The sequence below is a fragment of the Asaia sp. A2 genome, assembly GCF_057319415.1.
On sequence record NZ_JBXWTO010000003.1, the window covers coordinates 173,015 to 230,685 of the forward strand.

Sequence of the window (57,671 nt, forward strand, 5' to 3'; positions counted from 1 at the left end):
AACGACGCGAACTCGACGCCAATTGCCCCGGACCCGATGACCAGAAGACGCTTCGGCAGTTCCTTGGGCACCATCGCCTCGCGATAGGTCCAGACCAGCTCCCCATCAGGCTCGAGCCCGGGGAAGTGGCGGGCGCGGGCGCCTGTTGCCAGAATCACGTCGGGCGCAGCAATACGGCCGGTCTCCTTGCCATCCTTGCTGATGGCGACAATATGCGCCTTGCCGTCACGACCGGCGAGCTTGGCCCGGCCATCGTAAACCTTGACCTTGGCCTTTTTGAGCAAGCCAGCGACACCGCGCGACAACTGACGTGACACGGCGCGCGAGCGCGCCACCACCTTTTCGATGTCGAAGCTCACCTTTTCGGCGCTGAAGCCAAACTCGGCAAGGTTATGTAGCTGATGATTGAGTTCGGACGCCCGCAGCAACGCCTTGGTCGGGATGCAACCCCAATTGAGGCAGATACCCCCCAGATGGGTGCTTTCGACCACAGCGACATTCTTGCCAAGCTGCGCGGCGCGCAGGGCAGCGACGTAGCCGCCCGGCCCACCGCCCACGACGATCAGATCGAATTTGTCCATGAGTCAGATCACCAGTCGATAGGGGTTTTGCACAATGTCACGCAGGGCATTGAGCCATTTCGCACCGAGCGCTCCATCGACCGCACGATGGTCAACCGAGAGGGTGGCTGTCATGACAGTGGCAACCGCAAGTTGATCGCCACGCACGACGGCGCGCTTCTCACCCGCGGCAATGGCCAGAATACCGGCCTGAGGCGGGTTGATGATGGCTGCGAATTCACGCACGCCAAACATGCCCATATTGGAAATCGAGAACGTGCCGCCCTGGAATTCCTCCGGCTTGAGCTTGCCGTCACGGGCACGCTTGGCCAGATCACGCGCCTGCTCACTGATTTCACGCAGGGTCTTGCGATCGGCCTGACGGATGATCGGTGTAATCAGGCCATCGGGAATCGAGACCGCCATCGAGATATCGATGTCCGGGAAATGCAGCGTTTCGGCTTCAGTGAACTGGACGTTCAGGCCGGGGCAATCGCGCAGGGCCAAAGCTACAGCCTTGATCATCATGTCATTGACAGAGATCTTGAACTGCCCCTCGCCCTCGCTGGGTGATGCTGCATTGAGCTGGCCACGCAGGGCAAGCAACGCATCAAGCTCGATATCGACCGAGACATAGAAATGCGGGACGTTCTGCTTGGACTCACTGAGACGACGGGCAATGACCTTGCGCATGGACGAGTTCGGCACGCGCCTGGCTTCAGCAGGGATGGAACCCGCAGCCGTCACCGTTGCCGAAGCCTGAACAGGCTTCGCGTTCTCGACGTCGCGACGCAGGATACGGCCGTTAGGGCCTGTCCCGTTCAGCGCAGCGAGATCGATACCTTTCTGCGCGGCAATGCGACGTGCCAGCGGTGAGGCGAAAACGCGCTTGCGGTGGGATGCCGCCACCGGCGCGGCCTGAGACTGCGCGGGCGCAGCCGGGGTTGCCTGGGCGGGAGCCGATTGCGCGGCGGTCTGTGAGGCCGTCTCGGGGGCGGGCTCCGCTTTCTGCGCCGGCGCCGACTCAACGGCGTCAGGCACAGCCTCGCCTTCCTCGACCAGAATGGCGATGGGCGAATTGACCTTCACCCCCTCGCTGCCTTCCGGCACGACGATACGGCCGAGAATCCCCTCGTCGACCGCCTCGACTTCCATCGTGGCCTTGTCGGTTTCGATCTCGGCAATCAGATCGCCTGCCTTGACTGTATCGCCTTCCTTCTTCAGCCAGCGCGAGAGCGTACCCTCGGTCATGGTCGGAGAAAGAGCGGGCATCAGGATATTGGTAGCCATGGTCGCAGCCCCTCAGAACAGTTTGCGAACCGCGTCCACCACCCAGTCAGGCTGCGGAAGCGCATGTTTTTCGAGATTGGCGGCGTAGGGCAGCGGAATATCCAGACCACAGACGCGCGCAGGCGGGGCATCGAGATAATCAAACGCCTGCTCACAGGCCACTGTGCAGATTTCGGCGCCAATGCCAGCCACCGGCCAGCCTTCCTCAACCGATACGATACGGCTTGTCTTCTTGACGCTGTTGATGATCGTCTCGGTATCGAGGGGACGGATGGTGCGCAGGTTGATCACCTCCGCCTCGATGCCCTGCTCAGCCAGCTTGGCAGCGGCTTCGAGCGCCACACCAACCATGATCGAGAACGCCACCAGTGTAACGTCCTTGCCCTCGCGTTCGATCTTCGCCTTGCCGATGGGCAGGATGAACTCCTCGTCCACCGGGCACGGGAATTTCTGTCCGTACAGGATCTCGTTTTCTAGAACGATCACCGGGTTCAGATCACGAATAGCTGCACGCAGCAGGCCCTTGGCATCCTCTGATGACCAGGGGGCAACGACCTTCAGACCGGGCACATGGGCGTACCAGCTGGCATAACACTGCGAGTGCTGCGCACCCACACGCGCTGCTGCACCGTTGGGGCCGCGGAACACGATGGGACAGCCCATCTGTCCACCCGACATATAGAGCGTCTTGGCGGCGGAATTGATGATGTGGTCGATCGCCTGCATCGCGAAGTTCATGGTCATGAACTCCACGATCGGCTTCAGGCCTGTCAGAGCGGCACCGACAGCCATACCCGTGAAGCCATGCTCTGTGATGGGCGTATCGATGATGCGGCGCTCACCGAATTCATCAAGCAGACCTTGGCTGATCTTGTAGGCGCCCTGATACTGGGCGACTTCCTCGCCAAGCAGGAACACATCGTCATCACGACGCAGCTCTGCGGCCATCGCATCACGCAGGGCTTCACGCACTGTGATAACCGAAGTCTCGCCCCATTCGCGGTCCGGTGTTGCCACCAGTTCTTGCGGCTTCTGGGGAGCCTTTTCCTCAACCGCGGTCTGAGCCGGGGTCGTCTGGGCGGGGGCCGGGCCATTTTCCAGCGCCGAGATGTCCTCGCCCTCTTCTGCGATGATGGCGATCTGCGTGTTCACGGCGACGTTCTCGGTGCCTTCCGGCACGAGGATCTTTGCCAGGATACCACTATCAACCGCCTCGACTTCCATCGTGGCCTTGTCGGTTTCAATCTCGGCAATGACGTCGCCGGAATTGATCTTGTCACCCGCCTTGCGGGTCCACTTCGAAATCGTGCCTTCAGTCATGGTAGGCGAAAGAGCCGGCATGAGAACAGGAGCGGCCATGACTTACGCCTCCACCAGAATATCGGTCCAAAGTTCAGAGAGATCAGGCTCGGGGCTGTTCTGCGCAAAATCGGCAGCGTCATTGACGATCTGCTTCACCTCGGCGTCGATCTCCTTGAACGCCTCGTCTGTCGTGCCCTTCTCGGACAGCAGCTTGTGCAGCGCCTCGATGGGGTCACGCGTACGGCGCATCTCCTCGACTTCCGAGCGGTCGCGATAACGCGCCGGGTCAGACATGGAGTGGCCGCGATAGCGATAGGTTTCCATCTCGAGCAGGAAAGGGCCCTTGCCCGCACGGCAATGCGCGACGGCTTCCTGAGCCGCCTCATGCACGGCAAACAGATCCATGCCATCCACCTTGCGGCCCGGAATCTTCCAGGGCGCTCCGATCTCGGAGAGGTTGTGAGCCGCAGCACTGGAGCGCTCGACGCTCGTGCCCATGCCGTAGCGGTTGTTTTCGATCACATAGATGCAAGGCAGCTTGTGCAGCGCGGCGAGATTGAAGCTCTCATAGACCTGCCCCTGCTGGGCAGCGCCTTCGCCGAAATAGGCAACGCCCACTTCATCGGTCCCGCGATACTTGTTGGCAAAGGCCAGACCAGTGCCGATGGCTACCTGCGCGCCCACGATGCCATGACCGCCATAGAAATTCTTCTCGCGTGAGAACATGTGCATGGAGCCACCCTTGCCATGCGAATAGCCGTCTTTGCGTCCGGTCAGCTCGGCCATCACACCGCCGGGGCTCATGCCCATCATCAGCATGTGCGCGTGATCACGATAGGAAGTCACGATCTTGTCGCCCGGCTTCATCGCCAGCGACATACCGACGATCACCGCTTCCTGACCGATATAGAGATGGCAGAAACCGCCGATCAGACCCATGCCGTAAAGCTGTCCAGCCTTTTCCTCGAAACGGCGCAGCAGAAGCATATCGCGATATGCCGTGCGCACGGTCTCCAGTGGCAGGATCGGTCCGTTGTGATCGGCGAGCGGCTGAGCCGCTCCCTTATGGGCTTTGCCGGACATGCTGAGTATCTCCTGGGCCAGATCGTTGTGTCATGCACAACTCAGGGACCGGTATTTACCAGTCCCGTTGAGCAAGTCCACAACCCGGGCTGTTAATATGTGCGTTAGAGCGTGCCGAGCAGGCGGCGAGCGGCGATGCCAGGATCCTGTTCGCGCAGGAGACTTTCGCCAACGAGCACGCCGCTGGCCCCTACCTCACCCACACGCGTCACATCTTCGAGTGTGCGGATACCGCTCTCGGAAACGAGGATACGATCGGGCGGCACCAGCGGGGCAAGCTTGGCTGTCGTGTCCAGATCGGTCGCGAGCGTACGCAGGTTGCGGTTGTTGATCCCGATAAGCGAGGTGTCGAGCGCAAGTGCGCGATTGAGTTCGCCTTCGTCATGCACCTCGCACAGCACGTCCATGTCAAGACCACGGGCAAGGGCGATGAGCTCGGCAGCCTCGGCATCGGTCAGGGCCGAGAGAATGATCAGGATGCAATCCGCTCCGATCAGTCGGCTTTCATGCACCTGCCAGGGCTCAAGAATGAAATCCTTGCGCAGGATCGGCAGCGGGCAGATTTCCTTGACCGCCTTGAGATCCTCGATCGACCCATGAAAACATGAGCCCTCGGTCAGGATCGAAAGGCAGATCGCGCCGGCCGCTTCGTAAGCCTTTGCAATGCCAACCGGATCAAAATCCGGACGTAAGATTCCAGCCGAAGGCGAGGCCTTCTTGATCTCCGCGATCAGCCCGACACGCCGATCGGCCGCCATCTGCTTGAGCGCCTGACCGAAACCGCGCGTAGGCACACTGACCTCGCGAGCGCGTGCCGTGATTTCCTTGAGTGGCATGATCTGTGAGCGCTGTTCGACATCAATGCGCGTCCGGGCACAGATACGCGCCAGCACATCCGGCATGTCCACGCCGGAAACGGGCAATGCGGTCTCTTCCTGCACAAGGGTTCCGGGCACCTGAACATCAGGAAAGCCGGCGGGCGTGTCATGCGTGGGCGTGGACGAATGATCGGTCATTTCAAGCCTGACGTCTGGATCAAATGGGAGGGGTGCACCGCATCGGCAGAATCCGGCGCCTGCTTCTGCGCCTGAACGAGGGCCGACAGGGCAAGCCCTGTATCGATGGCATGTGCGGCGACCTCGACATTCCTGCGAAGGAGAGTGGGGACGATCGACGCGTTTTCAAGAATGGGGAAACGGCCAGAGACATGCAGGGCGACAGCCGTGTTGAGGAGCACGGTATCACGATACGCGCCCTCCTGGCCGGAGAGCATGTCGAGCAGCTTGCTGGCATTATGGGCGGGGTCACCGCCCGCAATGGCTGCGATGGGGCGGTGCGGCAGTCCCGCCATATCCGGTGTCAGGACAAGATCGAGAAAGCGCCCTTCATCCCAGGCATGGATATGCGACAGGCCCGCGAGGGTGATTTCGTCACTCCCGCCAAGATCGGTCTCGCCATGCACGGCCCAGACACACTCTGCACCGAGCGATGCCAGTGTCTCGATCACAGGGCGCAGCCAATGCTGATCGTAGATACCGATCATCTGTCGGCGGACTTCAGCCGGATTGCAGAGCGGCCCGATCAGATTGAAGATCGTGCGAAAGCCAAGTGCCCCCCGGACCGGCGCGGCATGGCGCATGGCCGGATGATGCAGCGGCGCTGCGAGAAAAGCCAGACGGCCGTCACGCAAGCGGCGCGTCTGCTCGCCCAGATCTTCGCACGGAGCAATCCCCAGCGCCATGAGCGTGTCTGTCGCCCCCGCCCGAGACGACAGAGCGCGATTGCCGTGCTTGGCCACCGGCACACCCAGCCCCGCAAGCACGAAAGCAACGGCGGTGGAAACATTGAGCGTGCCGAGCCCGTCTCCCCCTGTGCCGCAAACATCCATTGCCCCTTCCGGGGCATCGGGCAGGGTTGTCATGCAGGCCCGAACGGCACGCACCGCACCGCTCAGCTCATCGACAGTTTCGCCACGCAAGCGAAGCGCCATGAGGATAGCTGCAAGCTGCTCGCCGGGCACTTCGCCCTGCATGATGAGGGTAAAGAGCGCTTCGGTCTCTTCCCCCGTGAGACGCCGCCCCTCGGCGAGCCGACCCATGACCTGTTTGAGACGACCAGACTGCATCGTCATTCAGGCTGCTTGCGACTTCTGGCGTGCAGCACGGGCGATATTGATGAAATTGGCCAGCATCATCTGACCATCTTCCGAAGCGATGCTCTCGGGATGGAACTGCACGCCATGGACCGGCAGGGTCCGATGACGCACGCCCATGATCACGCCATCCTGCGACCGGGCATTGACGATAAGGGTGTCAGGTATCGTCTCTGGCGCCAAGGTAAGACTGTGATAGCGCGTCGCCTGTGTCGGGCTGGCCAGACCATGGAACAGGCCGGTGCCATCATGACGTATGCCGTCGACCTTTCCGTGCATTGGCACAGGCGCACGGACGACCGTCGCGCCAAAAACCTGCCCGATCGCCTGATGTCCAAGGCAGACGCCCAATACCGGCACATGCGGCGCCGCTGCTGCAATCAGGTCACAACAGATACCGGCCTCGTTGGGCGAGCATGGGCCGGGAGAAATCACGATGGCTTCCGGACGGAGGGCAAGGGCCTCCTCAACACTCAGGGCATCGTTGCGACGAACGTCACAGACCTCTCCCAATGTCCCGAAATGGTGGACAAGGTTGAAGGTGAAACTGTCGTAGTTGTCGATCAGCAATATCATGGCACTAAGATGGCGATGTCTCGAGTGAAGGTCAAATTCCGTTACAATGCCTGACTTTCCGGCGGTTCAGCCCGTCAGCCACCGCCCCCGCTGGCCTGAATCACGGCCAGCTCCGCCGCACGGAAAATGGCGCGTGACTTGTGCCTCGTTTCCATTTCCTCACTGGCGGGGTCGCTGTCGGCCACGACACCACATCCGGCCTGCACATACATCCGCCCCTGGTGCAGGATCGCCATGCGAAGGCCGATACAGGTATCCATATCGCCATCAACGCCGACATAGCCGATGCAGCCCGAATAAGGGCCACGCCGGGTTACCTCCAGCTCGTCGATGATTTCCATGGCGCGGATCTTGGGGGCACCCGTCAGTGTTCCCGCCGGGAAGGCGGCGGACAGCGCATCCAGTGCGTCACATTCGGGACGAATCGAGCCCTGCACGGTGGAGGAGATATGCATGACATGGCTATAGCGCTCGACCACGAAGGACGACGGCACCGTGACCGACCCCATGCGTGCCACACGACCCACGTCATTACGCCCCAGATCGATGAGCATCAGATGTTCTGCACGTTCCTTGGCATCGGCCAGCAACTCGGCTTCGAGGCGTTCATCTTCCTCACGATCCGCGCCCCGCGGTCGGGTTCCGGCAAGAGGGCGCACGGTCACAACCTGGTCGCGCAGTCGCACGAGAATTTCAGGAGATGAACCGACGAGCGAGAAGCCATCCATCTCGACAAGGAACAGGAACGGCGCAGGATTGACCCGTCGCAAGGAACGATAGAGTGCCAATGCAGGCAGAGGAAACGCCGCCTCGAAACGCTGGCTCGGCACGATCTGGAACGCATCGCCCGCTGCAATATAATCCTGAGCCTTGCGCACCTTGTCCATGAACGCATCTGCCGTCATGGTCGAAACCGGGGCGTCGAGAACGCTGCCTTCCGGCAGCTCAGGCGCCGTGTCGAGAGGCGCTGCTATGAGCGCCCTGCTGGCACGCTCAAGCAGGTCCAGACCTGCCTCGCGGCTCATCCCACCCTCGCGTAAGGGCACGGCAAGGTGCAGCTCGTCCCGCACCGAGTCGAACACGGCGAACAGTCCGGGACGCATCATCACGCCATCGGGCAGATGAAGATCATCCTGCGGCGCGTTGGGCAGTGTTTCCATCTGCCGGACCATGTCATAGCCCAGATAGCCGAAAATACCCCCGATCATGGTGGGCAGTGAATCCGGCAACACGGCACGGCTCTCATCGATGAGACGACGCAGGGAGACCAGCGGTGCCTCGTCAATCTCGGTAAATACCGACCCTGCTTCATGCGGCGCAGTGTTGATTGAGGCAACACCATGAGCACAGCGCCAGACGAGATCCGGCAACAGGGCTATGACCGAATATCGCCCACGCGCGGCGCCGCCTTCGACACTTTCGAACAGCAGACGATACGGACGCCCCTCACCCCCACCCGCCTGAGCGGGCACTAACGAGGAAAGCTTCATGAAAGCCGCGACCGGCGTCAGAAGGTCGGCGGCCTCGATACGCGTGAGAAATTCGGTCGTCATTCCTGTCCGGTTCCCGCCTTGAGCGCCTGCTGAAGCACCGGCATGTTCGGCACTGGTTTGATCTGCCCTTCCAGCGAATGGACGAACACCACCGGCACATCAGCGCGCATTGTGTCCTGCAGCTGGGACTGCATGGAGGCGCGAAGCGCCTTGGTGCTCTCAGGGCTTGCGGGCTTGGTCGCCTTGACCGTGAACACGTACAGCGCGTCACCATCGGCCATCATGCCGGTCTTTCCGACCGGGGTCGAAAAGATCTGCGAAAGAAGGGCGGATGGCAGGTTACCATTCTGCATGCGCGAGATCATAAGATCCTTCTGCATCTGCGCCTCATCGGTCGTGCCTGCCACAGCCTTGTCAAGACCACCGGATTTGCGGGCCGCCTGCATGAGCGTGGTGGCACGCTCATCTGCCATATGCATCTGACGCTCGCGAAGCCAGTCATGCCCCACCTGCTCACGCACGATGTCGTAAGGCTTCACATGGCCGGGCTCGATCTCGTCCACGAGCACAGCGAAGGCGCTGCCGTCAGGGCCGTTGACCAGCGAGGGCTTCTCGCCCTTATTCTGACTGAAGATGCGCGCGGTAATGGCCTTGCGGATGGCATCGCTCCCCGGCAGAGGCGCAACCTCACCATCTTTCGTCAGGCCCTGGGCATCGAGCGACCCCTGAGCCGGCACGGCGCCGATATCGGTCGGTATCTGCTCGAGGTCCGCACTGCCTGCTATGGCATCTTGCAGCGAAGCCACGCGTCCACCAAGGATTTGCGGGGCCTGCGAGCGGGCCACTTCATCACGGATATCGGCTTTCGCATGGTCGAAATCGGTCTTGTGTGGTGCATTGATTGCCGTGACGCGGAAAACAATCCAGCCTGCGGGACTCTCGATCGGCCCTTCGATCACGCCGGAAGGAGCCTCGAAGGCAGCCTTCGCCAATTCAGGGCTCGGAATATTGGCCTTGCGCGCATTGGGGAAGGCCACCGCTGCTGCTGCCGGATTCTGCTTCTGAAGAGCCGCGTAATCGCCACTGGCTTTCCAGGCTGCCAGAACGGACTCGGCAGCCGCCCGGTTCTGAAGCGTCAACACCTCCAGACTACGCGTTTCCGGCACATCGTATTTCTGGATTTCGAACTCGTAGTAGCGCTTGAGATCAGCATCGGGAATGGTGAGCGTGCGGGCAATCGTGTCTGCCGAGAGCAGGACAAGCTTGGCATGACGATATTCTGCCGAACGATAGAGCCACGGATGCAAATCATAGAAGCGGCGAAGCTGTGCCTCCTCAGGGGCAACCGGCACGGCGACAGAGGCGCTGTCGAGACGCAGCAGGTCCACCTGATGCGCAAGCGTATTATAGGACAGAAGCTGATCAAGAACCGAACCCGGCACCTTCATGCCATTGCCGAGACCCTCGAGCAGGTTACGCGCACCGATATCATCGCGCACCTTCGCCAGAAGATCGCGCTCCGTAATATGAATTTGGCTCAGCTTGCTGTTGAAAAGTTTGCGGTCGAACTGCCCGTCCGTTCCATGAAACACGCTCATGCCGAAGATCTCGTTGCGAACGAGGGCATCGGGCACTTTCATGCCGTTGCGGTCCGCCAGGGCCAGAACCTCGTTCTGGGCCAGCATGCGCTGAAGCACACCCTGGGCGACCTGCTCACGCACAGCCGGGGTCAGTTGTGACGGGTTGCTCAGCCCCATCTGCTGCGCAACACGCGGCATTTCGTTCTGAATGGCATTGGCAAGATCCTGGGCCCCTATCTGTCGGGTCCCGATCTTCACGGCAATATTGGCCTGATCACCGTTATAGCTGCCGACCACATCGCCGACGCCCCAGCCAACGAAGGCCAGGAAAATGAGAAGCGCAATGATGCGCCCAAGCCAGGAATCGACAACAAGATGCCGCAAAGTCGAAATCATACGCGTCCAGGATCCGCAATTCGCCAGGGATTGATTGGCAGGACCATAGTCTGCCACGCTTCACTTGACCAGACGGCGCCCTTCCGCGCAGGCAGGCAACAGGACTTGTGCGATGCAACGCTTGTCATCCATCTGACGATAAGATGATGGACAATTGACGTTCGCCCTCTGTCTCAGGCCTGAAAACATCCGCTAAGCAGGGGTGTCTCTCGCCAATTAACGCAGGATCACTGAAGGATAAACGATGCGCCAGATGATCATGGGCAATTGGAAGATGCACGGTCTGCGCGATCAGGGGACAAAACTCGCTACTGAAATTGCCATAGCCATTGCACCGGTAGTGCGTGAACGCGACATCGTACTTGCTCCCCCGTTCACGCTGACCGGCCTGCTTGCCCCGCTGCTTGCAGCCCAGGGTATCGGCCTGGCAGCTCAGGACTGCCACGCGAAACCGGAGGGTGCCTTCACGGGAGACATTGCAGCACCGATGCTGGCGGATCTGGGCGCCTCCCATGTCATTCTGGGGCACTCTGAAAGGCGGGAGCATCATCACGAGGATAACGATCTTGTCAGACGCAAGGCCATGACAGCGCGCCAGTTTGGCCTGTGCCCTGTCGTCTGCGTGGGGGAGACTGGCAGTCAGAAAGAAGAAGGTGGGGCCGAGGCCTGGCTTACACAGCAGATCATCGAATGTCTGCCAGGCAATTTTGATGGAATCGTGGCTTATGAGCCGATCTGGGCCATCGGCACCGGAAAGGCGGCGACTGAAAGTGACATCGAATCCCGCATGAATCTAATTCACGGTGTGTTACGCCGTCATCTTGAAACGGATGACAAATCACCTCGGGTCCTGTATGGCGGCTCAGTCAAGCCCGAAGATGCCGCGTCCATCCTCGCTGTTTCCGGCGTGGGAGGCGTGCTCGTCGGCGGAGCCAGCCTGTCTGCCGAATCCTTTCTCGGCATTGCAAAGGCAGGTCTCTCGTCGGCGTCCTGACGGCATATATATCGCGTTTACATGAAAGCCGGACATGACCACGCTGCTGCTCGTTCTCAATTTCCTTGTGACTATCGCCCTGATCGGCGTGATCCTTATCCAGCGTAGCGAGGGCGGTGGTCTTGGCATTGGCAGCAGCCAGGGCATGGGATCGTTCATGACGGGACGCGGCACGGCCAATCTGCTTACGCGCACCACTTCAGTTCTCGCAGGCGTTTTCATGGTGCTTTGCCTTCTGCTCGCGGTACTGAACCGCGGCGCCTCGACGAACGCAGGCAGTGACATTCTGGCGCAGCCCCCTGCCCCGACGGCGCCCGCCGCACCGGCCACCGGCACGACCGCCCAGACGCCCGCCACAACACCCGCTCCGGCGGCTCCTGCGAAGCAGTAACGCAACAGAACGAAAAATTTCTTCCGCCCGGGTCCTCGGGCGGCATTCTTCTCGTTCCCTCGGAACACGATCCGGTGTAGGAGAGCCTTCCATGACTCGGTTCGTATTCATCACCGGTGGCGTGGTTTCCTCTCTCGGCAAGGGCATCGCTTCTGCGGCTCTTGCGGCTCTCCTCCAGGCGCGCGGCTACAAGGTCCGCATGCGCAAGCTCGACCCCTATCTCAATGTGGATCCGGGGACCATGAGCCCCTATCAGCATGGCGAAGTGTTCGTAACAGATGACGGGGCCGAGACCGATCTCGACCTCGGCCATTACGAGCGTTTCACCGGGGTTCATGCCCGAAAGGCCGATAACGCCACGACGGGACGCATTTACTCTGAAGTGATTGCCCGCGAACGCCGCGGCGATTATCTCGGCGCGACCGTGCAGGTCATTCCCCATATCACAGACGCCATCAAGGAAGCCGTCGTGGCTGGCACGGATGGCTATGATTTTGTGCTGGTCGAGATCGGCGGCACTGTGGGCGACATTGAAAGCCTGCCGTTCCTCGAATCGATCCGTCAGCTGCGCAATGATCTGGGCCCGGCGCACACCATGTGCGTGCACCTCACCCTCCTGCCCTACATTCCCGCAGCCGGTGAGCTGAAAACGAAGCCGACCCAGCATTCGGTCAAGGAACTGCAAAATGTCGGCATCCAGCCGCAGATGCTCATCTGCCGCTCGGACCGCGAAATTCCGACCAATGAGCGTCGCAAGATCGCGAGCTTCTGTAATGTGCGTCCCGAGGCCGTGATTGCTGCTCTGGACGTCGACACCATCTACGCCTGCCCGATTTCCTACCACAAGGAAGGCATGGACAATGAGGTGCTGCGTTATTTCGGTCTGCCTGTGGATGGCGAGCCCGATCTGAGCCGCTGGACCAAGATTGTCGAAACGCTGCGTCATCCCGATGGCGAGGTCCGTATTGCCGTGGTTGGCAAGTACACGGCACTTCTCGATAGCTACAAATCGCTCATCGAAGCGCTCCTGCATGGTGGCATTGCCAATAGCGTCAAGGTCCGCCTCGAATGGGTTGAATCAGAAACGTTCGAGAAAAATCCCGAATCGATCGCAGCACTTGGTCGGGTTGACGGCATTCTCGTGCCGGGCGGATTTGGCGAGCGTGGCTCTGAAGGCAAGATCGAGGCCGTGCGCTATGCCCGCGAAAACGGCGTGCCTTTCCTTGGTATCTGCTTTGGTATGCAGATGGCCGTTATCGAATGCGCGCGCTCCCTCGCCGGTCTCGACAAGGCCTCTTCGACGGAATTCGGCCCGACCGATGAGCCTCTGGTCGGTCTCATGACCGAATGGGCACGTGGCAACGAGATGCTGCGCCGCCGTGAGCATGGCGAAATGGGTGGCACCATGCGCCTTGGCGCCTATCCGGCCAAGCTCAAGCCCGGTTCACGCGCTGCCGAAATCTATGGCACGACCGAAGTGCGTGAGCGGCATCGTCACCGTTACGAGGTGAATGTGCACTATCGTCAGCAGCTCGAAGCCACAGGCCTCGTGTTTTCGGGTATGTCGCCCGATGATGTCCTGCCGGAAGTAGTCGAATATCCGGATCACCCGTGGTTCGTGGGCGTTCAGTATCACCCGGAATACATGTCCAAGCCTTTCGCCCCGCATCCGCTCTTTGCCGGCTTCATCGAGGCTGCCGTCAAGAAGGCCCGCCTCGCATGAATGATATCACCCTTGGTTCGCTCACCATGGGCAACAAGCAGCCCTTCACGCTGATTGCAGGCCCCTGCCAGATTGAATCCCGCGCCCACGCGCGCGACATGGCGGCGGGTCTTGCCGAGATCTGTGGCGATCTTGGCATCGGCTGGATCTACAAGAGCTCGTTCGACAAAGCTAATCGCACGTCTCTCAAGGCGCAAAGAGGGATCGGCCTTGCCGAAGGGCTCGATATTCTGGCGGGTATCCGTGAGGAGTTTGGCTGTCCGGTGCTGACCGACGTGCATGGTGCAGAGCAGTGCAAGCCTGCTGCCGAAGCAGTCGATGTACTGCAGATCCCTGCCTTTCTGTGCCGTCAGACCGATCTGCTGCTCGCGGCTGGCGAGACCGGTCGGGCCATCAATGTCAAGAAGGGGCAGTTTCTCGCCCCCTGGGACATGGCCAACGTTGCCGCCAAGATCGCGTCCACGGGCAATGAGAAGATCATGCTGTGCGATCGCGGCACGAGCTTTGGCTATAATACGCTGGTGAGCGACATGCGCGGTCTGCCGATCATGGCCTCGACCGGCTATCCGGTTGTTTTCGATGCCACCCACTCTGTGCAGCAGCCGGGCGGCCTTGGCGGTGCATCAGGCGGGCAACGTGAATTCGTGCCTCCCCTTGCCCGCGCCGCTGTGGCTATCGGTGTTGCCGCCGTGTTTATTGAAACGCATGAGGACCCCGACCAGGCGCCTAGCGACGGCCCTAACATGGTGCCGCTTTCCGAGATGCGCGATCTTCTGAAAACGCTCCAGGCTTTCGACAGGCTTGCCAAGTCCAATGGGTTCTAAGCGACACGTCTATTCGGTTCAGACCGAATGGACCGGCAATCACGGGCTCGGCACACGTTCATGGCATGTCTATAGCCGCAACCATGATATTGCGGCCGAAGGCAAACCCGTAATTCACGGCTCGGCAGATCCCAGCTTCCATGGTGATCCGACGGGCTGGAATCCCGGTGAACTGCTTCTCGCCTCGCTGAGTGCCTGCCACAAGCTCTGGTATCTCGGCCTTGCCGCAGGTGCCGGCCTTGTCGTTACGGCCTATCGCGACGCCGCCGAAGCCGTGATGATGGAGAACCCGCAGGGGGATGGTGAATTCGAGAGCGCTGTTCTGCGCCCCGTCATCACTCTTGCAAGCGGAAGTTCGGTCGAGCAGGCACAAAGCCTGCACGATCAGGCTCATGCCCATTGCTTCATTGCCCGCTCGGTGAATTTCCCCGTGATCTGCGAGCCTGTCTTTCAGATCGTGTAAGGCTGGAGCGGTGCGCTGAGGCAGGCAGCCAGGCAAAGCACCACAACAGCCGTCAGCAAGGCGCGGAACGGGAAGTATCCGGCAGGCAGGGCGCCCTTGCGATAGGCAGCGCGCTCGGCCATCAACACCAGAACAAAACCGATCATCTCCATCAAAATACCGCCGCGCGGTGCCCAGACGACGCCAGCATAGATGGCGATCCAGCTCCAGAGTGACGGCATGACGCCGAGGAACAGCCTGCGTCGGTTGATCGCTCCCATGCCCTGTGCCGGCATGATGGCAGGCTGCTCAAGCGCCAGCCCCCAGTGAACCGCCCCCAGGAACGACAGGATGCAGCCGCCATAGGCCAGCATCGCCACGCCAATATGAGTGACTGGCCCCAGACTACCCCAGAACAAGGCCGCCATGGCGAGGGTGATAAATGGCACCAGACCGGCGATACCAAGGAAAATGACAAGCGGTGACAGGGGTCTCACGGAATATCCATCCTCATTTCACATAACGCCAGTTGACAGCGCCGGTGTCTCGACGCCTTGTGATGCCCGAAGTTCGAACGTTCAAACAGGGAGCCCCCAAATGAGCGCCATTATTGATATCATTGCTCGCGAGATTCTGGATAGCCGTGGCAATCCGACTGTAGAAGTCGAGGTTGAACTGTCTTCGGGTGCCAAGGGCCGCGCTGCTGTCCCGTCCGGCGCCTCCACCGGTGCCCATGAGGCCGTTGAGCTGCGTGACGGCGACAAGTCGCGTTATGGTGGCAAGGGCGTTCTCAAGGCTGCCGCCTTCGCTGAAGGCGAGATCCTTGACGCCCTGCAAGGTGCCGAATCGTCCGATCAGATCGCCATCGACGAAGCCATGATCGAGCTGGACGGCACGCCGAACAAGGCGCGTCTGGGTGCCAACTCGATCCTCGCCGTCTCGCTGGCGACCGCCAAGGCAACCGCGCTTGAGCTGGATATCCCGCTTTATCGTTATGTCGGTGGCGTTTTCGCGCACACCCTGCCCGTGCCGATGATGAACATCGTCAATGGTGGCCAGCATGCCGATAACCCCATCGACATCCAGGAATTCATGATCCAGCCGGTCGGCGCACCGACGATCATGGACGCCGTGCGTATGGGTTCCGAAATCTTCGCTCACCTGAAGAAGAACCTGCATGCAGCTGGCCACAACACCAATGTGGGTGACGAAGGCGGCTTTGCTCCGGGTCTGAAGTCGGCAGACGAAGCGCTTGGCTTCATCTCCAAGTCGGTCGAAGGTGCTGGTTACCGCCTTGGTGAGGACGTAACCTTCGCACTCGATTGTGCCGCCACCGAATTCTATCGCGATGGCCGCTACAAGATGGACGGCGAAGGCCGCGACCTCGACTCCTCGGGCATGATCGACTATCTGGCCGATCTCGCCGCACGCTACCCGATCGTTTCGATCGAAGACGGCCTTGCAGAGGACGACTGGGAAGGCTGGGCAGAACTGACCGCAAAGCTTGGCCACAAGCTGCAGCTCGTCGGGGACGACCTGTTCGTAACCAACACCGAGCGTCTGGTGCGTGGCATCGAAAGCAACACGGCTAATGCGCTGCTGGTGAAGGTCAACCAGATCGGCACACTGACCGAAACGCTCCGCGCCATGGAAACCGCGCATCGCGCCGGCTACAAATGCGTCATGAGCCATCGTTCGGGCGAGACCGAAGATTCGATCATCGCTGATCTCGCCGTGGCAACCAATTGCGGTCAGATCAAGACGGGCTCGCTGTCGCGCTCCGATCGTACGGCAAAGTACAATCAGCTGATCCGCATTGAAAACGAGCTGGCGACTGCCGCCCGTTACGCAGGCCGCTCGATCCTTCCGCGCGCCTGAACCTTTTTGCACTACGCAAGCATGAGGGAGAGAGCCATTCTCTCCCTCATTGCGTTTACACGATTGTCAGCGACGGCAAGCTGAGGCTAGTCTTGCCCAAGCTGCTTGTGCCTGGATTGATGGAGTTCCCGTGCAGATCGTTCGTGCTATCCGTCGTTTTGTACGCGCCGTCGTCCCTCCCGCACTGTTTCTCGGGCTTACAGCCTATTTCGGCTGGAACGCGCTGCAGGGCGACCATGGGCTCAAGGCTTATCATCAGCAACTCAAGCTGATGGATCAGGCGCTTCAGGCCCAAAAAGATGCGGACGCTGAACAGGCCGTCTGGAAGCGCCGGATCGGCAGCCTGAACGAACGCGCCCTAGACGCTGATATGCTTGACGAGCGCTCACGGGCGATGCTCAATCTGGCGCGTAATGGCGATACGGTCATCCCGTATGGCCCGCACGAAAAGCTCTATTGATAGTTCTAAGGTCCGGGCCTCTTCCTTCCCGACCGTCCCTGTCGGCAGAGCCGGATGGCGCAGGCTTTATAGAGTACCAGCTCTCGTGCCGCGGTGGCATCGCACTTCCGGGTAACTCTGACGACACATCTTGGCTCTACGAGCACCTGTGCACCCAGATTGGGTACCGCGGCCTTATCAGCCAACCTGCACTCCCCCTCATGATCTCCATGACGGATATGGCTCGACAACCATGTCCGTGAGACGTCGCCTGCCAACTTCGTTACACTATTAGGCCGGTCATCAAGACGGACAGACACCAACCGGGCGGGTTACGGTCCTACACAAAGTCTGTACCTCAGCCTCGCCGATCAACAGCGAGCAGACACAAAAAAAGCGGCTCGAAAGCCGCTTTTCTTTTTCGTCAGCGTAAGCCGATCTTACTTGATCTTGGCTTCGCGGAATGCAACGTGCTTGCGAACGACGGGGTCGTACTTGCGCACTTCCATCTTGCCGGTCGCCGAGCGGGCGTTCTTCTTGGTGACGTAGAAATATCCGGTATCCGCGGTCGAAACGAGACGGATCTGGATGACGTTGGTCTTGGCCATTGGGTCCTCGCAAACTGATCTGTCGCTGCGCGCGACATGAACGGCAGCGTTTTCAAGCTGGGCGCATAAATGCTTCTATTACGCCTGCGGGTCAAGTGTTTCCGCTCGAACGGTGGATAATTTTTGATGTTCCGGGGAAAATATCTTGAAGAGATCGAACCGAGAACTTAATAAGAACATAGTGATTCCGGGCAGTTACGGTCGAGCACCGCCCCCGCCACGGAGAGAGGGACCCCATGCTGACACGCAAGCAACACCAGCTCCTGCTTTATATTGACGGCTATCTCAAGCGGACAGGATTTTCACCATCATTCGATGAAATGAAGGAGGCGCTGGAGCTGCGATCCAAATCGGGCATTCATCGCCTGATCTCAGCGCTGGAGGAACGTGGCTTCTTGCGACGCCATCATCATCGTGCCCGCGCCCTGGAAATTCTGCGTATGCCAGTCATCGAGACCCAGCCCATCCCCGTCGCAACGGTTAAACAGGAAGATACAAGCTATCCACACCTTGCGCATAGTCAGGACAAAACAGCTGTTTCGGCCCTGACTGACGCGCGAAGCCCGGTGGTCGGCGTACCGCTCTATGGCCGTATCGCCGCAGGCCTTCCCATTGAAGCGTTTCGGGATCAGGGCGAGCAGATTGACATTCCGGCAGCGCAACTCACAAACGGAGAACATTACGCTCTCGAAGTCTCTGGCGATTCAATGGTTGATGCCGGCATCCTTGACGGCGATACTGTGATTATTCGACAGGCCGAGACATCCGAGAACGGCAAGATCGTCGTTGCACTGGTGGACGGTCAGGAGGTCACTCTAAAGCGCCTGCGTCAGAAAGGGCAATCCATTGCGCTGGAGCCAGCCAATGCAGCCTATGAAACGCAAATCCTCCCGCGCAGCCGAGTGGCAATACAGGGCGTCCTGATCGGTCTTTACAGACAATATGCCTGAACCAGGAATAGACGACCACAGGACGGCGTAAGATGGAGGATCATGCGCTCTGCTTCTGATCCTCCCTTACTCACAGCTGCGAGACGACGACACACACGACCGGCCCCTTCGCGGGGCCATTGCTCCGCATCTTGGCGAGTCCCCGGTTCTAGTGCCTCCTGTGGCGCATGAGAGCTGAAAAGGTCACTCTCTGCCGTTCCTTTATTCGTCTTCTAGCAGGGAGCCTTGTGGCCAAACGAAACTTGCGCTTCTTCCGTGATTGCAAGTGCCAAGCTGTGCTTATTGGCCTGGAGTTCAAATGGGATGCATTACCCATCAAGAGTGAGCCGGGTTGGACCCAACTGGCTGGCCAGGCGCATGAGTGGCGGATAGCCCGTCATCGAATGCCGCGCGTAAGCCCTCCTCTGCGCACGGAGAGTGCACGTATCGTCAGGGATCTGATGAATGCAACCAACTGGAATCAAGTCAGCGGTACCGGCCTACCCAGTTGAGAATAAGCAATTCCGCGCTCGACTACTCATGACCGGAAACAGCCCTGCTCTCCCGTGCCCGCGAGGCTTCACCACACTGAATGTCGCCGCAGATCACTGCAAGCGTGGACTAGACAATAAGGGGACGGTGTAACGCCTCCCCCTAGTCAGCGGGCTGCTTTCTCCTTGACTACCCGCACTGTCCCGTCCGGCGCGATGAGTGTATTTGTCCCATCACCATTTGGGATCACGATCGTGCCGTTATGGGTGGGGGCAAGATATTTATGTGCATTATCTTCAACAGCGGAGGAAAGTGAGGGTCGTGCAGGTTGGTGCACTCCATTCACGATGCCATCATGCTCACCTATTGCGATTGTACCACCGTCATTCAACTGGATACTGCTGTCATTACTGGCACCATGACTTTTGGTCATGGACCCGAAATAACTATTGGTATCCGCAAGAGCATCACGCAAACCGTTTGGCGATGCCATGACATCACGCAAGGTTGGAAGTGGCTGAGGTGCGCCCGGCCAGATATCACCGCCCTCAGGCTCCAGCGGCGTGGCTGCATAGGCATGACCACGAACCTTTTCCATGTTCTCTGAGAGGCCTTCCGGCATGTTGGGATTGGCTCCCGGAAGGGTCGCTGTATCGTGCAGCGATTTTCCGAGCCCCGAACAGCCACTCAACAAAACAGAAATCGCTAAAAGAGCGGCCTTTCTCATCATCTACTCCAGGGGTGTGTACGGGGCTCTTTTAAGACGGTCCTTCTCACAACACCAGATACAGAACATGTATAGCGCGCAATACTAGTGCGTAACCTTGGCAGATGACTGGTTCGTGTTGGTCCCCAGCATTCTTGCCAGGCCCGTAACGAGATAGCCCCAACCACTCAGTACGGTGGGCACAACGGATATCCAGAGCATGATTGCCCCAACCTGGGTAAAAGAGATCATACCCAGCCCGATCATCCTGGGCATCGCATCGCCTGCAAGAAGGCAACCAATGGCAACCATCTGGATGCCAGTTTTCCATTTGGCAAGCCGTGTGGAGGGCAATGTCGCGCGTTGGCTCGCCATGAACTCTCGCAGGCCACTTACCATGATCTCGCGCACAAGAATGATGATCGCCGCAAACAGGGCGCCGTCTTCCAACCTACCATATCCCGCCAGAGCGAGCAGCAGAGCGCCTACAAGCAGCTTGTCAGCAATCGGGTCCATCATGCGCCCCAGTTCCGACCCCTGTTTCCAGCGACGCGCCAGCATCCCGTCCAGATAGTCGGTAATGCACGCCGCTACATACAGCACGCAGGCAATCCCGTCCGTCCAGGCGTTGTTAAATGCAATCAGAGCGATCAGCACCGGGATCGACGCGATACGCAGCAGTGTCAGGATATTGGGCAGATCTGTCAGCATGAATCTTTCCCGGAGCTGCCTTCAAGTCAGAAAACACATGGAGATGAAATTGCACACCATGATAGGACGCTCATGGTGGTTCTTCATAGCTTCTCGCGCATCATTGAGGGTGAAAAAACTCGTAAATTGTTCGGGCAGTCTCTGAATTGATTCCCGATACCGACACGAGCTCTTCCAGACTGGCGCTACGGACGCCACGCACCGAGCCGAACCGCGTCAGAAGGGCACGTTTACGTACGGCACCGATACCCGGCACGCTATCAAGCTCAGAGACCTTGATAGCCTTGCTGCGCCCTGCCCTGTGCGTTGTGATAGCAAAGCGGTGCGCCTCGTCGCGCAGACGCTGGAGATAATAGAGAACCGGGTCATTCGGCGGCAACTGGAATGGCGTGCGCCCCTCCTGAAAGAACCACTCACGCCCCGCATCGCGGTCCGGCCCTTTGGCTATGGCCACGATAGGAATATCCCGCAAATTCAGATCTTCCAGAACGGCCCTGACAGCGTTGAACTGGCCTAGCCCGCCATCAATCAGCAGGAGATCGGGCCAATCTTCGAGACGTCCCTCCGGTGATTCAGGATCACGACGGCCGAAGCGACGCTCCATCACCTCTCGCATCATGCCAAAATCGTCACCTGGCGTGACGGGCCCCTTAATCGCAAACTTGCGGTAGGCGCGCTTGACGAATCCTTCCGGCCCGCCCACGACCATAACACCGTAAGCGTGCTGCCCCATGATGTGGGAGTTATCATAGGTCTCGATCCGCTTCGGCGGCTCTGCCAGCCCGAAGACGTTTGCCACACCGTTGAGCAGCTTGCTGACACCAGCGCTCTCTGCCAGTCGCCGCTCGAGTGCTTCGCGGGCATTGGTTTCGGCGTGACGAACCACGTCGCGCCTCTCGCCACGCTGTGGCTGCAGCAATTCTACCTTGCGCCCGCGCTTGAGACTCAGCGCCTCCGAAACAAGGTCGAGCTCCGCAGGGTCCCTGTTAAGGAGGATCTGGGGTGGTGGCGGTTTGTCGTCATAGAACTGCAGCAGGAAGGCTGCGAGAATATCTGCCGCACTCTCCTCCTCCGCATGATCAGGGAAAAAAGCCCGGTTTCCGTTGTTACGGGAATTACGGATGAAGAAGACCTGGATACAGGTCCGTCCTGCCTCCTGCCAGAGCGCAATGATATCGGCATCGCCTATCGAGGCCGGGTTGATGATCCCCGATTCCTGCATGCTGGAGAACCCACGGATACGATCACGTATGGCCGCTGCACGCTCAAATTCGAGCGCTTCAGAGGCTCTTTCCATCTCCTCGACAAGCGTTTTGTGCACATCCGTGCTCTTGCCTGAGAGGAACTGTTTCGTCTCATCCACCAACTCGGCATATTGCCCCGGTGTCACCCTTTCTACGCAGGGTGCGGAACACCGACGGATCTGGAACAGCAGGCAAGGTCGCGTGCGTGACGACAAAACGGCATCGCTGCAGGAACGCAGCAGAAAACTGCGCTGGATCAGGTTCAGCGTCTGATTGACAGCCCAGGCCGAGGCAAACGGCCCCCAATAGGTGGCATTCTTGACCGGGCGGCCACGCTGCTTGGTAATCTGCGGAAACTCATGCCCTTCGGTCAGCATGATCCAGGGGTAGGATTTGTCATCACGCAGAAGAATGTTGAAGCGTGGCTTCATCTTCTTGATGTAGTTGGCCTCAAGAAGGAGCGCTTCGGCCTCGGTGCGCGTCGTCACGATCTCCATGGATCGCGTAAGGCTCACCATGCGACGTAACCGCTCCGGCAACTGGTTGAGCCGGAGATAGGACGACACGCGCTTTTTGAGGCTCAGCGCCTTGCCAACATACAGTACCTCCCCCTTCTCTCCCAGCATGCGATAGACGCCGGGCGTGAACGGAATGGTTTTCAGTGCTTCTCGTATGGCCTCTGCGCCCTCCTTGCGGGTAGGCGGTTCAGCGGTATCAACGGCCTGATCATCACGAACAGAGGGGTCAGTTTGCGTGATCTTCATGACAGGACACCATTGCCCAGGCTGAACACAAGTTCATCCACGGAACATGTGGATAAGTCTGTGGGGCATCGCGTGACAATTTGATGACGGGCGCAGTTTGGCGCGCTTTGCGACGCTTTGCCTAAATTTTGGGCATTTAATGCTAAGATGTTGAAAATCAACAATTTTGCCTATCCGGATCGAAGAAACAGCGCCAAGACGTTGGAAATACAGGGAGTCAATCCCGGAACTGCCCTGAAAGTGGACAAATTTCCGGGCTGCTTCGGCTAGAACGATCCTGTTTTGTTCGAAGTTGCCTTCAGACCTGTTCGGCTTGCGCGAGAACGCGCAGGAAATTGCCGCCCCATATCTTCGCCAGTTCGGCTTCGCTGAACCCCTGTTCGACCAGCGCCTCGGTTACCGCCGGGGATTGGCCTGCATCGGCCCATCCCTGGATGCGTCCGCCGCCATCGAAATCGGAGGATACGCCGACATGGTCGACGCCAATCAGATCCGCAACATAGCGCACATGACGCGCAAGATCGGCAACATCCGCCTTGCCGGTGGCAGCGGGAACCAGAAACGAGGACATGGCCGTGATCTGGATTACACCACCCGTATCACGCAGCCGCAAAAGCTGCTCATCATCCAGATTGCGCGGATGGTCGCACAGGGCACGGGCACAGGAATGGCTCGCCACGATCGGCAGAGCCGAAACTTCGGTCGCCTGCATCATGGTCGTCTTGGCCGCATGGGAGACATCCACCACGATCCCATATGTATTCATCAACGCAATCGCTTCACGTCCAAGGGGGGAAAGCCCCTGATGAAGGCTCTCGTCATTTCCCAAAGCCGGCAGGGGGATGGCAGCATCCGCCAGATCGTTATGTCCGTTATGGGTAAGCGTCATATACCGCACGCCCAGTGCCGCCAACGCAGTGATGCGGGAGAGGTCACCACCCAGCGCATGACCGTTCTCTACTGCGGGCACGATGGCGACGTTGCCCATTGAGACAGCGTCCTTGATAGCTGCTGCCGTCCGACAAACTGCAACGCCGGGTCCCGAAAGACCGTTGATCACATTGAGCATGGCCTGGGCCCGCTCCCAGGCAGCCTGCCGCTCTGCCGGCGCAAGCACAGTCTGGGGGATGTAGGCGGCCAGACAGACAGCCTTGAGACCGCCCTCACGCAGCTTCGGGAGATCGACCTGACGATCTGGTGACCCGGTGGCGAAATCGCCCCGGTCGGGCCACGGAATATCGATGTGGGAGTCGAGCGTAAGGAGTTGGTTGTGAATCGCAGGTGTCATGCCTGTTTAAATGGTTTATTGCAGCCGCACAGCAAGAGGCTTTGCTGCACTTCCTGCCAAATTGAAGGACACTGCGCCATGCGGGTGATGACGTGGAATATCAATTCGTTGCGCCTGAGGCTGCCCCTGCTTCAGCGCCTTGGTGAGGAACAGGCGCCCGATATCATCTGCCTCCAGGAGACAAAGGTCCCTGACGCCTTGTTTCCGGCAGCCCCCTTGCGTGAGCTTGGCTACGCCCATCAGCACTTTCTGGGCATGAAGGGGTATAATGGGGTCGCGATTCTCTCGCGCCATCCCATCAGGCCGATCGAAGCGACGCCCGATTGGTGCGGCAAGAGCGATACACGCCATATTGGTGTCGTCATCGACACCACAACTGGCCCCGTCATGCTCCACGACTTCTATGTCCCGGCGGGCGGCGACATTCCCGACCCGGCGGTCAACGACAAATTTGCCCACAAGCTGGCTTTTCTCGATGAGGTGACAGCCTGGTTTCGTGAGAACCCGCCGATACGGTCCATCGTGGTTGGTGACCTGAATATCGCCCCGCTTGAACACGATGTGTGGAGCCACAAACAGCTCTCGACCGTGGTGAGCCATACGCCACCCGAGATCGAGCGGCTTAATGCCTGGGCGGCAACCGGGTTTATCGATGCCATGAGGCTGGTCGTCCCGCCACAGGAGAAACTCTATACGTGGTGGTCCTATCGCAACCGCGACTGGAAGCTTTCAAACCGGGGGCGGCGCCTCGACCATGTATGGCTGACACCAGACCTGCAGCCAACGCTCAAGACCCTCGCTGTGTTGAGCGACGTGAGAGACTGGGACAGCCCATCGGATCATGTCCCGGTGGTGTTTGATCTTACTCTCTCTGTCGCATGATCCGGTGATTGCTGGCGGGCCGTGACCTTTCCGGGGACGCTCGGACACAAGGCTGCCGTGACCCGCCCAGGTCGAGAAACAAAAACCCCGGTCCTTGCAGGACCGGGGTTTATTGTCACGCATTTTACAGATCGCGCCCTCAGCTCATCAGGACGTCACTGCCTTCTGGATTGAGGCGATAACCACCGCCCTCGGTAAGCAGCAGCGATGCATTTGCAGGATCGGGCTCGATCTTCTGACGCAAACGGTAGATATGCGTCTCCAGCGTATGGGTCGTGACAGCCGCGTTATAGCCCCAGACCTCGTTGAGAAGCACCTGACGGGCAATCGGGCGATGCCCGGCACGATACAGATATTTCAGGATCGCGGCTTCCTTCTCCGTCAGGCGAATGCGGCGGTTCTTGGCCGGCTCCTGAAGGATCTTGGAGGAAGGACGAAACAGATACGGCCCGATCGGGAAAACTGCATCCTCGCTATTCTCGAACAGACGAAGCTGGGCACGCAGGCGAGCCAGCAGCTCAGCAATACGGAACGGCTTGGCCACGTAGTCATTCGCGCCAGCATCGAGGCCGCGCACCACATCGGCCTCGTCATCCGAACCAGTCAGAATGATAATCGGCATACGGATACCCTGGCGGCGAAGCTCGGCGCAGAAATCGCGACCATCGCCATCGGGGAGTGTCACATCGAGCAGGATTGCGTCGACACGCACATCGGGCACACCGAGCTTTTCCTTGGCATCGGCGACGGACACAGCCTGGATTGGTTCGAACTCGCCTTCAAGCTTGAGCTGTTCGACCAGGAGTTGGCGAAGCGTATCGTCATCGTCAACAATAAGGACAGGACGCGGACCAGGCATGTATAACCTTCTCTCTCCAGCTGGGGACGACACCCCTGAGCCAAGACCTGACTTCTCAAGGAAGAAAGACCCTTGTTTTGACTGTGAGCCTTACACGGATATCGTGATAACGCCAATCCGATCAGACGCCTCCCCTGGCGTGATACCGGCCTTTAGACGGTAATTACTCATAAATTAATGTTCAGACGTGAGGTTTGTGACATGACTGTCATCCTGCGACACGCAAACGGGTCTCGCGCGACCCTTTTCCTCGAGGGAGAGCCCTTCCCCGCCCTGATCGGCGCTGCTGGCATAAGACAAGACAAGGGCGAAGGCGACATGGCAACGCCAATCGGCTTCCTTCCATTCAGGCATGTCTTCTATCGGGCTGATCGCGTTGCAAGGCCTGCCACCGCATTACGCATCGAGGCGCTCGCGCCGGATGATGGCTGGTGCGATGATCCTTTCCATCCTGACTACAACCGTCAGATAACGCTGCCCCACCCGGCGCGACATGAAAAGCTGTGGCGCGAGGATCATTGCTATGATCTCTGCGTCGTACTGGGATGGAATGACAGCCCGGCTGTTCCGGGCCGCGGCTCGGCCATCTTCCTGCACCTGCCCCCCAGCAGCGGCGCGACGGAAGGCTGTATCGCCCTAGACGAACGCCTCCTGCGACGGATTATTGCCTCTGGTCATGCCGGCATTGAGGTCCGACCGGACTAAATCCCGATCCGGCCCTGCTTGTCACAGGGCCAAAACGTCATGCGGGCAGCGGCGTCCCCTCGACTGGCGCAGCAACGGGCTCCGCCTCGGCAGGCGGTGCAGGGGGTGTCATGAAGACCAGCATGTCGCCAATGGCGGGACTGACAGGGAAGTCATCTTCCGCCGAGCGTATCGTGATAGACTGGCCGCGACGTATCGACAGGAAATCGAGACGGTTCGACACGGCGCCAAAGCTTGCCGCGCTTGCTTCATCCGCCATCGCCGTTGCGAACCGCCACCCCTTGTCAAACAGCATGTCGATCAGGGTGAAGTTCCATGACGGGTCACCCAGCAGCTTGCCTCGGGCATCGCGTGAGAGGCCGTGATAAAAATCGAGACGCGCTACGCCGGGGCTGATCTGGAACACGCGCTGACGTCCCATATGGGGCGCCATATGGGCACAGACCAGCCCGTTATAAATGGCATCCGCCGTGGTGGAGATCAGATAATCCGCCGGACGCTCCTCCAGGGCTTCCTCGCCGTACTGTGACAGCAGTTCGGCCCGCAGGACCGGCACGCCCTGACGCATGGCGGAGATAAGCGTGTTGGAGCGGTTATCGACCAGAAGGATCGGAATACCGTTCTTGCTCAGGCATTTCGCCAGATCGATCGACCAGGGCGAAGCCCCCACGATAGCCAGAGCCGGTTCATTGGAGAGCGTGAGCTTGAGATAGCGGGCGATCGGCCGGAGGGAGAAGCCGTGAAAGATCATGGTTCCGCCGATAATGGCGAAGACGGCGGGCATGATCAGATCGGCGCTGTGATACCCGGCATCGGTCATACGATACCCCGCAGCACCAGCCACAGCGGCGGCCACAATACCACGTGGCGCGATCCAGGCCACAAACAGTCTTTCCTGCCATTTAAGCCCGGTTCCGATGGTGGAGAGAAAAATGGCGAGCGGCCGAACACCGAACATGACCGCTGCGGTCAGCAGGCAGATTGGCAGGGACAAATGCGCCAGCACCTCACGATGAAGGTCTGCGGTCAGCATGATGAACAGCACGGCCACCACCAGAACCACCAGGGATTCCTTCATGCGTCGCAATTCGGACAGGCCGGGAACATGCAGATTGGTGAGCGCCATCCCAAAGACGGTCGCGCCCACAAGGCCTGCACCCTCCATGCTCATGTTGCAGATGCTGAAAATCAGCAGCGCCAGCGTGAGCAGCAGAGGCGTCTTGAGCGGCTCTGGCATGAGGTCGCGCACAAACAGATAACGCACCAGATAGGCTGGCAGGATACCGACAGCGAGGGATTCCGCTGTCGAGGCCAGAAGATCGGGTAGAACCGTGGTGAGAAAGACATCCGTGCCAATCGGCACGCGTGTCGCCACCACCTGAAGCACGACAGCAGCCAAAATGGCGCCAATCGGATCATTGATGATGGCTTCCCAGCGCAGAAAGGCGGCGACACGGGGTTGCAGCTTGTTATGTCGCAGCAGGGGCAGCACAACTGTCGGGCCGGTGACGGTAATGATGGCACCAAACAGCGCCGCCACTCCCCATTCCATATGCGCAATGTAATGCGCTGCCGACCAGCCTAGAACCCAGGAAATAGGCAGGGCCAGCATGGTCAGGCGCGTCACCCCCTCGCCTGCCTCGCGCAGCTGGCGGAAGTCGAGGAGCAAGCCGCCTTCGAACACGATGATGGCAACCAGGAGGGACACCAGCGGACGGAAAATCCATCCGAGAGCCGCCGAAGGATGAAGTATCCCAAGCCCCGGCCCGAAAATGAGGCCAAGAGCAAAAAGGAGCACGATGGCGGGAAGACGAAACTTCCATGCCACCCATTGCGCCCCGATCCCGGCCCCCAGTGTCAGAAGCAGCCCGACAAACATTGCTAGCGCCATGATAACCCGTTCACCCCTGCCCGGTCGTATAATGAGACGATCTGGAAAACCTTAGCCCGCCCTGCGCTGAAGCACGGCAGCAAAAAAGCCATCCGTCTCGTCGCGCAAGGGGGTCAGGGCAAAACCGGATTCACCGCGCAGCTTTTCAGGGAGCATGTCACCCCCCGCAGCGACACGCTCGAACTGATTATTGCGCGCCAGGAACGCAGCAACCTGCGCTTCGTTTTCCTCGGCCAGCAGCGAGCAGGTTGCATAGACCAGACGCCCGCCGGGTTTGACCAGTGTCGAGGCGCGATCGAGAATATCGGCCTGCTTGGCCTGCAATTCGATGATATCCTGCTCGACAAGCCGGATACGGGCATCAGGGTTGCGGCGCCAAGTCCCTGTGCCCGAACAGGGGGCATCCACGAGCACGCGGTCAAAGGCACCGGCACGGCGCTTGACCCACTTATCGCCGCTGGTCAGCAAATGACGCTCGACATTATGGACGCCCGCACGACGCAGACGCTTGACCGCGCCCTCAAGCCGAGGTGCCGATACGTCACAGGCCACGATCTGGCCCTTGTTCTCCATGCCCATGGCGATGGCGAGCGTCTTGCCACCCGCGCCTGCACAGAAATCGACAACGCGCTCGCCCGGCTTCGCATCGAGTGTTCCGACGATAAGCTGGCTTCCCTCATCCTGTATCTCGATAATACCTTCGCGGAAGCTCTGCGTGGCAGTCACGTTCTGGCGCCCCGGCAAGCGAAGGCCCCAGGGAGAAAGTGGTGTGGGTGACGCCTGGATCTGCTCGTTACGAAGCGCCCGGATGGCTTCGTTGCGATGTCCCTTGAGCAGGTTCACGCGCAGATCGAGCGGGGCCGCGTTGTCGAGCGCAGCCATTTCCGCCTCCAGCGTCTCGCCGAAAGCGCGCTCGAGATAGGGCTGAAGCCAGTCAGGATATTCCAGACGCACCGACTGGGGCATGTCGGGGTGACTGAGCTCCCGGCCGCCGAGGGCAGCCAAGGCGGCATCCTCACGCGATGTTAGGTGTGACTGGGCAAAGCGCTCACCGTTGAACAGGTTGCGCACAGTACCGATTTCCTCACCGCCCAGAATGAGCGACGCCGCGCAGAGCGTGCGGGGTGACGGACCACCGGGGATGTCGCGCAGATGCCAGTGCAGGCGGCGCCACTGACGCAGCACATCCCATATACGCGCTGAGATGACCCGGCGATCGCCACCACCAATGTAGCGGCGCTCGCGGAAGTAGTTATTGGCCGTTGCATCGGCAGGACGGCGGGGAGCAGCCTCGATGGCGCAAAGCAGATCGATGGCAGCAGAAAGTCTGGCGGCGGGAGTCATGCTCCCGCGCTTACAAGTTTTTGTCAGTCCTGGCGATAGTTAGGTGCTTCACGCGTGATGGTCACGTCATGGACGTGGCTTTCGCGCAGGCCAGCATTGGTGATGCGCCGGAAACGCGTACGCACCTGCAGATCGGCTACTGTGGCCGATCCAGTGTAGCCCATGCCCGCCTTCAGGCCACCCACGAGCTGATGGACCACGGCCGCCATGCTGCCCTTGTAAGGCACCTGACCCTCGATCCCTTCCGGCACAAGCTTGAGCGAGTCCTTGACCTCGGCCTGGAAGTAGCGATCAGCCGACCCACGCGCCATGGCCCCCAGCGAGCCCATGCCACGATATGCCTTGTAGGAACGTCCCTGATGCAGGAACACCTCGCCTGGGCTTTCCTCACAACCGGCCAGCAGCGAACCGATCATGACCACATCCGCCCCGGCACCGATGGCCTTGACAATATCGCCCGAGGTGCGAATGCCACCATCGGCAATGGCGAAGATACCGGCCTCGTGACAGGCGGCTGACGTTTCCATGACGGCTGAGAACTGCGGAACACCCACACCGGCCACGACGCGCGTGGTGCAGATCGAGCCAGGACCAATACCGACCTTGACGCAATCGGCACCGACATTGGCCAGCGCAAGGGCAGCCTCCGGGGTGGCGACATTGCCAGCAATGACCTGAATACCGGCATGGCGGGATTTCAAGGTGGCCACGGTGTCGAGCACGCCACGCGAATGACCATGCGCCGTATCAACAATCACGATATCCACGCCAGCCGAGACCAGCGCTTCGGCGCGGGCCAGCCCGTCGGCACCAACACCGATTGCGGCGGCGCAACGCAGACGGCCAAACTGATCCTTGATGGCGAGCGGATGGGCCTCGGCCTTGTCCATGTCCTTGACCGTGATCAGACCGATGCAGCGGTTCTGGTCATCCACCACCAGCAGCTTTTCGATGCGGTGGCGATGCAGCAGATCCTGAGCCACAGCGGCGTCAGCCCCGTGACGGACGGTCACAAGGTTCTCGCGCGTCATCATGTCACGCACGGGCGTGTTCAGATCACTCGTGAAGCGCATGTCGCGATTGGTGAGAATACCAACCAGTTCACCACTGCCCGGCAGCACAACCGGAAGACCGCTGATGCCGTGCTGAGCCATGATGGCGTGTACATCGCGCAGAGTCTGTTCGGGGCCAACGGTAACAGGGTTTACAACCATGCCGGATTCGAAGCGCTTGACGCGGCGCACATGCTCCGCCTGCTCCTCGACGGACAGGTTCTTGTGAATCACGCCCATGCCGCCCTGCTGCGCCATGGCAATGGCCATCGCATCCTCGGTCACGGTATCCATAGCCGAGGACAGAAGCGGAATATTCAGTTCGATCGACCGCGTGAGGCGGGTGCGTGTGGAAGCCTGAGCAGGCAGCACGTCCGATGCGGCGGGCTCAACCAGCACGTCATCGAAAGCAAGGGCTTCGCGGATTCGGTCATGAGACACGCTGCGCGAGGCAAAGTCACCAACCCGTTCGCCAGCCATTCCGGTTGGTGTTTCATTGGTCGTGGTCATGTGCCGCAGCCTCCCCGCATATCAATCAGGAAAGCCCGCGGCTTTCCCACCGTTGGCGCGTCCTCTTAGACCAAAGCGGTCCATGTTGAAAACAGGAGAATGCGTGAGGCTTTGCAAATTTAACCTGTTTGCCATCCACGACACAGTATGCCGGCAGCATGATCGACGGCGCCCCAACCCGGCTCAACATCATTGATCCATCGTCGTGAGCCGGGCCAGGTTCAGGCTGCTGCGATGGCACCGACCGGCAAAGCTTCGCCACGCAGAAAGTCGCGGATCGTCTGTGCAGCTCGGAAAGAGGCGCCGCGTCGGGGCTGCGAGCCGAAAGTCTCCTGAATGACGCGTTCCTGACGCGCCTTGTAGAGTGCATGACGCGATTCCGCCCGTGCCAGCGCCTGATAAATGTCCTCCGGGCGCTCCACCACATCCCCCAGCGTCCAGTGCCGAAAATGAGGATTATCCCGCCATGCCACCCCGTGGGGGTTGAAAAAAACGCAAGGCCGAGGGGTGATAAGGAACTCGTAAACCTGGGAGCTGACATCGCCGATATAGAGAGACGCCCGCGCGGTGTGGGTCATGTCGAGCATCGAAGATGAGGCTGTATCGAGACGTACCCTCCCCCCCACGACTTTCTCGAACTGCCGACGACGCCTTCCAAAATCCTTGTGGAAAATCTTCACATGGGGCGCAACGAGCAGGTCGTATCGATCAAGACGATTGACGGCCTCGGCGAGCGGCGTGAGATAATCCCGATAGGACGAAAGTCCCTTCTTGTAATGAGGATTGTAGAGGGCCAGGGGTCTGGCGCTGCTTTCCGAGACACGAACGATCCGATCACCATTGACGGCATCGAATTTCGGGTACCCGATGATGCGAGTCTGCGCCGCTGTCGCGAGCTTCTTGGCCAGAAACGCCTCAGCGATCTTAGGTCCGGAGACGAGAGAGAGATCAAACTGGCGGATAAGATGCTCGTCATTGACCTCACGATCTCCCGCACCATGCTGGATCAGGATCAGAGCGGGTCGCGTGAGCCCCATTTCACGCAGTAGCCCGGCCGAGTATTCTGTCGCGACAACGGCATCGAAAGCCTCCAGCTGGGCGACATTGGCGCGCATGACGACTTCACGTTCAGAGTCCAGACGGCGTAGACGGCGTAGCAGCATGGCTCGTGCGGGCATCCGGAGAGTGCCGCGAACAATATGACCACCCAGCTGGTTCGTCTCACGTATACGGTCGAGATGCTGCGCGGTCTCGGGGAAGCTGACGAATTCCGTCACCTCGACATTGGGAAGCTGGGACAGGGCAGAGGAAACAGCGGCCACGTGATAGCATTGATAGGGCTCAGCCACGTAAAGAAACGCTATTTTCATCCGGGGCCTCAACTCCTGCAGCTTTGACAATACAGCTCTGTCATACGCGAGAACTTCATAACAATGAGTAACAATGTAATTCTCGGATTGACGAGATCGTGGCGCCTGAAGGCGAGCCGAGGCAAAATGCTCACAATATAGCGTGAATTATCGGAATAAATCACACGATACGTTGCGAGATATGAAAATTATAGACGGTTCTTATTACCAACATGAAGTATAATGCGCTATTTTACATAATCAATGCATATTGTGCTTTATAATGACGTCGAAGAGTAGCTTCTGGATTAGATCACGAAGCGACGCGACAGTAACATTCGCTTTTATTGTTACAATTTTCGGCTTGCGCACTTGTCGGCGACGTTGACTATAAAACGAAGTCTCACTTGTCCGTTACAATTCAGTGACAATATAACCTGCTCACGTGGCGGAGAACCGACCGTCGGTCACGCAACGATAGTCCACCCCGCCCCCCAGCGCCGCGAACTGCTCGCGATCTGTCCCGGTCAGAAACACCTCAAAGGCCTGATCACGGAGATAACCCAGCAAGCCCTCCCGTCGTCGGGAATCAAGATGAACAAGAGGTTCATCAAGGAGGATAAACGGGGCTCGACCTGTCCGCGACGCCGTCAAACCGGCATGGTTGAGAATGACATGAACCAGCATGGCCTTTTGCTGACCGCTGCTGGACAGGGCTGCCGATCGACCACTGGCGGCATCCTGAAGGCCAAAATCGGTCCTGTGCGCGCCGACACTCGTGGTACTGCGCTGCGCATCTTCGCTGCGCGCTGCACTCAGCTTCCCCCGCAAGCCATCTTCCACCACCAGCGCCGACCTGCGATGCAGATCCGCCGCAATCTCGCAGTCCAGATCCACCCGTGCAACGGGGAACCCCGTACCCTCTGTAAGCGCGGTCGCGTTCATCGCATCGACAAGAGCCATGCGCGATGCGGTCAGCGCCACCGCATGACGCGCGATACTGTCCTCGAGGGCATCAAGCCAGCCCTTCTGATCCGGGCGAGTCGCTAGAAGCCGGTTGCGTTGGGTCACGGCACGCTCATGCGCTGCGCTCTCACGCGCATGATTGGGATCGAGAGCCAGAACAAGGCGGTCGAAGAACCGTCGCCGCCCGGAAGCCGGGTCGCTGAACAGGCGGTCCATTTGTGGGGTCAACCATGTGACTGCGCAGTAGGGTGCAATCTGACCCTGGTTGCGAATCACCTCGTTATTGAGGCGGAAAACCCGCCTGACCGGATTGGCCGGATCGGTACCCGTGGCGAGGTCCACGCCCTCACCCGCCGCATCATTCAGACGGGCCACAACGCCCCAAGGACCGCCATCATGACGCTGGATCTGGGCGTTGGAAGCTGCCCTCAATCCACGCCCTGGGGCAAGGAGCGAGAGCGCCTCGAGCAGATTGGTCTTGCCCGCCCCGTTCTCACCCGTAAGCACAACGAGGCGGCTTCGCGGCGTCCAGACCAGACGCTCGTAATTGCGAAAATTCGTGAGAACGAGCCTGTCGATACGCAAGAAGGCGGCCCGCTCCCGAATCAGACGCGCATGGGCATCAGCACGTAAAGCGCTGTCGGCAGGTTGGTGTCGCGCACGAGGGTCGGTGCCGCACTATCGGCAAAGGCAAACTCGGCCTCGACATCAATCTGGTCCGTGATGTCATTGAGATAGCGCGCCTGAAAGCCGATCTCCAGCGTCGGGCCGTCATAAGACACGCTAGTCTCGTCCAGCTCTTCCTTGGCCATGCCCTGGTCCGGACTGATGGCAGAAAGGGTCAGAAGATTGGTCTGCACGGCAAGCTTGACCGGGCGCGAACGCTCCTGGCTGATTGCCGCGACGCGGGCCACAGCGTCTGCAAACGCCTGCTTGTTCACCTTCAGGAAACGGTCATTGTTTTTCGGAATGACGCGCTCGTATTCCGGGAACGTTCCGTCGATCAGTTTCGAGGTCAGCATCACAGCGCCGACGCGGAACTGGATGCGGGTATCGGACAGGCTGACCTGCACCGTGCCAGCGCCCTCATCGAGAAGCTTGCGGAGTTCGGCCACGGTCTTGCGCGGAATAATGACGCCCGGCATATCGGCGGCACCGGCAGGCAGATCGGTCTCGACGCGGGCCAGACGATGACCATCCGTTGCGACGGCACGCAGCTTGCTCGCCTCGCCATCCTTCGCGACATGAAAATAAATGCCGTTGAGGTAGTAGCGCGTTTCTTCGGTCGAGATAGCGAAGCGGGTACGATCAACCAACCCACGCAGCACCGCAGCCGGGATGGAGAACTCGCAGGGCAGATCACCGGCGACCATTGAGGGGAAATCCTCAACAGGAAGCACATTCAGGCTGGTGGCATAGCGTCCGGCGCGCAGCGCCAGCGGGGCATCACCGCCACCGTGATCGAGCTCGACCACCGAGCCGTCCGGCAGCTTGCGCACGATCTCGTAAAGGACACTGGCCGGGGCGGTCACTGCACCGTCACGGGCGCCCTCGGCAGCCACTTCCTCGACGACCGCAATCTCCATGTCGGTAGCAGTCAGACGCAGAAGATTGCCCTCGATGGAGAGCATGACATTGGCCAGGATGGGGATCGTGTTGCGCTTTTCCGCAACGCTCTGGATATGGGCAAGGGCACGGATCAGCGTTGTGCGGTCAGCCTGGAATTTCATATGATCGTAGACCCTCGAACACCCGAAAAACAAAAAAACAGTCTAGCAGAGCCGCTTGCCGCGGCAAAGATCACCCCTCGAGCATACGACGCAGCAATTCCACGTCTTCTGCGAAGGCAACATCACGCTCCATCAGTTCCTGCACGCGCGAGACAGCATGCATGACCGTGGTATGGTCACGGTTGCCGAATTTACGGCCGATTTCCGGCAGGGAGCGGCTGGTAAGCTGCTTGGCAAGGAACATGGCGACCTGACGCGGTCTTGCCACGGCGCGCGCGCGACGGGCCGACGACATATCGGTCAGGCGGATATTCCAGTGCTCCGACACCTTGCGCTGGATCTCCTCAATGGTCACACGACGGTCATGCGCCTTGAGAATGTCATGGAGCACGTCCTGCGTGCTTTCCAGCGTGACAGGGCGGCCAAAAAGGTTGGCGTGGGCAATCAGGCGATTGAGGGCCCCCTCAAGCTCGCGCACATTCGAGGTGATCTTGTGGGCCAGGAATTCGAGCACCTTGGCAGGGACGGCAACTCCCGAGGCAAGCGCTTTTGCTTCCAAAATGGAGATACGCAGCTCGAACGTTGTCGCGTGGATATCGGCCACCATACCGCAACCCAGGCGGGTACGCAGGCGATCCTCCAGCCCCGAAAGGTCAGAGGGCGACTTGTCGGCGCTGACCACAATCTGACGTCCCGCATCGACCAGGGCATTGAACGTATGGAAGAACTCTTCCTGCGTATTGTCCTTGCCGATCAGGAACTGCAAATCGTCGATCATGAGCACATCGACCGAGCGCAGCTGCTCCTTGAATTCCATCGTCGATTGCGAGCGAATGGCCGCAATGAAGCGGTACATGAATTTCTCGGCCGACATATAGGCGACTGAGACACGCCCACCACTTGTCAGTTCCGAACCAATGGCGTGCATCAGGTGCGTCTTGCCCAGACCGACACCGCCATAGAGAAAAAGCGGGTTGAAACCGGGGCTGGACGGCTTCTCGGCCACACGGCGAGCACAGGCGTACGCAAACTCGTTGGGCTTGCCTACAACGAAGCTGTCGAAGGTGAAGCGCGGGTCGAGTGGCGCCGCCAGATCGTGTCGCGCGTCCTGCACAGCGACAGCCGGAGCCGCAGGGGCCTCGATCTCGACCACTGGGGCCGCAGCCTCGACGGCAACCGGCGTTGCAAGCCCATCGCCAACGCGCTGGACCTGAAGCTCAACGTGGTGAACGGCGCGGTTCTCGTTGCGCCATAGCTCCTGGAGGCGGTCGCCATACTGGCCACGCACCCAGTCACGCAGAAAGCGCGTTGGCAGAAAGAGGGTTATTTCATCCTCTTCCAGCGGACCGAGCACAATCTGCTGCAGCCAGGTACGGTACTCAACGTCACCGACCTCGACACGTAGTCTTTCGCGCACCTTGACCCATTGGGAAGCAAGGACAGGATCGGTTCCGCTGGTGCAGGAAACCGTTTCCGTCACTGCAGGAAGATCCGTATGAGACCCTTCGTCTGCCATCACTCCCCCGAGTTGTAACAAAAGACACGACAGGAGCCATCACGTGCAATGAGGCATGACCTTCCTGATCCCCAGCTAAAGGGCGGACAGAATAGGGCAAACAGCGCGCGACAGGCAAGCTCAACCGGATGTCATAAAGCAGGACGACCGGCGAAAAAAAAGAACGGATATGGTCGTGTGACCACACCCGTTCTTTCTGTAGGCTCAGACCGGGGAGCGCTTCAGAAGAGGCACTACCCTGTTATCTGATCAGGCCGAAGCCAGAGCCTTGATGCGAGCCGAAAGGCGCGACAGCTTGCGGCTGACGGTGTTGGCGGCGAGAACGCCCTTGCCAACAGCGCGCTGCATTTCCGGCTGGGCAGCACGCAGAGCGTCGTTTGCTGCAGCCTTGTCACCCGAGAGGATGGCGCTCTCGACCTTCTTCACGAAGGTACGGACGCGGGACATGCGGGAAACGTTACGCTCACGGCGACGCTCGTTCTGACGGATGCGCTTGCGCGCAGAGGCGGTGTTAGCCATTTCTACTCTTCAGCCCTGTTCTGTTCGGCTTGTTAGGTCGTCTTGCAACGACAATAAAGCATACCGGCCAATCATCTCTAGAAGAGACGCAGAGCCAGCGGAGGGCTCGCCTTTAGTCCAGTTTCACGCTGCCAGTCAAGCGTCCTCTAAAGAAAGTGGCAGCTGACGGCGCGGACAATAGAAGCTTGACCGCCCTGCCTGTACCAGACGACGGATTCCCCCGCACGCCGGAAAGCCCGGACATTCGGGACAGGGCTCCCCTTCGCGGCCATAAACCTGATGCAGATCCTGAAACGCTCCCTTTTTCCCTTCGGCATCCACATAATCGCGCAAGGTGGATCCCCCTGCATCGATTGCCTCGCGCAGCACGGCGGGGGTGATTTCTGCAATACGGGCAATCTGCGTTTCATCCAGAGACGAGGCCAGACGTTCGGGATGAATTCCGGCACGATACAGGATCTCGCATACATATATATTGCCGAGCCCGGCGACGACATGCTGGTCGAGCAAGGCGGTCTTGATAGGCGCGCGCTTGCGATGAAGTTTTTCTTGGAGATAGGCAGCATCAAAGCCGGGTTGAAGCGGATCGGCCCCAAGCTGTCGCAGCAGGGGATGCTCTCGCTCCCGCCCTGCATCGGCCAGCAGAAAGCAACCGAAACGCCTTGGGTCGACAAGGCCGATATGTGTCCCATTATCGAGCCTGAGGGTGACATGCTCATGGCGCTGAGGCTGATAGGCCCTGCCCTTTGGTGAGCCGGGCGTGATCCGTATTCGTCCGCTCATACCAAGATGTATCAGCAGGGTCGGGCCACGCATGAGGGCAATCAGCATGTATTTGCCCAGACGGGTTGAATCACGGATCTTCTTGCCATCCGCCCTGATCGAAAGATCATCGGGCACCGGCCAGCGCAGATCGTGACGCACCTCGGTGCTGATGATACGGCGACCGGCAAGCGCCGATCTTAATCCATTCAGGATGGTTTCAACTTCTGGTAGCTCTGGCATCTTGGGTGCCGACACTATATCCAGAGAGACATGACCGACAACGCATCATTTCCCCCTCCCGAATCAGCGCACGCCGACAGGGACGAAACCACCGATTTCGGCTACCGCTCTGTCCCGCGGGCTGAAAAGAAACCTCTGGTGCGCGCCGTGTTCGACAGCGTGGCGGGTCGCTATGACGTCATGAACGATGTGATGTCGCTTGGTATCCACCGGGTATGGAAGCGCATCTTCATCAACACGCTCGCACCGCGCCGCGACCTGAAGCTGCTCGATCTGGCCGGGGGCACCGGCGATATCAGCTTTGGCTGGCTGCGCAGCAATGGCGGCCCTGCCCTGCTGACGGACATCAACGCCTCGATGCTTGAGGTCGGTCGGTCGCGCGCTGCCAGCAAGGGATATCTGACGGATATCGAGTTCTCGGTTGTCGATGCCGAGGCCATTCCCCTGCCCGATCGCAGCGTCGATCGTGTTTCGATCGCATTCGGGCTGCGCAACTGCACCGACAAGGATGCTGTCCTGCGCGAGGCCCGTCGCGTCCTGCGTCCGGGAGGCAAGTTCTGCTGCCTCGAATTCTCCCATGTGCAGGTGGCGGCTCTGGCCCCGATCTATGATGCATGGTCGTTTGGCGTTCTGCCCAAGATGGGCCAGATCATCGCCAAGGACTCCGAGAGCTATCAGTATCTGGCGGAAAGCATCCGCACCTTCCCCGAGCAGGAGGTGCTTGCCGAGATGATGCGCAATGCGGGCCTTGAAAAGGTCAGTTACCAGAATCTCTCTGGCGGTATCGCAGCCATCCATTCCGGCTGGAAGCTCTGATTTTCCATGCGCGCCCGGGTCATCCTGATCATTGGCGGTGGTATTGCTGCCTATAAATCACTGGAACTGATCCGGCTGCTGCGCCGGAGCGACATCGCGGTCGAGTGCGTATTGACGCAATCGGCCACGCATTTCGTGACGCCGCTCGCCGTGCAGGCTCTCTCGGGGGCGCCGGTGCATACCGAGCTGCTTTCCCTGGCCGAGGACAGCCAGATGGATCATATCGCGCTATCCCGCAGCGCCGATCTGATTGTCGTCTGTCCTGCAACCGCCAATATGCTGGCCCGCATGGCGAACGGTCTGGCGGATGATCTCGCTACAACGCTACTGCTTGCGACCGATACCCCGGTGCTGGTCGCCCCGGCGATGAATGTGCGCATGTGGCAACATCCGGCCACACAGTCCAATCTGGCCACCCTGCATCAGCATGGTTGTTTCTTTGTCGGGCCGGATGACGGCGAAATGGCCTGTGGCGAGTTCGGTCCTGGTCGCCTGAGCACGCTGGAGACCATTCATGCGGCGATCGAGGCCGCATTGTTTCCCCATACGCCGCTCGCCGGCCTTCATGTGCTCGTCACGGCGGGGCCGACCCATGAGCCGATCGATCCCGTACGGTTCATCGCCAATCACTCCTCCGGCAAGCAGGGCTACGCCGTGGCAGAGGCCTGTGCGCGGCTTGGCGCGCGGGTCACGCTCGTCAGCGGGCCGACAAACCTGCCCTGCCCCGCCTCTGTGACGCGCATCGATGTGCAGACCGCACGCGAAATGCTGGCGGCGTGCGAAGCGGCCCTGCCAGCCGATGTCGCAATCTGCACAGCTGCGGTGGGCGACTGGCGCATGGAAGACATCGCCACGCAAAAGCGCAAGAAAATACCCGGCCAGCCCCAGACACTCGCCCTCGTCGAAAACCCGGACATTCTGGCAACACTCTCGTCGACCAGACCGGAACGCCCGGAACTTGTTATTGGCTTCGCTGCCGAAACAGAGCACCTCGAACACAATGCCCTCAGCAAACGGGCGCGCAAGAACTGCGACTGGCTGCTGGCCAATGATGTCGGTGCGGATCACCGCATTTTCGGAGGGGATCGCAACAGGATCCTGTTTCTGTCCAACGCCGCGCCCGATTACTGGCCCGAAATGACCAAGCGCGATGTCGCAGCGAAACTCGCCGCTCTGATCGCCGACCATTTTTCCTCTGCCTCAAGGTAAGGTTTCATGTCTCCGCTTCCCGTTGAACTCGTCAGGCTTCCTCATGCCGAGGGGCTCGACCTCCCCCATTATGCCAGCAGCGGGGCTGCGGGCATGGATCTGCTGGCCGCCATCGATTCGGATATGATTATCCGCGCCGGGGAACGCGCCCTCGTGCCGACAGGTCTCAAAATCGGCCTGCCCGCTGGCTATGAGCTGCAGATACGCCCGCGATCAGGTCTTGCGCTCAAGCATGGCATTACCCTGCCCAACACACCCGGTACGATCGACGAGGATTATCGTGGCGAGATCGGGGTGATCATCCTGAACACTGGCCGCGAGGATTTCGTCGTGACACGTGGCATGCGCATTGCCCAGGCTGTTCTCGCTCCCGTCATTCGTTTGACATGGGTCGAGGTTTCCGAGTTGGATGAGACGGCACGTGGCACCGGGGGTTTTGGCAGCACAGGTATCCTGCGCACACCTTGACATCACCAATACGCCTCTGACGCGAGGAAGGAGAGCATGTCGCCATTTCAGGCGCGACGCGGCACACGCGGGCCGGATCGTAAGGCAGGACTGACAGCATCGCTTGTCGGTATCCTCGTCGTGGTGGCGGCGCTGGCCCTCGTCTCGCGCCTGGTTCCCGCGCAGCTGGCGGCCTTCCAGCATCACAGCATGACAACGCCCCATTTCCGTTCTCTGGCCGGGTTCGGGGTATTGCTGGGTGACCTGGGCCATACGACGCTGCGGATGATAGCGGCCACCGTGGCCGGCGCCCTGCTGGGTGCCTGCCTGGCCCTTGCCGCAGCGAAGACACCGCCTGTGCGCGGTGCAGTGCTTACCGCGTTGGGCGGTATGCATATGGTTCCGCTTCTCTGCCTCCTGCCCTTCCTGCATCTTCTCGGCTTCGAGGTCTCCGCGATCGGGATCACCGCGCTTTGCCTTGCTGCCCCCATTGCCAGTGCAGCCCTGGGCGCCTGGAGCACCATTCCCCGCGCGCTTGATGAAGCGGCCAGAGGGCTTGGTCTGACAAGCTGGCAGCGTCTCTGGCGGCTTGAAGCCCCTTATGCCATCCCGGATTGTGTGACGGCCCTTGCCCGCACCATGCCGTTGGCCTGGTCGCTTTTGATGGCTGCCGAAATGCTGCCGGTAAACGGCACATTACCGACACGCCCCGGGCTCGGAACCCACGCGGCGCAGGCCGCGGCTCTGGGGTCGTTCTGGGAGTGCCTGCTGGCAGCCGGGCTTATCGGTGTCCTTGCCTTCCTTTACGATAGCTGCCTTGTCTTTCCATGGCAGATCTGGGCAGATCGTTATCGCCTGCGCCCGGTTTTCGAGCATGTGGCCGATCCCTGGATGCTCAAACTCTGGCGCCGTACCCGCCTGCTCAAGATCGCGGGTGAACACATGCGGTGCTGTCTTGCATGGCTGGGCGATATGCCGATCGGCCGTCGTGGCTTCCGCCCTCCCGGCGCGACATATCCGGCTTCACCGCTGATCGGGCTCTCATCGCTCGCTTTCGCCCTGCTGATCGTGATGGGCTTTTTCTACCGCCATCATGCGCTCGGGCTGAATGATCTCGTTGTCGTTGCCGAGCAGAGCCTTGTCTCGGCCCTGCGTATGACGCTCGCCCTCCTCCTTGCTCTTGCGCTGTGGCTGCCGCTGGGTGTCTGGCTCGGCCTGACGGCACGGCGCGCCGAGATCGCGCGCATGGTGACGCGCTTTCTGGCGCTCTATCCAAAGAATATCCTGTTCCCGCTGCTGTGCCTCGGCCTGACATTGCTTGGGTTGTCTCGCTTCGTCTGGCCGCTTGTTCTGTGCTTTTTCTTCATCCAGTGGCTTTTGCTGGCCCAGATCCTGCGCGGCATGAGGAGCTTTCCGGTGGATCTGCTGCAAGCCGCCCAGAACATGCAGATTCGCGGCTGGCTATGGTGGCGCAAGATCATCCTGCCCGGCATCGCCCCCATCCTGCTTGAAGCCGTCAGCGCCGCTTCGATGACGGGATGGACCATTCTGATCCTTGCCGAGCGTTCGTCATGGGCGCTGCACGGCGAAGATGGCGGCGGCATTGGGGCTTATGTGGCAAGAGCCATCGAGAATGGTGATCTGCCACGCGTCGTGCTTGGGGCGGCCGTCATTACCCTGTGCATTGCGCTGGGCGAATTCATGGTCTGGCATCCCATCCGCCTGCAGATCCGCCGCCGTATTCCGTCATCCCTGAGCCCGCCCGCCAAATGAGCATGGAGCCCGTCATGCAGGAAAGCCTGCTCTCGATCCGCAATTGCCTGCAGGTTTATCAGAAGGAGAGCAGCACTGACCTCCCCGTGCTTGAGGATGTCAGCTTTGACCTCCATGCGGGTGAAATCGTCGGGCTCGTCGGGCGTTCAGGCTCCGGCAAATCCACGCTTTTGCGTATCGCCTCAGGATTGATCCCGCCCAGCGCTGGAGAGATTCTCTGGAAAAACCAGAAGCTGACCGGGCCGACGCCCGACATCGCTATGGTCTTTCAGTCCTTTGCGCTGTTTCCCTGGCTTACGGTTCAGCAGAATATTGCGCTTGGGCTCGAAGCCAAGCGTCTGCCCCGTCTTGAATGTGAACAGCGCTGCGATGACATGATCGATCTCATCGGCCTTAATGGCTATGAGAACGCGTTGCCCAAGGAGCTTTCCGGGGCCATGCAGCAGCGCGTGGGGCTGGCCAGGGCTCTGGTCATGCAGCCAGACCTGCTGCTGATGGATGAGCCTTTTGCCTCGCTCGACATGCTCACCGCAGAAAACCTGAGAACGGACCTGATCGAGCTCTGGTCGGAGAAAAGACTGCCCACACGCGCCATGATGCTCGTGACCCATAACGTGGAAGAAGCCGTATTGATGTGTGACCGCATCCTGCTTTTTTCATCCAACCCGGGGCGAGTCTCACATGAGCTGACGGTACCGTTCCCCCATCCGCGCAACCGTGACGACGCCGCATTCCGGCACTTCGTCGATCATATCTATACCCTCATGACACGCAGAGCGCCGCTCATCTCGGAAGCCAGTCTTGAGAGTGGCACAGCCGTACCGCCCCCCCATCCAATGGCGCTGGTCCTTCCGCCTATACCCATCAATGTCCTTGTCGGCCTGCTCGAATCGCTGGCAGCCGCCCCGCTCAACGGACGAGCCGATCTGCCCCACCTTGCCGAGCGCCTTCAGATGGCGCTCGACGATCTGTTTCCGCTTGGAGAGTCCCTGCAGCTTCTCGAACTGGCCGAGCTGGAGGATGGTGACATTCTCATCACCGAGGCGGGCGCCCGTTTCGTACTGGCCGATCAGGATGAGCGTCGGGAAATCATGCGTACGGCGCTGCTCCATCATATCCCGCTCATCCGTTCGATACGTGCCGTGCTGGATGAGCGCTCCGGGCATCGCACCGGAGCGGATCGCTTCCGGGAAGAGCTGGAGGCCACTATGTCGCCGGGCTATGCAGAGCAAACGCTCATGACGGCGACCAACTGGGCGCGCTACACCGAATTGTTTGATTTTGACGAGGAAGCCGATCAGTTCATGCTTGATCGGGAGGCCACCGGGTACTGAACGACCAGCATCTGGTTGGTTTCAGCGACACCCGGCGCCGTGACGACTTACCGATTGAGGCCCGTACTGCGAGGCCCCAGGCCGGCCCGCCATGATATGCGAGCCGGTTAAATCAGATGACTTTGATCAGGCCTTCAGGCGATCGCGATACATCTTCCGGGCTTTCGCGACCTTTGGGGCAACCACAGCACTGCAATAAGCTGTCTCGGGATTACGCGCGAAGTAGTCGTGATGCTTTCCCTCGGCTTCCCAGAACACGGCGGGGCCGGCAATTTCGGTCACGATCGGATCTGGCCAGATTCCTGAAGCCTCGATCTCCTGCGTAACGTCGCGGGCAATGGCGTCCTGTGCTTCATCCAGCGCGAAAATGACCGAGCGATACTGCGTGCCGATGTCATTGCCCTGACGGTTGAGCTGGGTCGGGTCGTGGGTGGTGTAAAACACGCGCAGGATATCGCCGTAGCTGATTTCCTGAGGGTCAAACACGACTTCCACCACTTCCGCATGGCCCGTCGCACCCGAGCACACCTGCTCATAGCTCGGGTTCTCGCGTCGACCGCCAGCATAGCCGGGCTGAGCGGACTTGACCCCGCGCAGCCCGGTGAAGATCGCTTCGGTGCACCAGAAGCACCCGCCCCCGATCAGGGCTTTTTCGACAACTGCCTCGCTCATGCGCGCCTCACTGGTTTACAACTGGAAGATAGATGCTGCTGGCTTGAGCCCCACCGTGAGAGATGGTCTGCGTTGCAGTCTTGTAGTCTGCTGCCTTGGCATCGAAGATGTTCGAGACATAGGTTTGGGGGTTGCGATCGTAAAGGGGGAACCAGCTCGACTGGATCTGCACCATGATACGATGGCCCGGCAGAAAGACATGGTTCACCGCAGGCAGGGTGAACTTGTATTCCTCGACCTTGTTCGCAGGGATGGCCTCGGGATGCGCGAAATCGTGACGGTAGCGACCACGGAAGATATCCATGGAGACCGCCAGCTCGTAGCCGCCCATTTCGGGACGATCCGCCGTGACACCGGGATAGACATCGATCACCTTCACCACCCAGTCGGCATCCGTCCCTGTTGTTGCAGCGAACAGATCCGCCGTGGGCACGCCTGATACACGCACCGGATGATCCAGAACCGGCGTCTGATAGGTCAGCACATCGGGGCGGGATTCTGCAAAACGCTGATCGCTGACCAGCCAAGGCTTCCAGCGTGCGCCATCGGCAAAGCTGTACGGCCGCGTCATGAACGGCACCGGGTGGGACGGATCGGAAACATAGCTGTTGGTACCGGGCCTGGCACGCTCGAAGCTCAGCCCGTTTGCCTCGCCCAGATAGAGGCGCTCACCCGTACCTGCACAGCTCTCACCGCAATTGCCCAGCCAGCCGCGCAAGTGATCCCAGCGGTTATCGCCCGTATTATAGATGATGGCGTCGTCGAAATTGACCTTGGCACTGCCGGGCTTGAGATACTGATCAAAGAACGGACGCATCACATGGCTGCGATACCACAGCGCCGTATCGCCGTTGAAATGCAGCGGGCCGAGCGTCGAGCCATCGTAATTCACACCACTATGGCGCCACGGCCCCATGACGAGGATATTCGGCACCTTGGGGTGGTCCTTGCGCAGCATCATCCAACTATGGATGGCGCCCCACATGTCCTCCTGGTCCCAAAGCCCCTGCTCCCAGATGGTTGGCACGGTAAGAGGGTGTTTCGCCAGAAGCTTGTCGAGGGCCTGGTCCTGCCAGAAGGCGTCATAGGCCGGGTGAGCCTTGGTACGCTGCCACCAAGGAAACTGGTCGAGCCCCGCCTTGGTCGCAAAAGCGCCTGCCGATCCGGCTTCGAGGAAGTTCGTGTAGTCATCGACGTTCTGACGGGGGATGCCGTCGCCCTCGCCCTTCTTTGTCATCTGCATGGTGAAGTAGTCGAAGCTGCCCTGACGGAAAGCGCCGTAATGGAACCAGTCATCACCCATCCAGCCATCGACCATGGGGCTTTCAGGGGCAGCCACCTTGAGCGCCGGATGGGGGTTGAGGAGCGCCATCACCACAGTCCATCCTTCATAGGACGACCCGGTCATGCCCACACGGCCATTGCTCTGCTTCACGTTCTTGATCAGCCAGTCGATCGTGTCCCACGCATCGGTGGTGTCATCAGTCTTGCTGGGGTTGAGCGGGCCAATGGGCGGGCGCGTCATGACATAGTCGCCCTCCGACCCATATTTGCCGCGCACGTCCTGAAAGACGCGAATATAGCCGCCATCGACAAAGACGCCGTCACCCTGTGGCAGCACGTTGCGCATCTCGGCAGCGCCCGAGACACGATCAGCGCGCTCGGAAGCGTGATAGGGCGTGCGCGTCAGCAGGATCGGGGCTTCATGGTCCCTGGCTGCTTTTGGAATGACGATAACCGTGTGAAGTTTCACACCGTCACGCATGGGGATCATGACATCCTGCTTGATATAGTCGCGCGCCGTCTCTGGCATCTGGACATGGGCAGGAATATCCGAGCCGCGCTGCACCATATCAGGCGTGACAGGAAGACCGTTTCCTCCCTGGGCCAGGGCTTGCGAGGCCCCTAGCAGACAGGAGGTCACAAGAAGCAGGGATCGGGTCAAATGGCCAACGCGCACGCGGTTTTTCCTCTGGTTCAATGACAAGCGGCGCGATGATTGAACAGACTTCCCCTTGCGGCAAGCGATTGGCCACGTTATTTCGCACAGGGTAATAAAAATACTCGTGCGGGCTCGTTGCTATTGCATTTCATGCGCAACACGCCCCCTCACTCCAGCCCTCCCGGATCAGTCTCATGCCTGCCTATCGTTCCCGTACCACCACCCACGGCCGCAACATGGCCGGTGCCCGCGCGCTTTGGCGTGCCACGGGCATGACGGACAAGGATTTCGGCAAGCCCATCATTGCGGTCGCCAACTCCTTCACCCAGTTCGTCCCCGGTCATGTGCATCTCAAGGATATGGGGGCGCTGGTCGGTGGGGCAATTGCTGAAGCCGGTGGCATTGCGCGCGAGTTCAACACCATCGCGGTGGATGACGGCATCGCCATGGGCCATGGGGGCATGTTGTACAGCCTGCCCTCGCGCGAGCTGATCGCCGATTCAATCGAATACATGGTCAATGCCCATTGCGCCGATGCGCTGGTGTGCATCAGCAATTGCGACAAGATCACGCCGGGCATGCTCATGGCCTCGTTGCGTCTGAACATCCCTGTCGTGTTCGTCTCGGGCGGGCCTATGGAAGCCGGCAAGCTGGATGGCCCCGGCATCAATCGCAAGCTCGATCTCGTGGATTCCATGGTTGCCGCCGCCAACCCGAAAGTATCGGATGCAGAATCGGAAGCCATCGAGCGCTCTGCCTGCCCGACCTGCGGGTCGTGCTCGGGCATGTTCACCGCCAATTCCATGAACTGCCTGACCGAGGCGCTGGGTCTTTCCCTGCCTGGAAACGGCAGCCTGCTGGCCACCCATGCCGACCGCCGCGAGCTCTTCCTTGAGGCCGGGCGTCTGGTCGTTTCGCTTGCCCGTCGCTGGTATGAGCAGGATGACGCAACCGCCCTGCCCCGCAGCATTGCCACCAAGGCAGCTTTCGAAAATGCCATGACGCTCGATATCGCCATGGGCGGTTCGACCAATACGGTTCTGCATCTTCTGGCTGCCGCACGTGAGGCCGGGGTGGATTTCCACATGGCCGACATAGACCGTCTGTCGCGCAAGGTGCCCAATCTTTGCAAGGTCGCGCCTGCGAAGAACGACGTGCATATGGAAGACGTGCATCGTGCAGGCGGCATCCCGGCCATTCTGGCCGAACTCGCCCGCTGCGACCTCATCGATACAACCGCCCATACCGTTCACGCGCCGACCCTCAGGGACGCGCTGACGAAATGGGACATTCTCGAAGGCGATGACGACGCCTGCACGCGCTTTCTGGCTGCACCGGGCGGCGTGCGTACCACCCAGGCCTTTTCGCAATCCAGCCGCTATCATGCGCTCGACACCGACCGTCAGCATGGCGTGCTGCGCGATCGCGCTCATGCTTTCTCGCAGGATGGCGGACTGGCTGTACTCTACGGCAACCTCGCGGAAGCGGGCGCCATCGTGAAAACAGCGGGCGTTGTGGATAGCCTTCTGACCTTCACCGGGCGGGCCCGCGTATTTGAAAGCCAAGAAGACGCCGTGTCAGGCATTCTGGCAAACAGGATCGTCGATGGTGATGTCGTGGTCATTCGCTATGAGGGCCCCAAGGGCGGCCCCGGCATGCAGGAAATGCTCTACCCGACAAGCTATCTCAAATCGAAGGGTCTGGCCGAGACCTGTGCGCTGATTACAGATGGTCGTTTCTCGGGCGGCAGCTCGGGACTCTCGATTGGTCATATTTCACCCGAGGCAGCCGAAGGAGGATTGATTGGCCTGATCGAGGATGGCGATCAGATCGAAATCGATATCCCGAACCGCGTGCTCCGCGTGGTAATCGAAGAGTCTGTCCTGGCGGCACGTCGTGAAGCCATGGAGGCCCGGGGTGCCGAAGCATGGCTCCCTGATCGCGTGCGTGAGGTGTCGCCCGCCCTGCGCGCCTATGGCCTGCTCACCACAAGCGCTGCCAATGGCGCCGTGCGTGACCTGAGCCAGATTACGCGCCGTTCCTGAAGCAAGGCGGGAGGGTTACACCCTCCCGTGAGAGAGAAGACAAGATACCCGTCTCCGAAAGACGGTGTCGTCCCTTGAAATGTTTTCTCGCCTGTTGCTTGTCATCGAGAATTCACGCTCAGATACGTTTTGCCGTGACATGTCATGTTCTGTCACGACAACCAGCACGGTTGACCGGGCTGTAACGACGTGGAGAGACGAGGATGGATACGAGACGACTGGCCCGATTCACGCCCCCCCTCGGCCGTCGTACGTTTCTCTGTGCCGGAGCCGGGAGTCTTGCTGCTTACGCGACACTGTCCGCGCGTAGTGCGTCCCGATCGGAAGACGATGCGCAATGTCCCGAGGGTTCAGCCACACACGAGGGCGAACGCCTCGGCAAATTCGACGAAACCGGCAAAGTCCTTGTATGGCCCGGCAATACGACGATTTGTCCCTTCCCGGTTTCCCATCCTCTGGCCCAGGCCATGCTGGACATGAATCGCCTGATCACGAGCACCTATGCGCCGTACATGACCGCGACGCCGCCATCGAGCTATCACATGACGATCCTCGGCGGTGTCGATCCTGAGCAACGGCAGAAAAACAGACTGCCCTTGGGCATCTCACCGGAGATGTCAGCCAGACAGGTGAATGATCTTCTGGCCGAGCGCCTTTCCAGGGCGGCTTTTGACATCCCGGAGCGTATCGAGATGCAGATCGACCCCGACCGCTATCATGCACCGGTTGTCGGTACGCCGTTGCGCCCGGCCTGCGCGGCCATGGCAACTGGACTCTATGATCTGCGACGCCAGATTGCGGAAGTCATGCGTTTTGAACCGGATGACCTCATGAAGTATATGTTCCACGCGACCTATGCCTACCGGTTTCGCCATATCCCCCACGGAGTAAAATGGGGTTTGCGCAGGGCGGTACATCGTTGGCGTCAGGATGCTGCGGAAAAACTGGGGACCTTCACCCTCCCTGCCCCTGTCTTCTGCAGCTTCGAGACAATGTTCGCCTTCACGCCAATAATCGCACTGCGTGGCAGGGTTTCCTGACCGCGCTCCCTGTCGGCTCCTGCCTGCAAGCCTCAAGTGGGGCGAGAGTCGCCCTCGGTCAGGGCCTCGCATGATTGACGCAGGATACGCTCAAATATCCGGACAGCTTGCGTGGGCGCGGTTTCGGCAAGCGCCATCGCAATCGTTGCACGAGGCATAGCGCCCTCGATCGGATGAAAACTCACGCCATGCGCGTGAAGCTGGCTTAGATAAGCCGGGATGATTGTCACCCCCATACCAGCGGCAACCATAGGAATCGTGGCGACAACCTGCGGAGCTGATTGCCCGAGATGAGGTGAGAACCCCGCTTCGAGGCAGGCCGCGATGATCGTATCGTAAAAGCCCGGTCCAAGATGGCGCTCGAAAAGGATTAGAGGGTCCTCGGCAATATCGCACAGATGAATGGCCCCCTTGCCCGCAAGTCTGTGCGAGACCGGCAGCGCCACTACAGTCGGCTCATCCATGAGCGGCCTGACAACGATATGAGGGTCCGGTGCAGGCGGCCGCACGATGGCTACATCCACCTGACCATGACGCAAGGCTGTGCAGAGCGCTGGCGTATTACTTTCCTCCAGCGTGACCATGATGTCGGGCCGCTCCTGACGAAAGGCGTGGATCGCCGATGGTATGAGCGGCAGCAGGGTAACGCCCCCTGCCATGCCAATACGCAGGCTTCCCTCATAGCCCTCCGCAAGCCCGCGGGCGAAGGATCGAAACTCTTCGGACAAGGCCAGTATGTTCCTTGCGCGTTCAACAAGCTGCAATCCTGCCGATGTCAGCGAGGCACCCTGTCGAGAGCGGTCGAACAGGCGCACACCCAGTTCTTCCTCAAGGCGGCGTATCTGCTGGCTCAGTGGAGGCTGGGCAATGTTGAGTTGCTCCGATGCGCGCGTGAACGTTCCGCATTCGGCAATTGTCACGAGATAACGCAGGTGACGAAGATCCAACGTCATATCTTTCGGATATGGAAAACCTGTCCAACATATATTGGATGTCTCCAACTGTCAGTCATAGGATCAATGTCGGGATTGAGATTTTCTTCAAACAGGACATGATGATCATGACATTCACGGTAGGCCAGTATCTCGCCGAACGCTTCGCGCAGATCGGAATCAAAGAGCATTTTGCCGTTGCGGGTGACTATAATCTCGTGCTTCTGGACCAGTTGCTCACCCAAAATGGCACGAAGCAGGTCTATTGCTGCAATGAGCTCAATTGCGGCTTTGCTGCTGAAGGCTATGCCCGAGCACGGGGCGCCGCAGCTGCCGTCGTGACTTTCGGTGTGGGTGCCATTTCCGCCATGAACGCCCTGGCTGGGGCCTATGCGGAAAATCTGCCCGTCATCCTCGTTTCCGGTGGTCCGAATTCGAATGATCGCGGCTCAGAGCGTATCCTTCATCATACGCTCGGCAAGACAACATACGAATTTCAGATCAACATGGCGCGGGAGGTGACGTGCGCTGCCGAGAGCATCAACGATGCGGCCAGTGCACCGGCGAAGATCGATCATGTAATTCGCACCGCACTGCGCGAACAGAAACCTGCCTATCTCGACATTGCCTGCAACGTGGCCAATGCCCCCTGCTCACGGCCGGGACCGATTGAAGCGCTTCTGATGAATGAAGGTGATGGTACCAGCCTCAGGGCAGCGCTCGACAAGACGGTGTCATGGCTCTCCGGCAAGAAAAATATCGTCGTCCTCGTCGGCAGCCGTATCCGATCCGCCCACGCAGGGAAAGCCGCTGCTGAGCTGGCAGAATATACCGCATGGCCGGTTGCCATCATGGCGGCCGCCAAGAGCTTCTTCCCGGAAACCCATGCCTCGTTCAGAGGGCTTTACTGGGGGGAAGTCAGTGACCCTGGGGTTCAGAACCTGGTGGAGAAAGCCGACGCACTGTTATGCCTCGGTCCGGTTTTCAATGATTACAGCACGGTTGGCTGGAATGCCTGGCCGCAAGGCGCGCAGGTTCTTACTGCCGATCCAGACCGGATAACCGTGGATGGCATGACATTTGACCGTGTGACGATGGGGGCTTTCCTGAAAGGGCTCAGGGAACGCCTGCCCGCAGCGACCTGTCACACTGATGAAAAGGCCTCCCCGCGTTTTGCCCCGGTCACGGCTGATCCTGGGGCCAGCCTGACCAATGACGAGATGATGCGTCAGATACAGGGGTTAATCACCTCCGAAACGACGTTATCGGCCGAGACAGGTGATTCATGGTTCAACGCTTTGCGCCTTGGTCTGCCAGAGGGGGCGCGCGTCGAACTCGAGATGCAATGGGGACATATCGGCTGGTCGATCCCGAGCGGGTTTGGCAATGCCATGGGCTCACCCGAACGACGTCATATCATCATGGTGGGTGATGGCTCTTTTCAGCTCACTGCACAGGAAGTATCGCAGATGATCCGGCACAAATTGCCCGTCATCATCTTTCTCATCAACAACAGGGGCTATGTTATCGAAATTGCCATTCATGACGGCCCTTACAACTATGTGAAAAACTGGGATTATGCAGGGCTTATGGATGTATTCAATGCTGAGTCCGGTTCTGGTCTGGGATTGCACGCTTCGACGGGGGCCGAGCTTGAAGATGCTATCAGAAAAGCCCTCGCCAATACTGGAGGCCCCACGCTGATCGAATGTGCGCTCGACCGCGACGACTGCACCGAGACTCTTCGCAAATGGGGCAAGGTCGTCGCTGCAACGAATTCTGCAGCCCCTCGCGTCGAGTGATGTCGCCTCAACGATAAGAAAGAAAAAGGAGCGTGTTACACGAACATCCGCGCTCTGCCACCAGAAGACTGGATCACAAGACATGATCATATCTGCACCGACCGACTACCGAAAAGCAGCCAGGCGCGCCCTGCCCCGCTTTCTGTTCGATTATATCGATGGTGGCGCTGTCACCGAGAGCACGATGCGGGCCAATCAGCATGCGCTTCAGCAGATAAGATTCCGTCAGCGTGTGCTTTCGGGCGTCGGCACGCCGAGTTTCTCGACTGAAATTCTCGGTCAGCGCTGGTCCCTCCCGTTCGCACTTGCTCCGGTAGGGGCGACCGGCATGTATGCGAAACGCGGCGAGGTTCAGGCGGCCCGCGCAGCAAAACGCGCAGGAATCCCCTATACGCTCTCGACAGTATCGGTCTGTTCCATCGAAGAGGTCGCGCGCGATGCAGGGGGCGATCTGTGGTCGCAACTCTATGTCCTGAAGGACCGGGGTTACATGCAGAATTCGCTTGATCGTGCGTGGCAGGCCGGAATGAAGACACTCGTCTTCACCGTGGATATGCCGGTTCCGGGTTCACGCTATCGCGACCGTCATTCCGGCATGTCAGGGCCTTTGGCCTCGCTGAGACAATATGCGCAGGCAATGGCTCATCCGCGTTGGGCTCTTGAGGTCGGGCTCGGGGGGCGTCCGCTCTCCTTCGGGAATATCGAGGCCTATACCGGGCGCCGCATGACCATGTCGGATTATATGGGATTCATCGGATCGAACTTCGATCCGTCCATACGCTGGCAGGATCTGGAATGGATACGCGAGAGCTGGAAAGGCTCTTTGATCATCAAGGGGATTCTTGACCCCGAGGACGCACGCGATGCGCTTCGCATGGGGGCTGACGGCGTGATCGTCTCGAACCACGGTGGACGTCAGCTGGATGGGGCGGCGCCGACAATATGGGCACTGCCTGCCATTGCAGAGGCGGTGGGGGATCGCATGGCCGTCCTGGCTGATTCCGGAATACGTTCCGGGCTTGACGTCGCGCGCATGATCGCCTTGGGCGCCAAAGGTGTCCTGCTCGGACGCTCTTATATCTATGCCCTTGCGGCCGATGGGGAGAGAGGTGTCCGACGCCTGATGAGCCTGATTGCCGCCGATCTGAAGGTGACCATGACGCTTATTGGCGCTGGGTCGATCAGCGAGATCACGCGCGACAAGCTCGACGAGCTTGAATACGGCAAGCGCGATTGAGAACGCGCGAAGGAACAACGACTGGCAAGCTGTGGCGGGTGGCTTCGCTGCCGCCCCAACTCGTCATGCGCCTCGACAAACGTGCCCAACCAGGACGCGTGTCTGTGTGTCAAAAGACAATCACAATGTGACTTTTCATTTCTTATCACTTTCGATATGAGCCAATTGCGAATGACTATCAGTTTCGCAATGGAGGCTTAATATGACCCGAGACAGGCGATCCGGCAGATATATACTCAAGGCCGGCGTCGCGCTTGGTGGCTGTATTTTGTGCCTGTCTTCCAGGCAAAGCGCTGACGCCGCGCCGTCACAGGCCACCGCCGGGCAGGACGCGCTGGCTCATTCCCCGACCGAACTCAAGACATCCGCAAATCGTCCAGCTACCGGCATCAGCACCACCCGACACACGCCACCCGGTCCGGGAACGGACAACACGTCCACCCGCAATCCTGCACCCTCGCCCCGTGGCACGTCCCTCAGAAGGCATCGCCACGACCATCACAGACACGACGACCGTGATCATGCTGGCAGCGAGCAGATCAATGTCCGTGCCCGCGCATGGGAGAAAGGCAGCTACACCATTGCCGAAACGCGAACCTCGACCGGCTTGCCACTGAGTCTGCGCGAGACACCGCAAACCGTGACGGTCATTTCCCGCCAGCTCATGGACGATCAACAGATCAATACGCTGGACGACGTGCTCGGTACGGCACCCGGCGTTTCATCTTATTCGAATGACAACGCGGGTCGCACGACCTATCGGGCACGCGGGTTCGATATCACCAACTACCGTATTGACGGTATGCAGATCGATGCGTCAGCAAGCTTTGGTGGCGTCGGCGCCTCAATGAACATGGATCTCTACGAAAATGCCCAGATCGTACGGGGCGCGAATGGTCTCATGGGAGGCACGGGCGATCCTTCAGCCACGATCTACCTACAGCGCAAGGCCCCCACGAAGGAATTCACGGTGAGTGGTCTGCTCAGGCTGGGAAACTGGAACGAGCATCGTGTCATGGCCGATGTGAATGTGCCAATGAATCACTCAGGTACCATACGCAGTCGGTACGTTTTCTCTTGGGACGATACCGACACGTTTCGTGTGCGCGAACATGTCAACCGTCTGGGCGCTCTGGCCAACTACGCCATCGATCTCTCGCCGCGTGATACGCTGAATTACGGTTTCCAGTATGAGCGCACACGCAATGACGGCGCGTCCTGGGGGTCGAATGTGCCGATATGGTTTGCTGACGGCAAAACAACCAACCTGCCCCGAAGCACCAATCCGGTCGCAAACTGGAGCACCGCATTGCGAGACCAGTACACCGCCTTCGCCAATTACGACCACAGCTTTGGCGGCGAGTGGCACCTCAAGGTTGGCTACATGCGTACCGAAGGAGGATCATACAACAATCTCGGCGTTGCCAAGATCAATAACGGGTCGAAGAAAACAGGCGGCTATGCCGGGTTCTGGAACGAGGATGGAACCGGAGCCTATCTCAATGCTCTCCATGCTGAATATGCCGATTCACGTGACAATGCCGATGTGCATATTGGGGGGCCTTTCCGGGCTTTCGGTCGTACCCATCAGCTCGTTTTCGGCTTCAATGGCTATAATGATACGCTGACGACCTGGAGCTTCAGCAATGCTCTCGGTAATTGTTCGATTGCCGGGGTCGTTCCCTATAACGCCTGTCAATATCGCGCAACCGGGCTCCCTATTGCCAACTGGCGCAGTTGGAACGGCGATTACTCGAATTTTCAGACGCATCGCACTCATACGCGGGAGGTCGATGTCACACGCAATTATGGTGCCTACACGTCCGGGCGTTTCGTTCTTGCAAAGGGCGTGTCACTGGTGCTGGGCGGTCGCGTCAGCACTTACGAGGCCTATAGCGGCACCTATACAACGGCCAATGTCTATTCGGGCCAGACCGGCACAGGACGGCAGAACGCTGTTCTCACACCCTATGCTGGCGCTGTCTGGGATTTCACCCGCAACCTGTCCCTTTATGGCAGCTATACCAACGTTTATACCCCGCAATCCCAGTTGCGGGATGCGAACAACCAGCCGCTGTCGCCGGTCATGGGCAAGAGCTATGAGACGGGTATAAAAGGTGCCTTCTACGGTGGGCGACTGAACACCACCCTCGCCTTCTATCTTAACCGTCAGAACAATGTTGCCCAGGCGACGGGCGCGACCAATCTGCAAACGGGTGAATCCGTCTATGAGTCAGTCAACGGGGTGAAGACCGAGGGGGTAGATTTTGATGCCTCGGGGGAGATACTCCCGGGCTGGAATGTGCTGTTTGGCTACAGCTACCTCAACGAAAAAGGGCTGAGCTACCGTCAGGATCCGCAACATCTGGTTCGTCTGACCACGAGCTATACCTTCCACGGTCGCCTGAAGCACCTGACTATTGGTGGGGGAATCTCAAGCCAGACGAGCACGCAATGGGCTACAAATCCGGGGCGGCCACTGGGGCATGGGAAGTATGATGCCTCCAATCTGACCGTAAATGGCTATACGCTGGTCAATCTCATGGCGCGCTACCGTCTGATGAAATGGCTCGACCTGACCGGCAACATCACCAACCTGACCGACAAGACCTATGTCCGTCAGGCGGGCTTTTATGACGGCATGATCTATGGTCAGCCAAGAACTTTCAGCTTCACGCTACGCGGCCATTACTGACGGAGGGTCGAACAGGCCGGCACGATATCGGGTGCCAGCCTGTCTTGCTCTGATCGGCTCAGGCGGCAGAAAGACGCGAGAGTGCGGCTTCAAGACGCTTCTTGTCATGGCTGAAGCTGCTCAGTCTCTCACGGTTTTCCTCGACGACCTCCGGCTTGGCGCGTGCCACGAAATCGGCATTACCGAGCTTGCGCTCGACCTTGTCGATTTCCTTGGCAAGACGATCGATTTCCTTTTCCAGACGCTGGATTTCAGCGCCGATATCGATCAGCCCCTCTAGAGGAAGGACGAGTGTTGCCTCATCGATCACCGTCAGCGCCGCTGCCTTGGGAGGCTCGCCCGCCAGAGCGGAAACCGACGTTACGCGCGCCATGCGCCCGATTACAGCCGCCCAGCGCTCTGCGCGCGCCAGTGTTTCCGGTGCTGCGTCACGCAGCTGGACCGGCACCATCTGCGCCGGAGGAATATTCATTTCCGAACGTATGGTTCGGATCTCGCCAATGAAACGGATCACCCAGTCCATCTCAAGTGATGCAGCCTCCGCACCCTGCGGCGCAACAGGCGTCGGCCAGGCGGACTGTGCCACACTTCCGCCGAACTCGAAGGATTGCCAGAGCTCTTCCGTCACGAACGGGATGACAGGATGCATCATTCGCAGAATGGTGCCGAGAACATGGGCAGCGACCGCACGGATTTCATCCTGCTCCGGCGTATTCTCAGCGGCAAAGGCAGGCTTTGCAAGTTCGAGGAACCAGTCGCAGAACACGTTCCAGACGAAGCGGTAGCAGGTGCCTGCAAACTCGTCGAAACGATAGGCATCCAGCGCTGCCTTGGCACTCACAACGGCCTTTGATGCCTCATCGAGGATCCAGCGCCCGAGTACGCTCTGCACGCTGGCCGGGTCGAAGCCGCTCACAGGCTTGACGCCGTTCATCTCGCAAAAGCGCGCTGCATTCCAGATCTTGGTGATGAAGGTGCGGTAATCTTCCACGCGCTTGCGGCCGAACTTGATATCGCGTCCCGGCCCTGTCAGGGCACAGATTGCCATACGTGTCGCATCTGCGCCGAACTCGGCCACGAGATCGAGCGGATCGAGGCCATTGCCCTTGCTCTTGGACATCTTCTGACCGCGCTCGTCACGCACCAGCCCATGAATCAGGACCGTGCTGAATGGCACGTCATCCATGAAGTGCAGGCCCATCATCATCATCCGCGCAACCCAGAAGAAGATGATGTCAAACCCGGTGACGAGCACACTTGTCGGATAATAACGCGCGAGCTCCGCTGTCTTGTCCGGCCAGCCGAGCGTTGTGAAAGGCCAGAGCGCCGAGCTGAACCAGGTATCCAGCACGTCCTCATCCCGCGTCAGGCTGACATCGTCGCCGAACTGCGCACGTGCCTGAGCAAGGGCTTCTTCCTCGCTACGCGCCACAAACACGCTTCCCTCCGGGCCGTACCACGCCGGGATACGATGCCCCCACCAGAGCTGACGGCTGATGCACCAGGGCTGAATGTCACGCATCCAGGCAAAATA

Annotated in this window: 49 protein-coding genes (2 of these 49 running past the window's edge); 20 read left to right on the forward strand and 29 right to left on the reverse strand. The window is 59.6% G+C overall.

Features of this window, described 5'->3' with window-relative positions; genetic code table 11:
- The 9 genes from lpdA to ACWNRM_RS04225 form a co-directional block, all read right to left on the reverse strand.
- Positions 1–581, reverse strand: partial view of a dihydrolipoyl dehydrogenase gene (lpdA, locus tag ACWNRM_RS04185; protein WP_485169554.1) — the start only. It extends 823 nt beyond the left edge of the window; 581 of the gene's 1,404 nt are visible here — the first part of the coding sequence; its start codon is at positions 579–581; the stop codon falls past the left edge of the window.
- A 3-nt stretch (positions 582–584) separates the two neighbouring features.
- Positions 585–1,850 carry a pyruvate dehydrogenase complex dihydrolipoamide acetyltransferase gene (locus tag ACWNRM_RS04190; RefSeq protein ID WP_485169553.1) on the reverse strand — a complete coding sequence of 422 codons (1,266 nt, stop codon included), beginning with the start codon at positions 1,848–1,850 and terminating at the stop codon, positions 585–587.
- A 12-nt stretch (positions 1,851–1,862) separates the two neighbouring features.
- Positions 1,863–3,209, reverse strand: a complete 1,347-nt coding sequence (locus tag ACWNRM_RS04195; protein ID WP_485169552.1) for a pyruvate dehydrogenase complex E1 component subunit beta — start codon at positions 3,207–3,209, stop codon at positions 1,863–1,865.
- Between the two features lie 3 nt (positions 3,210–3,212).
- Positions 3,213–4,235 (reverse strand): pyruvate dehydrogenase (acetyl-transferring) E1 component subunit alpha, encoded by a 1,023-nt coding sequence (pdhA, locus tag ACWNRM_RS04200; RefSeq protein ID WP_485169551.1) that lies wholly within the window; start codon positions 4,233–4,235, stop codon positions 3,213–3,215.
- Between the two features lie 104 nt (positions 4,236–4,339).
- On the reverse strand, positions 4,340–5,251 hold the full coding sequence (trpC, locus tag ACWNRM_RS04205) for an indole-3-glycerol phosphate synthase TrpC (protein ID WP_485169550.1): 912 nt from the start codon (positions 5,249–5,251) through the stop codon (positions 4,340–4,342).
- Positions 5,248–6,366: an anthranilate phosphoribosyltransferase gene (trpD, locus tag ACWNRM_RS04210; RefSeq protein ID WP_485169549.1), complete on the reverse strand. Its 1,119-nt coding sequence runs from the start codon at positions 6,364–6,366 to the stop codon at positions 5,248–5,250. Before trpD ends, trpC begins: the two co-directional genes overlap by 4 nt.
- Positions 6,367–6,963 (reverse strand): anthranilate synthase component II, encoded by a 597-nt coding sequence (locus tag ACWNRM_RS04215; RefSeq protein WP_485169548.1) that lies wholly within the window; start codon positions 6,961–6,963, stop codon positions 6,367–6,369.
- Between the two features lie 74 nt (positions 6,964–7,037).
- Positions 7,038–8,516, reverse strand: coding sequence for an anthranilate synthase component I family protein (locus tag ACWNRM_RS04220; protein WP_485169547.1), 1,479 nt, complete (start codon positions 8,514–8,516; stop codon positions 7,038–7,040).
- Positions 8,513–10,432: a peptidylprolyl isomerase gene (locus ACWNRM_RS04225; RefSeq protein ID WP_485169546.1), complete on the reverse strand. Its 1,920-nt coding sequence runs from the start codon at positions 10,430–10,432 to the stop codon at positions 8,513–8,515. The genes ACWNRM_RS04220 and ACWNRM_RS04225 overlap by 4 nt, the downstream gene beginning before the upstream one ends.
- A gap of 244 nt (positions 10,433–10,676) precedes the next feature.
- On the opposite strand from ACWNRM_RS04225, the gene tpiA reads away from it, so the two are divergent.
- The 5 genes from tpiA to ACWNRM_RS04250 all read left to right on the forward strand — a co-directional run bounded on the left by tpiA (position 10,677) and on the right by ACWNRM_RS04250 (position 14,827).
- Entirely contained in the window at positions 10,677–11,426 is a 750-nt protein-coding gene (gene tpiA, locus ACWNRM_RS04230; RefSeq protein ID WP_485169545.1) for a triose-phosphate isomerase, read from the forward strand.
- 34 nt (positions 11,427–11,460) lie between these two features.
- The gene (secG, locus tag ACWNRM_RS04235) at positions 11,461–11,817 is read left to right on the forward strand and encodes a preprotein translocase subunit SecG (protein ID WP_485169544.1); all 357 of its coding nucleotides are present in this window, start codon (positions 11,461–11,463) and stop codon (positions 11,815–11,817) included.
- A 91-nt stretch (positions 11,818–11,908) separates the two neighbouring features.
- Positions 11,909–13,540, forward strand: coding sequence for a CTP synthase (gene pyrG, locus ACWNRM_RS04240; RefSeq protein ID WP_122039366.1), 1,632 nt, complete (start codon positions 11,909–11,911; stop codon positions 13,538–13,540).
- On the forward strand, positions 13,537–14,364 hold the full coding sequence (kdsA, locus tag ACWNRM_RS04245; RefSeq protein ID WP_485169543.1) for a 3-deoxy-8-phosphooctulonate synthase: 828 nt from the start codon (positions 13,537–13,539) through the stop codon (positions 14,362–14,364). The genes pyrG and kdsA overlap by 4 nt, the downstream gene beginning before the upstream one ends.
- Positions 14,354–14,827, forward strand: a complete 474-nt coding sequence (locus ACWNRM_RS04250) for an OsmC family protein (RefSeq protein WP_122039365.1) — start codon at positions 14,354–14,356, stop codon at positions 14,825–14,827. Before kdsA ends, ACWNRM_RS04250 begins: the two co-directional genes overlap by 11 nt.
- Here the strand turns inward: ACWNRM_RS04250 and ACWNRM_RS04255 are convergent.
- Positions 14,815–15,303, reverse strand: coding sequence for a DUF3429 domain-containing protein (locus tag ACWNRM_RS04255; protein WP_023977384.1), 489 nt, complete (start codon positions 15,301–15,303; stop codon positions 14,815–14,817). The genes ACWNRM_RS04250 and ACWNRM_RS04255 overlap by 13 nt on opposite strands.
- A gap of 100 nt (positions 15,304–15,403) precedes the next feature.
- Here ACWNRM_RS04255 and eno point away from each other — a divergent pair, with 100 nt between their 5' ends.
- Positions 15,404–16,684, forward strand: coding sequence for a phosphopyruvate hydratase (gene eno / locus ACWNRM_RS04260; protein WP_023977385.1), 1,281 nt, complete (start codon positions 15,404–15,406; stop codon positions 16,682–16,684).
- Between the two features lie 130 nt (positions 16,685–16,814).
- On the forward strand, positions 16,815–17,144 hold the full coding sequence (locus ACWNRM_RS04265) for an FtsB family cell division protein (protein ID WP_485169542.1): 330 nt from the start codon (positions 16,815–16,817) through the stop codon (positions 17,142–17,144).
- A 419-nt stretch (positions 17,145–17,563) separates the two neighbouring features.
- On the opposite strand, the gene rpmG is transcribed toward ACWNRM_RS04265, so the two are convergent.
- Positions 17,564–17,731, reverse strand: coding sequence for a 50S ribosomal protein L33 (gene rpmG / locus ACWNRM_RS04270; protein ID WP_023977387.1), 168 nt, complete (start codon positions 17,729–17,731; stop codon positions 17,564–17,566).
- Positions 17,732–17,967: 236 nt separating this feature from the next.
- Between rpmG and lexA the strand changes: the two genes are divergently transcribed.
- Positions 17,968–18,681 (forward strand): transcriptional repressor LexA, encoded by a 714-nt coding sequence (lexA, locus tag ACWNRM_RS04275; protein ID WP_485169541.1) that lies wholly within the window; start codon positions 17,968–17,970, stop codon positions 18,679–18,681.
- Between the two features lie 637 nt (positions 18,682–19,318).
- Here the strand turns inward: lexA and ACWNRM_RS04280 are convergent.
- The 4 genes from ACWNRM_RS04280 to ACWNRM_RS04295 all read right to left on the reverse strand — a co-directional run bounded on the left by ACWNRM_RS04280 (position 19,319) and on the right by ACWNRM_RS04295 (position 23,865).
- On the reverse strand, positions 19,319–19,750 hold the full coding sequence (locus tag ACWNRM_RS04280; RefSeq protein WP_485169540.1) for a hypothetical protein: 432 nt from the start codon (positions 19,748–19,750) through the stop codon (positions 19,319–19,321).
- Positions 19,751–19,963: 213 nt separating this feature from the next.
- Positions 19,964–20,569, reverse strand: a complete 606-nt coding sequence (gene pgsA / locus ACWNRM_RS04285; protein WP_485169539.1) for a CDP-diacylglycerol--glycerol-3-phosphate 3-phosphatidyltransferase — start codon at positions 20,567–20,569, stop codon at positions 19,964–19,966.
- A gap of 100 nt (positions 20,570–20,669) precedes the next feature.
- Positions 20,670–22,577, reverse strand: coding sequence for an excinuclease ABC subunit UvrC (gene uvrC / locus ACWNRM_RS04290; protein ID WP_485169538.1), 1,908 nt, complete (start codon positions 22,575–22,577; stop codon positions 20,670–20,672).
- Positions 22,578–22,875: 298 nt separating this feature from the next.
- Positions 22,876–23,865 (reverse strand): dipeptidase, encoded by a 990-nt coding sequence (locus ACWNRM_RS04295; protein WP_485169537.1) that lies wholly within the window; start codon positions 23,863–23,865, stop codon positions 22,876–22,878.
- Between the two features lie 78 nt (positions 23,866–23,943).
- On the opposite strand from ACWNRM_RS04295, the gene ACWNRM_RS04300 reads away from it, so the two are divergent.
- Positions 23,944–24,747 (forward strand): exodeoxyribonuclease III, encoded by an 804-nt coding sequence (locus tag ACWNRM_RS04300; protein WP_485169536.1) that lies wholly within the window; start codon positions 23,944–23,946, stop codon positions 24,745–24,747.
- A gap of 139 nt (positions 24,748–24,886) precedes the next feature.
- On the opposite strand, the gene ACWNRM_RS04305 is transcribed toward ACWNRM_RS04300, so the two are convergent.
- Positions 24,887–25,606: a response regulator transcription factor gene (locus tag ACWNRM_RS04305; RefSeq protein ID WP_485169535.1), complete on the reverse strand. Its 720-nt coding sequence runs from the start codon at positions 25,604–25,606 to the stop codon at positions 24,887–24,889.
- Between the two features lie 201 nt (positions 25,607–25,807).
- Here ACWNRM_RS04305 and ACWNRM_RS04310 point away from each other — a divergent pair, with 201 nt between their 5' ends.
- Positions 25,808–26,311: a L,D-transpeptidase family protein gene (locus ACWNRM_RS04310; RefSeq protein WP_485169534.1), complete on the forward strand. Its 504-nt coding sequence runs from the start codon at positions 25,808–25,810 to the stop codon at positions 26,309–26,311.
- Positions 26,312–26,348: 37 nt separating this feature from the next.
- On the opposite strand, the gene ACWNRM_RS04315 is transcribed toward ACWNRM_RS04310, so the two are convergent.
- From ACWNRM_RS04315 to mutM, 9 genes are all read right to left on the reverse strand, one after another.
- Positions 26,349–28,202 (reverse strand): cation:proton antiporter, encoded by a 1,854-nt coding sequence (locus tag ACWNRM_RS04315; protein ID WP_485169533.1) that lies wholly within the window; start codon positions 28,200–28,202, stop codon positions 26,349–26,351.
- 51 nt (positions 28,203–28,253) lie between these two features.
- Positions 28,254–29,546 carry an RsmB/NOP family class I SAM-dependent RNA methyltransferase gene (locus ACWNRM_RS04320; RefSeq protein ID WP_485169532.1) on the reverse strand — a complete coding sequence of 431 codons (1,293 nt, stop codon included), beginning with the start codon at positions 29,544–29,546 and terminating at the stop codon, positions 28,254–28,256.
- 23 nt (positions 29,547–29,569) lie between these two features.
- Positions 29,570–31,078: an IMP dehydrogenase gene (gene guaB / locus ACWNRM_RS04325; protein ID WP_051395765.1), complete on the reverse strand. Its 1,509-nt coding sequence runs from the start codon at positions 31,076–31,078 to the stop codon at positions 29,570–29,572.
- 251 nt (positions 31,079–31,329) lie between these two features.
- Entirely contained in the window at positions 31,330–32,478 is a 1,149-nt protein-coding gene (locus ACWNRM_RS04330; RefSeq protein ID WP_485169531.1) for a hypothetical protein, read from the reverse strand.
- Between the two features lie 420 nt (positions 32,479–32,898).
- Entirely contained in the window at positions 32,899–34,008 is a 1,110-nt protein-coding gene (gene recF, locus ACWNRM_RS04335) for a DNA replication/repair protein RecF (protein WP_485169530.1), read from the reverse strand.
- A gap of 20 nt (positions 34,009–34,028) precedes the next feature.
- Positions 34,029–35,153: a DNA polymerase III subunit beta gene (dnaN, locus tag ACWNRM_RS04340; protein WP_485169529.1), complete on the reverse strand. Its 1,125-nt coding sequence runs from the start codon at positions 35,151–35,153 to the stop codon at positions 34,029–34,031.
- A gap of 70 nt (positions 35,154–35,223) precedes the next feature.
- Complete coding sequence (gene dnaA / locus ACWNRM_RS04345; RefSeq protein WP_408868553.1) at positions 35,224–36,669, reverse strand: chromosomal replication initiator protein DnaA; 1,446 nt, start codon at positions 36,667–36,669, stop codon at positions 35,224–35,226.
- A 249-nt stretch (positions 36,670–36,918) separates the two neighbouring features.
- Positions 36,919–37,188 (reverse strand): 30S ribosomal protein S20, encoded by a 270-nt coding sequence (gene rpsT, locus ACWNRM_RS04350; protein ID WP_023977402.1) that lies wholly within the window; start codon positions 37,186–37,188, stop codon positions 36,919–36,921.
- Positions 37,189–37,323: 135 nt separating this feature from the next.
- Positions 37,324–38,193, reverse strand: a complete 870-nt coding sequence (gene mutM / locus ACWNRM_RS04355) for a bifunctional DNA-formamidopyrimidine glycosylase/DNA-(apurinic or apyrimidinic site) lyase (protein ID WP_485169528.1) — start codon at positions 38,191–38,193, stop codon at positions 37,324–37,326.
- A gap of 30 nt (positions 38,194–38,223) precedes the next feature.
- On the opposite strand from mutM, the gene ACWNRM_RS04360 reads away from it, so the two are divergent.
- The 5 genes from ACWNRM_RS04360 to ACWNRM_RS04380 are packed head-to-tail and all read left to right on the forward strand — an operon-like array spanning position 38,224 to position 43,772.
- Positions 38,224–39,009: a class I SAM-dependent methyltransferase gene (locus ACWNRM_RS04360; protein WP_122039351.1), complete on the forward strand. Its 786-nt coding sequence runs from the start codon at positions 38,224–38,226 to the stop codon at positions 39,007–39,009.
- Between the two features lie 6 nt (positions 39,010–39,015).
- On the forward strand, positions 39,016–40,218 hold the full coding sequence (gene coaBC / locus ACWNRM_RS04365; RefSeq protein ID WP_485169527.1) for a bifunctional phosphopantothenoylcysteine decarboxylase/phosphopantothenate--cysteine ligase CoaBC: 1,203 nt from the start codon (positions 39,016–39,018) through the stop codon (positions 40,216–40,218).
- A gap of 6 nt (positions 40,219–40,224) precedes the next feature.
- Positions 40,225–40,686, forward strand: coding sequence for a dUTP diphosphatase (gene dut, locus ACWNRM_RS04370; RefSeq protein WP_023977406.1), 462 nt, complete (start codon positions 40,225–40,227; stop codon positions 40,684–40,686).
- Positions 40,687–40,722: 36 nt separating this feature from the next.
- Positions 40,723–42,438 (forward strand): ABC transporter permease subunit, encoded by a 1,716-nt coding sequence (locus ACWNRM_RS04375; protein ID WP_485169526.1) that lies wholly within the window; start codon positions 40,723–40,725, stop codon positions 42,436–42,438.
- Entirely contained in the window at positions 42,435–43,772 is a 1,338-nt protein-coding gene (locus tag ACWNRM_RS04380) for an ABC transporter ATP-binding protein (RefSeq protein WP_485169525.1), read from the forward strand. The genes ACWNRM_RS04375 and ACWNRM_RS04380 overlap by 4 nt, the downstream gene beginning before the upstream one ends.
- Positions 43,773–43,898: 126 nt before the next feature.
- On the opposite strand, the gene msrA is transcribed toward ACWNRM_RS04380, so the two are convergent.
- On the reverse strand, positions 43,899–44,444 hold the full coding sequence (gene msrA, locus ACWNRM_RS04385) for a peptide-methionine (S)-S-oxide reductase MsrA (RefSeq protein WP_485169524.1): 546 nt from the start codon (positions 44,442–44,444) through the stop codon (positions 43,899–43,901).
- A gap of 7 nt (positions 44,445–44,451) precedes the next feature.
- On the reverse strand, positions 44,452–46,335 hold the full coding sequence (locus ACWNRM_RS04390; RefSeq protein ID WP_485169681.1) for a CocE/NonD family hydrolase: 1,884 nt from the start codon (positions 46,333–46,335) through the stop codon (positions 44,452–44,454).
- Between the two features lie 245 nt (positions 46,336–46,580).
- On the opposite strand from ACWNRM_RS04390, the gene ilvD reads away from it, so the two are divergent.
- Together ilvD and ACWNRM_RS04400 are read left to right on the forward strand one after the other, a co-directional pair.
- Positions 46,581–48,431, forward strand: a complete 1,851-nt coding sequence (gene ilvD / locus ACWNRM_RS04395; protein ID WP_485169523.1) for a dihydroxy-acid dehydratase — start codon at positions 46,581–46,583, stop codon at positions 48,429–48,431.
- Between the two features lie 203 nt (positions 48,432–48,634).
- On the forward strand, positions 48,635–49,471 hold the full coding sequence (locus tag ACWNRM_RS04400) for a DUF1868 domain-containing protein (RefSeq protein WP_485169522.1): 837 nt from the start codon (positions 48,635–48,637) through the stop codon (positions 49,469–49,471).
- A gap of 32 nt (positions 49,472–49,503) precedes the next feature.
- Here the strand turns inward: ACWNRM_RS04400 and ACWNRM_RS04405 are convergent, their stop codons facing one another.
- Entirely contained in the window at positions 49,504–50,418 is a 915-nt protein-coding gene (locus ACWNRM_RS04405) for a LysR family transcriptional regulator (RefSeq protein WP_485172154.1), read from the reverse strand.
- 113 nt (positions 50,419–50,531) lie between these two features.
- Here ACWNRM_RS04405 and ACWNRM_RS04410 point away from each other — a divergent pair, with 113 nt between their 5' ends.
- The 3 genes from ACWNRM_RS04410 to ACWNRM_RS04420 all read left to right on the forward strand — a co-directional run bounded on the left by ACWNRM_RS04410 (position 50,532) and on the right by ACWNRM_RS04420 (position 56,137).
- Positions 50,532–52,205, forward strand: a complete 1,674-nt coding sequence (locus ACWNRM_RS04410; RefSeq protein ID WP_485169520.1) for an alpha-keto acid decarboxylase family protein — start codon at positions 50,532–50,534, stop codon at positions 52,203–52,205.
- 82 nt (positions 52,206–52,287) lie between these two features.
- Positions 52,288–53,442, forward strand: coding sequence for an FMN-dependent L-lactate dehydrogenase LldD (gene lldD / locus ACWNRM_RS04415; RefSeq protein WP_485169519.1), 1,155 nt, complete (start codon positions 52,288–52,290; stop codon positions 53,440–53,442).
- Between the two features lie 202 nt (positions 53,443–53,644).
- Positions 53,645–56,137: a TonB-dependent siderophore receptor gene (locus tag ACWNRM_RS04420; RefSeq protein WP_485169518.1), complete on the forward strand. Its 2,493-nt coding sequence runs from the start codon at positions 53,645–53,647 to the stop codon at positions 56,135–56,137.
- A 58-nt stretch (positions 56,138–56,195) separates the two neighbouring features.
- Here ACWNRM_RS04420 and ACWNRM_RS04425 read toward each other — a convergent pair whose 3' ends face one another.
- Positions 56,196–57,671, reverse strand: partial view of a valine--tRNA ligase gene (locus tag ACWNRM_RS04425; protein ID WP_485169680.1) — the 3' portion only. Its footprint extends 1,212 nt past the window's final position; the window shows 1,476 of its 2,688 coding nt (coding positions 1,213–2,688); its start codon lies beyond the right edge, outside the window; the stop codon is at positions 56,196–56,198.

Excerpts from the sequence above, each read along its gene's own strand:
- ACWNRM_RS04190 (WP_485169553.1), bottom strand. The coding sequence starts at position 1,850 with ATGGCTACCAATATCCTGATGCCCGCTCTTTCTCCGACCATGACCGAG.
- ACWNRM_RS04195 (WP_485169552.1), bottom strand. The coding sequence starts at position 3,209 with ATGGCCGCTCCTGTTCTCATGCCGGCTCTTTCGCCTACCATGACTGAA.
- pdhA (WP_485169551.1), bottom strand. The coding sequence starts at position 4,235 with ATGTCCGGCAAAGCCCATAAGGGAGCGGCTCAGCCGCTCGCCGATCAC.
- trpC (WP_485169550.1), bottom strand. The coding sequence starts at position 5,251 with ATGACCGATCATTCGTCCACGCCCACGCATGACACGCCCGCCGGCTTT.
- trpD (WP_485169549.1), bottom strand. The coding sequence starts at position 6,366 with ATGACGATGCAGTCTGGTCGTCTCAAACAGGTCATGGGTCGGCTCGCC.
- ACWNRM_RS04215 (WP_485169548.1), bottom strand. The coding sequence starts at position 6,963 with ATGATATTGCTGATCGACAACTACGACAGTTTCACCTTCAACCTTGTC.
- ACWNRM_RS04220 (WP_485169547.1), bottom strand. The coding sequence starts at position 8,516 with ATGACGACCGAATTTCTCACGCGTATCGAGGCCGCCGACCTTCTGACG.
- ACWNRM_RS04225 (WP_485169546.1), bottom strand. The coding sequence starts at position 10,432 with ATGATTTCGACTTTGCGGCATCTTGTTGTCGATTCCTGGCTTGGGCGC.
- tpiA (WP_485169545.1), top strand. The coding sequence starts at position 10,677 with ATGCGCCAGATGATCATGGGCAATTGGAAGATGCACGGTCTGCGCGAT.
- secG (WP_485169544.1), top strand. The coding sequence starts at position 11,461 with ATGACCACGCTGCTGCTCGTTCTCAATTTCCTTGTGACTATCGCCCTG.
- pyrG (WP_122039366.1), top strand. The coding sequence starts at position 11,909 with ATGACTCGGTTCGTATTCATCACCGGTGGCGTGGTTTCCTCTCTCGGC.
- kdsA (WP_485169543.1), top strand. The coding sequence starts at position 13,537 with ATGAATGATATCACCCTTGGTTCGCTCACCATGGGCAACAAGCAGCCC.
- ACWNRM_RS04250 (WP_122039365.1), top strand. The coding sequence starts at position 14,354 with ATGGGTTCTAAGCGACACGTCTATTCGGTTCAGACCGAATGGACCGGC.
- eno (WP_023977385.1), top strand. The coding sequence starts at position 15,404 with ATGAGCGCCATTATTGATATCATTGCTCGCGAGATTCTGGATAGCCGT.
- rpmG (WP_023977387.1), bottom strand. The coding sequence starts at position 17,731 with ATGGCCAAGACCAACGTCATCCAGATCCGTCTCGTTTCGACCGCGGAT.
- lexA (WP_485169541.1), top strand. The coding sequence starts at position 17,968 with ATGCTGACACGCAAGCAACACCAGCTCCTGCTTTATATTGACGGCTAT.
- ACWNRM_RS04280 (WP_485169540.1), bottom strand. The coding sequence starts at position 19,750 with ATGGAAAAGGTTCGTGGTCATGCCTATGCAGCCACGCCGCTGGAGCCT.
- pgsA (WP_485169539.1), bottom strand. The coding sequence starts at position 20,569 with ATGCTGACAGATCTGCCCAATATCCTGACACTGCTGCGTATCGCGTCG.
- uvrC (WP_485169538.1), bottom strand. The coding sequence starts at position 22,577 with ATGAAGATCACGCAAACTGACCCCTCTGTTCGTGATGATCAGGCCGTT.
- ACWNRM_RS04295 (WP_485169537.1), bottom strand. The coding sequence starts at position 23,865 with ATGACACCTGCGATTCACAACCAACTCCTTACGCTCGACTCCCACATC.
- ACWNRM_RS04300 (WP_485169536.1), top strand. The coding sequence starts at position 23,944 with ATGCGGGTGATGACGTGGAATATCAATTCGTTGCGCCTGAGGCTGCCC.
- ACWNRM_RS04305 (WP_485169535.1), bottom strand. The coding sequence starts at position 25,606 with ATGCCTGGTCCGCGTCCTGTCCTTATTGTTGACGATGACGATACGCTT.
- ACWNRM_RS04310 (WP_485169534.1), top strand. The coding sequence starts at position 25,808 with ATGACTGTCATCCTGCGACACGCAAACGGGTCTCGCGCGACCCTTTTC.
- ACWNRM_RS04315 (WP_485169533.1), bottom strand. The coding sequence starts at position 28,202 with ATGGCGCTAGCAATGTTTGTCGGGCTGCTTCTGACACTGGGGGCCGGG.
- ACWNRM_RS04320 (WP_485169532.1), bottom strand. The coding sequence starts at position 29,546 with ATGACTCCCGCCGCCAGACTTTCTGCTGCCATCGATCTGCTTTGCGCC.
- guaB (WP_051395765.1), bottom strand. The coding sequence starts at position 31,078 with ATGGCTGGCGAACGGGTTGGTGACTTTGCCTCGCGCAGCGTGTCTCAT.
- ACWNRM_RS04330 (WP_485169531.1), bottom strand. The coding sequence starts at position 32,478 with ATGAAAATAGCGTTTCTTTACGTGGCTGAGCCCTATCAATGCTATCAC.
- dnaN (WP_485169529.1), bottom strand. The coding sequence starts at position 35,153 with ATGAAATTCCAGGCTGACCGCACAACGCTGATCCGTGCCCTTGCCCAT.
- dnaA (WP_408868553.1), bottom strand. The coding sequence starts at position 36,669 with ATGGCAGACGAAGGGTCTCATACGGATCTTCCTGCAGTGACGGAAACG.
- rpsT (WP_023977402.1), bottom strand. The coding sequence starts at position 37,188 with ATGGCTAACACCGCCTCTGCGCGCAAGCGCATCCGTCAGAACGAGCGT.
- mutM (WP_485169528.1), bottom strand. The coding sequence starts at position 38,193 with ATGCCAGAGCTACCAGAAGTTGAAACCATCCTGAATGGATTAAGATCG.
- ACWNRM_RS04360 (WP_122039351.1), top strand. The coding sequence starts at position 38,224 with ATGACCGACAACGCATCATTTCCCCCTCCCGAATCAGCGCACGCCGAC.
- coaBC (WP_485169527.1), top strand. The coding sequence starts at position 39,016 with ATGCGCGCCCGGGTCATCCTGATCATTGGCGGTGGTATTGCTGCCTAT.
- dut (WP_023977406.1), top strand. The coding sequence starts at position 40,225 with ATGTCTCCGCTTCCCGTTGAACTCGTCAGGCTTCCTCATGCCGAGGGG.
- ACWNRM_RS04375 (WP_485169526.1), top strand. The coding sequence starts at position 40,723 with ATGTCGCCATTTCAGGCGCGACGCGGCACACGCGGGCCGGATCGTAAG.
- ACWNRM_RS04380 (WP_485169525.1), top strand. The coding sequence starts at position 42,435 with ATGAGCATGGAGCCCGTCATGCAGGAAAGCCTGCTCTCGATCCGCAAT.
- msrA (WP_485169524.1), bottom strand. The coding sequence starts at position 44,444 with ATGAGCGAGGCAGTTGTCGAAAAAGCCCTGATCGGGGGCGGGTGCTTC.
- ilvD (WP_485169523.1), top strand. The coding sequence starts at position 46,581 with ATGCCTGCCTATCGTTCCCGTACCACCACCCACGGCCGCAACATGGCC.
- ACWNRM_RS04400 (WP_485169522.1), top strand. The coding sequence starts at position 48,635 with ATGGATACGAGACGACTGGCCCGATTCACGCCCCCCCTCGGCCGTCGT.
- ACWNRM_RS04410 (WP_485169520.1), top strand. The coding sequence starts at position 50,532 with ATGACATTCACGGTAGGCCAGTATCTCGCCGAACGCTTCGCGCAGATC.
- lldD (WP_485169519.1), top strand. The coding sequence starts at position 52,288 with ATGATCATATCTGCACCGACCGACTACCGAAAAGCAGCCAGGCGCGCC.
- ACWNRM_RS04420 (WP_485169518.1), top strand. The coding sequence starts at position 53,645 with ATGACCCGAGACAGGCGATCCGGCAGATATATACTCAAGGCCGGCGTC.